This window comes from Pseudomonas sp. PB3P13, from assembly GCF_054897735.1.
Genome location: NZ_CM142702.1, coordinates 4969486 through 5027156 on the forward strand (window position 1 = coordinate 4969486; position 57671 = coordinate 5027156).

49 protein-coding genes and 1 pseudogene (1 of these 50 running past the window's edge) are annotated in these 57671 nt (G+C 59.6%); 20 read left to right on the forward strand and 30 right to left on the reverse strand.

The genetic code is table 11. The annotated features are described in order from the left end of the window. The 8 genes from ACYZT1_RS22970 to bioB form a co-directional block, all read right to left on the reverse strand. Positions 1 to 507, reverse strand: a protein-coding gene (locus tag ACYZT1_RS22970) for an IS3 family transposase (protein ID WP_462016259.1) whose coding sequence is annotated in 2 segments (ribosomal slippage) — positions 1 to 156 and positions 156 to 507 — 1224 coding nt in all; it reaches 716 nt to the left of the window's first position. Because the reading frame shifts where the segments join, the coding sequence is not laid out codon by codon here. A gap of 116 nt (positions 508 to 623) precedes the next feature. Beyond that, positions 624 to 2429: a phenylacyl-CoA dehydrogenase gene (locus tag ACYZT1_RS22975; RefSeq protein WP_028619909.1), complete on the reverse strand. Its 1806-nt coding sequence runs from the start codon at positions 2427 to 2429 to the stop codon at positions 624 to 626. Between the two features lie 278 nt (positions 2430 to 2707). After that, entirely contained in the window at positions 2708 to 3004 is a 297-nt protein-coding gene (locus tag ACYZT1_RS22980) for a pyrroloquinoline quinone biosynthesis protein PqqE (protein WP_462016823.1), read from the reverse strand. Positions 3005 to 3111: 107 nt separating this feature from the next. Continuing rightward, positions 3112 to 3792 (reverse strand): dethiobiotin synthase, encoded by a 681-nt coding sequence (gene bioD / locus ACYZT1_RS22985; RefSeq protein ID WP_462016824.1) that lies wholly within the window; start codon positions 3790 to 3792, stop codon positions 3112 to 3114. Next, the gene (gene bioC, locus ACYZT1_RS22990; protein ID WP_462016825.1) at positions 3789 to 4601 is read right to left on the reverse strand and encodes a malonyl-ACP O-methyltransferase BioC; all 813 of its coding nucleotides are present in this window, start codon (positions 4599 to 4601) and stop codon (positions 3789 to 3791) included. The genes bioD and bioC overlap by 4 nt, the downstream gene beginning before the upstream one ends. Beyond that, positions 4594 to 5325 carry an alpha/beta fold hydrolase gene (locus tag ACYZT1_RS22995; protein ID WP_462016826.1) on the reverse strand — a complete coding sequence of 244 codons (732 nt, stop codon included), beginning with the start codon at positions 5323 to 5325 and terminating at the stop codon, positions 4594 to 4596. The genes bioC and ACYZT1_RS22995 overlap by 8 nt, the downstream gene beginning before the upstream one ends. After that, positions 5318 to 6496, reverse strand: a complete 1179-nt coding sequence (gene bioF / locus ACYZT1_RS23000) for an 8-amino-7-oxononanoate synthase (RefSeq protein ID WP_462016827.1) — start codon at positions 6494 to 6496, stop codon at positions 5318 to 5320. Before bioF ends, ACYZT1_RS22995 begins: the two co-directional genes overlap by 8 nt. Positions 6497 to 6663: 167 nt before the next feature. Continuing rightward, positions 6664 to 7719, reverse strand: a complete 1056-nt coding sequence (gene bioB / locus ACYZT1_RS23005) for a biotin synthase BioB (protein WP_462016828.1) — start codon at positions 7717 to 7719, stop codon at positions 6664 to 6666. Between the two features lie 91 nt (positions 7720 to 7810). Here bioB and ACYZT1_RS23010 point away from each other — a divergent pair, with 91 nt between their 5' ends. From ACYZT1_RS23010 to rarD, 5 genes are all read left to right on the forward strand, one after another. Next, a complete protein-coding gene (locus ACYZT1_RS23010) occupies positions 7811 to 8551 on the forward strand; it encodes a ComF family protein (RefSeq protein WP_462016829.1) in 741 nt (246 codons plus the stop codon). A gap of 57 nt (positions 8552 to 8608) precedes the next feature. After that, the gene (locus ACYZT1_RS23015) at positions 8609 to 9373 is read left to right on the forward strand and encodes a TOBE domain-containing protein (protein WP_462016830.1); all 765 of its coding nucleotides are present in this window, start codon (positions 8609 to 8611) and stop codon (positions 9371 to 9373) included. Positions 9374 to 9472: 99 nt separating this feature from the next. Beyond that, entirely contained in the window at positions 9473 to 11374 is a 1902-nt protein-coding gene (locus ACYZT1_RS23020; RefSeq protein WP_462016831.1) for a PhoX family protein, read from the forward strand. Positions 11375 to 11630: 256 nt separating this feature from the next. Beyond that, the gene (locus ACYZT1_RS23025; protein WP_462016832.1) at positions 11631 to 12605 is read left to right on the forward strand and encodes a serine/threonine protein kinase; all 975 of its coding nucleotides are present in this window, start codon (positions 11631 to 11633) and stop codon (positions 12603 to 12605) included. A gap of 205 nt (positions 12606 to 12810) precedes the next feature. Then, positions 12811 to 13698, forward strand: coding sequence for an EamA family transporter RarD (rarD, locus tag ACYZT1_RS23030; protein WP_462016833.1), 888 nt, complete (start codon positions 12811 to 12813; stop codon positions 13696 to 13698). Between the two features lie 215 nt (positions 13699 to 13913). On the opposite strand, the gene ACYZT1_RS23035 is transcribed toward rarD, so the two are convergent. Next, entirely contained in the window at positions 13914 to 14432 is a 519-nt protein-coding gene (locus tag ACYZT1_RS23035) for a glycine cleavage system transcriptional repressor (RefSeq protein WP_046045336.1), read from the reverse strand. A 526-nt stretch (positions 14433 to 14958) separates the two neighbouring features. On the opposite strand from ACYZT1_RS23035, the gene ACYZT1_RS23040 reads away from it, so the two are divergent. Then, a complete protein-coding gene (locus ACYZT1_RS23040) occupies positions 14959 to 17136 on the forward strand; it encodes a malate synthase G (protein WP_462016834.1) in 2178 nt (725 codons plus the stop codon). Between the two features lie 173 nt (positions 17137 to 17309). On the opposite strand, the gene ACYZT1_RS23045 is transcribed toward ACYZT1_RS23040, so the two are convergent. Next, complete coding sequence (locus tag ACYZT1_RS23045; RefSeq protein ID WP_462016835.1) at positions 17310 to 17756, reverse strand: response regulator; 447 nt, start codon at positions 17754 to 17756, stop codon at positions 17310 to 17312. 257 nt (positions 17757 to 18013) lie between these two features. Here ACYZT1_RS23045 and ACYZT1_RS23050 point away from each other — a divergent pair, with 257 nt between their 5' ends. The 4 genes from ACYZT1_RS23050 (at position 18014) to ACYZT1_RS23065 (ending at position 22254) form a co-directional block, all read left to right on the forward strand. Next, positions 18014 to 19948, forward strand: coding sequence for a DUF294 nucleotidyltransferase-like domain-containing protein (locus ACYZT1_RS23050; protein WP_462016836.1), 1935 nt, complete (start codon positions 18014 to 18016; stop codon positions 19946 to 19948). Then, on the forward strand, positions 19945 to 20652 hold the full coding sequence (locus ACYZT1_RS23055) for a 3'-5' exonuclease (RefSeq protein ID WP_462016837.1): 708 nt from the start codon (positions 19945 to 19947) through the stop codon (positions 20650 to 20652). Before ACYZT1_RS23050 ends, ACYZT1_RS23055 begins: the two co-directional genes overlap by 4 nt. Before the next feature lie 115 nt (positions 20653 to 20767). Further along, the gene (locus tag ACYZT1_RS23060) at positions 20768 to 21286 is read left to right on the forward strand and encodes an RNA polymerase sigma factor (protein WP_462016838.1); all 519 of its coding nucleotides are present in this window, start codon (positions 20768 to 20770) and stop codon (positions 21284 to 21286) included. Beyond that, a complete protein-coding gene (locus tag ACYZT1_RS23065) occupies positions 21283 to 22254 on the forward strand; it encodes a FecR domain-containing protein (protein ID WP_462016839.1) in 972 nt (323 codons plus the stop codon). The genes ACYZT1_RS23060 and ACYZT1_RS23065 overlap by 4 nt, the downstream gene beginning before the upstream one ends. An 88-nt stretch (positions 22255 to 22342) precedes the next feature. Here ACYZT1_RS23065 and ACYZT1_RS23070 read toward each other — a convergent pair. Next, positions 22343 to 23718, reverse strand: a protein-coding gene (locus ACYZT1_RS23070) for an IS3 family transposase (RefSeq protein ID WP_462016840.1) whose coding sequence is annotated in 2 segments (ribosomal slippage) — positions 22343 to 23245 and positions 23248 to 23718 — 1374 coding nt in all. Because the reading frame shifts where the segments join, the coding sequence is not laid out codon by codon here. Between the two features lie 243 nt (positions 23719 to 23961). Here ACYZT1_RS23070 and ACYZT1_RS23075 point away from each other — a divergent pair. From ACYZT1_RS23075 to ACYZT1_RS23090, 4 genes are all read left to right on the forward strand, one after another. Then, positions 23962 to 26397 carry a TonB-dependent siderophore receptor gene (locus ACYZT1_RS23075; protein WP_462016841.1) on the forward strand — a complete coding sequence of 812 codons (2436 nt, stop codon included), beginning with the start codon at positions 23962 to 23964 and terminating at the stop codon, positions 26395 to 26397. A 66-nt stretch (positions 26398 to 26463) separates the two neighbouring features. Further along, entirely contained in the window at positions 26464 to 27594 is a 1131-nt protein-coding gene (locus ACYZT1_RS23080; protein ID WP_462016842.1) for a PepSY-associated TM helix domain-containing protein, read from the forward strand. Continuing rightward, the gene (locus ACYZT1_RS23085; protein ID WP_462016843.1) at positions 27591 to 27779 is read left to right on the forward strand and encodes a hypothetical protein; all 189 of its coding nucleotides are present in this window, start codon (positions 27591 to 27593) and stop codon (positions 27777 to 27779) included. Before ACYZT1_RS23080 ends, ACYZT1_RS23085 begins: the two co-directional genes overlap by 4 nt. A gap of 115 nt (positions 27780 to 27894) precedes the next feature. Then, complete coding sequence (locus ACYZT1_RS23090; protein WP_462016844.1) at positions 27895 to 28524, forward strand: glutathione S-transferase; 630 nt, start codon at positions 27895 to 27897, stop codon at positions 28522 to 28524. Positions 28525 to 28532: 8 nt separating this feature from the next. Here ACYZT1_RS23090 and rloA2 read toward each other — a convergent pair whose 3' ends face one another. Next, positions 28533 to 29039 (reverse strand): retropepsin-like aspartic peptidase RloA2, encoded by a 507-nt coding sequence (gene rloA2 / locus ACYZT1_RS23095; RefSeq protein ID WP_462016845.1) that lies wholly within the window; start codon positions 29037 to 29039, stop codon positions 28533 to 28535. Positions 29040 to 29364: 325 nt separating this feature from the next. Here rloA2 and ACYZT1_RS23100 point away from each other — a divergent pair, with 325 nt between their 5' ends. Then, entirely contained in the window at positions 29365 to 30252 is an 888-nt protein-coding gene (locus tag ACYZT1_RS23100; RefSeq protein ID WP_462016846.1) for an acyltransferase, read from the forward strand. Between the two features lies 1 nt (position 30253). Here ACYZT1_RS23100 and ACYZT1_RS23105 read toward each other — a convergent pair whose 3' ends face one another. Next, positions 30254 to 30811 carry a DUF2780 domain-containing protein gene (locus ACYZT1_RS23105; RefSeq protein WP_462016847.1) on the reverse strand — a complete coding sequence of 186 codons (558 nt, stop codon included), beginning with the start codon at positions 30809 to 30811 and terminating at the stop codon, positions 30254 to 30256. A 179-nt stretch (positions 30812 to 30990) separates the two neighbouring features. Between ACYZT1_RS23105 and ACYZT1_RS23110 the strand changes: the two genes are divergently transcribed. Then, positions 30991 to 31893, forward strand: coding sequence for an RHS repeat-associated core domain-containing protein (locus tag ACYZT1_RS23110; protein ID WP_462016848.1), 903 nt, complete (start codon positions 30991 to 30993; stop codon positions 31891 to 31893). 241 nt (positions 31894 to 32134) lie between these two features. On the opposite strand, the gene fdhA is transcribed toward ACYZT1_RS23110, so the two are convergent. The 10 genes and pseudogenes from fdhA to ACYZT1_RS23160 form a co-directional block, all read right to left on the reverse strand. After that, entirely contained in the window at positions 32135 to 33334 is a 1200-nt protein-coding gene (gene fdhA, locus ACYZT1_RS23115; RefSeq protein ID WP_462016849.1) for a formaldehyde dehydrogenase, glutathione-independent, read from the reverse strand. Positions 33335 to 33542: 208 nt separating this feature from the next. Further along, complete coding sequence (purU, locus tag ACYZT1_RS23120; RefSeq protein WP_462016850.1) at positions 33543 to 34400, reverse strand: formyltetrahydrofolate deformylase; 858 nt, start codon at positions 34398 to 34400, stop codon at positions 33543 to 33545. Positions 34401 to 34617: 217 nt separating this feature from the next. Next, entirely contained in the window at positions 34618 to 35250 is a 633-nt protein-coding gene (locus ACYZT1_RS23125) for a sarcosine oxidase subunit gamma (protein WP_462016851.1), read from the reverse strand. 131 nt (positions 35251 to 35381) lie between these two features. Further along, positions 35382 to 38399: a sarcosine oxidase subunit alpha gene (locus ACYZT1_RS23130; RefSeq protein ID WP_462016852.1), complete on the reverse strand. Its 3018-nt coding sequence runs from the start codon at positions 38397 to 38399 to the stop codon at positions 35382 to 35384. After that, positions 38396 to 38725, reverse strand: a complete 330-nt coding sequence (locus tag ACYZT1_RS23135; RefSeq protein ID WP_462016853.1) for a sarcosine oxidase subunit delta — start codon at positions 38723 to 38725, stop codon at positions 38396 to 38398. The genes ACYZT1_RS23130 and ACYZT1_RS23135 overlap by 4 nt, the downstream gene beginning before the upstream one ends. A gap of 14 nt (positions 38726 to 38739) precedes the next feature. Beyond that, entirely contained in the window at positions 38740 to 39990 is a 1251-nt protein-coding gene (locus tag ACYZT1_RS23140; RefSeq protein ID WP_462016854.1) for a sarcosine oxidase subunit beta family protein, read from the reverse strand. A gap of 23 nt (positions 39991 to 40013) precedes the next feature. Continuing rightward, positions 40014 to 41267, reverse strand: a complete 1254-nt coding sequence (glyA, locus tag ACYZT1_RS23145; protein ID WP_462016855.1) for a serine hydroxymethyltransferase — start codon at positions 41265 to 41267, stop codon at positions 40014 to 40016. Between the two features lie 349 nt (positions 41268 to 41616). Beyond that, positions 41617 to 41700, reverse strand: a pseudogene (locus tag ACYZT1_RS23150) (TraX family protein); the annotation flags it as partial. A gap of 156 nt (positions 41701 to 41856) precedes the next feature. Beyond that, the gene (locus ACYZT1_RS23155; protein ID WP_462015893.1) at positions 41857 to 43170 is read right to left on the reverse strand and encodes an IS4 family transposase; all 1314 of its coding nucleotides are present in this window, start codon (positions 43168 to 43170) and stop codon (positions 41857 to 41859) included. A gap of 181 nt (positions 43171 to 43351) precedes the next feature. After that, a complete protein-coding gene (locus ACYZT1_RS23160; protein ID WP_462016856.1) occupies positions 43352 to 44068 on the reverse strand; it encodes a TraX family protein in 717 nt (238 codons plus the stop codon). Positions 44069 to 44199: 131 nt separating this feature from the next. Here ACYZT1_RS23160 and ACYZT1_RS23165 point away from each other — a divergent pair, with 131 nt between their 5' ends. Beyond that, positions 44200 to 45240 (forward strand): threonine aldolase family protein, encoded by a 1041-nt coding sequence (locus ACYZT1_RS23165; protein WP_462016857.1) that lies wholly within the window; start codon positions 44200 to 44202, stop codon positions 45238 to 45240. Between the two features lie 193 nt (positions 45241 to 45433). After that, positions 45434 to 45622 carry a hypothetical protein gene (locus ACYZT1_RS23170; protein WP_462016858.1) on the forward strand — a complete coding sequence of 63 codons (189 nt, stop codon included), beginning with the start codon at positions 45434 to 45436 and terminating at the stop codon, positions 45620 to 45622. A gap of 148 nt (positions 45623 to 45770) precedes the next feature. Here ACYZT1_RS23170 and gbcB read toward each other — a convergent pair whose 3' ends face one another. Then, the gene (gene gbcB / locus ACYZT1_RS23175; protein ID WP_462016859.1) at positions 45771 to 46871 is read right to left on the reverse strand and encodes a glycine-betaine demethylase subunit GbcB; all 1101 of its coding nucleotides are present in this window, start codon (positions 46869 to 46871) and stop codon (positions 45771 to 45773) included. A 293-nt stretch (positions 46872 to 47164) separates the two neighbouring features. Between gbcB and gbcA the strand changes: the two genes are divergently transcribed. Next, positions 47165 to 48460 carry a glycine-betaine demethylase subunit GbcA gene (gbcA, locus tag ACYZT1_RS23180; RefSeq protein ID WP_462016860.1) on the forward strand — a complete coding sequence of 432 codons (1296 nt, stop codon included), beginning with the start codon at positions 47165 to 47167 and terminating at the stop codon, positions 48458 to 48460. A gap of 730 nt (positions 48461 to 49190) precedes the next feature. Here the strand turns inward: gbcA and etfB are convergent. The 6 genes from etfB to ACYZT1_RS23210 form a co-directional block, all read right to left on the reverse strand. Beyond that, the gene (gene etfB, locus ACYZT1_RS23185) at positions 49191 to 49961 is read right to left on the reverse strand and encodes an electron transfer flavoprotein subunit beta (RefSeq protein ID WP_462016861.1); all 771 of its coding nucleotides are present in this window, start codon (positions 49959 to 49961) and stop codon (positions 49191 to 49193) included. 15 nt (positions 49962 to 49976) lie between these two features. Then, on the reverse strand, positions 49977 to 51197 hold the full coding sequence (etfA, locus tag ACYZT1_RS23190) for an electron transfer flavoprotein subunit alpha (RefSeq protein ID WP_462016862.1): 1221 nt from the start codon (positions 51195 to 51197) through the stop codon (positions 49977 to 49979). After that, entirely contained in the window at positions 51197 to 53146 is a 1950-nt protein-coding gene (gene dgcB / locus ACYZT1_RS23195) for a dimethylglycine demethylation protein DgcB (protein WP_462016863.1), read from the reverse strand. Before dgcB ends, etfA begins: the two co-directional genes overlap by 1 nt. 103 nt (positions 53147 to 53249) lie before the next feature. Beyond that, positions 53250 to 55310 carry a dimethylglycine demethylation protein DgcA gene (dgcA, locus tag ACYZT1_RS23200; RefSeq protein WP_462016864.1) on the reverse strand — a complete coding sequence of 687 codons (2061 nt, stop codon included), beginning with the start codon at positions 55308 to 55310 and terminating at the stop codon, positions 53250 to 53252. 15 nt (positions 55311 to 55325) lie between these two features. Beyond that, positions 55326 to 55856, reverse strand: coding sequence for a DUF5943 domain-containing protein (locus ACYZT1_RS23205; RefSeq protein WP_027606002.1), 531 nt, complete (start codon positions 55854 to 55856; stop codon positions 55326 to 55328). A 153-nt stretch (positions 55857 to 56009) separates the two neighbouring features. Further along, positions 56010 to 56987, reverse strand: coding sequence for a dipeptidase (locus tag ACYZT1_RS23210; protein ID WP_462016865.1), 978 nt, complete (start codon positions 56985 to 56987; stop codon positions 56010 to 56012). Between the two features lie 235 nt (positions 56988 to 57222). On the opposite strand from ACYZT1_RS23210, the gene ACYZT1_RS23215 reads away from it, so the two are divergent. Then, positions 57223 to 57624, forward strand: coding sequence for a lysozyme inhibitor LprI family protein (locus tag ACYZT1_RS23215; RefSeq protein WP_462019307.1), 402 nt, complete (start codon positions 57223 to 57225; stop codon positions 57622 to 57624). Positions 57625 to 57671: the final 47 nt, after the last annotated feature.

Genomic DNA, 57671 nt, shown 5'->3' on the forward strand with positions numbered 1-57671 from the left:
AGTCCACCACTTGCTGGTCTTGGTGAGCTTTCGCATCAAAGGCTCGGTTACGTTTGTAATAGGCTTGGCGCGAAATGCCCATAAACAGGCAAGCCCTGGTAATGCTCAGGTCTTGGATTTGCCCTTGCGAGAGGACTTGCCGGGTCGCTTTTTTACGATGGACACACCGTAATCATTTTTTAAGACGTTCACGACAGCTTCAAAAAATTGGGCCTTCTGATTGCTCAGCGCCAACTGTTCTTCAAGTTCTTTGATCCGCTGCTCGGGTGTCAGCGGGAGGTTGGGGTCGGTCATCGGCCTGCTCCGCAGCGCTCGGATTGAGGCGCCTTGGCTCCAGTCCTGCCGGCCATGCTTGCGCAACCAAACCAGTACCGTGGACCGGCCCTGAATGCCAAAGCGCCGTTGAGCCTCTTTATAACTCAACTCGCCTTTTTCGACTTGGTCTACGACCGACAATTTAAAAGCTAGCGTGTAGTCACGCTGGCTGCGCCTTTTTCCCGTATCCATTGAATCCTCCTGAAGAAAGGTCAGAAGGTGTAAACCTTATTCAGGACGGGACATCACGCACAAAAAAGCCGCTGCTTCCGGGAAAGCAGCGGCTCAATCAGGCTCCTGCGCGGGTCTTAGTAACCCAGCGCGAAGTCCTCTTCTTTCATGTCCATCAGGTTACCAGCGCCCGACAGCATGGTCGCAACGTGAGTGCGGGTGCGCGGCAGGATGCGCTGGAAGTAGAAGCGCGCTGTCTGCAACTTGGCCGTGTAGAACGCCTCTTCCGAGGTGCCGGCCGCCAGTTTTTCTGCCGCCAGGCGCGCCATGTCTGCCCAGAAGTAGGCCAGGCAGGCGTAACCGGAGTACATCAAATAGTCCACCGATGCCGCGCCGACTTCTTCGCGGTCTTTCATGGCGGCCATGCCGACCTTCATGGTCAACTCGCCCCACTCCTTGTTCAGCGCAGCCAGCGGTGCGACGAACTCTTGAACCGCCTCGTTGCCTTCGTTGGTCTGGCAGAACTTGTGGACGATCTTGGTAAAGCCTTTCAGGGCCTCACCTTGAGTCATCAGCACTTTACGGCCCAGCAGGTCGAGTGCCTGGATACCGGTGGTGCCTTCGTACAACATCGAAATGCGGCTGTCGCGAACGTTTTGCTCCATGCCCCACTCGGCGATGAAGCCGTGACCGCCGTAGATTTGCACGCCGTGGTTGGCGGATTCGAAACCGACTTCGGTCATGAAAGCTTTGGCAATCGGCGTCATGAACGCCAGCAGTGCGTCGGCTTTTTTCTTCTCTTCTTCGTCCACACCGTACTTGACGATATCGACTTGCTTGGCCGTGAAATAAACCATCGCACGGTTACCTTCGGCGAAGGCTTTCATCGTCAACAGCATGCGACGTACATCAGGGTGAACGATGATCGGGTCGGCAGCTTTTTCCGGCGCTTTCGGGCCAGTCAACGAGCGCATTTGCAGACGATCACGAGCGTATTTCAGACCACCCTGGAAACCGATCTCGGCGTGCGCCAGACCTTGCAACGCAGTACCCAGACGCGCGGTGTTCATGAAGGTGAACATGCAGTTCAGGCCCTTGTTCGCCGGGCCGATCAGATAACCGGTGGCCGCGTCGAAATTCATCACGCAAGTGGCGTTGCCGTGGATGCCCATCTTGTGTTCCAGGGAACCGCAGGTCACCGCGTTACGCGCACCGATCGAACCGTCAGCGTTCGGCATGAACTTGGGCACGATGAACAGCGAGATGCCTTTGGTACCAGCCGGTGCATCCGGCAGACGGGCCAAAACGATGTGGACGATGTTGTCGGCCATGTCGTGTTCACCGGCCGAGATGAAGATCTTGGTGCCGGAGACTTTATAGGAACCGTCGGCCTGAGGTTCGGCCTTGGTGCGCAGCATCCCCAGGTCGGTGCCGCAGTGTGGTTCGGTCAGGCACATGGTGCCGGTCCATTCGCCGGAAACCAGTTTGGTCAGGTAAGCCTCTTGCTGCTCAGGCGTGCCGTGCTCGGAAATGGTGTTCATCGCGCCATGCGACAGGCCCGGGTACATGCCCCACGACCAGTTGGCCTCGCCAACCATTTCGCTGACGGCCAGGCCCAGCGACTCTGGCAAGCCTTGGCCGCCGTGTTCGATGTCGTGCGCCAGGCTCGGCCAGCCGCCTTCAACGAATTGCTTGTAGGCTTCTTTGAAACCGGTTGGCGTCTTCACGCCGGACTCGCTCCAGGTGCAGCCTTCGGTGTCACCCACGCGGTTCAGCGGAGCCAATACCTGCTCACAAAACTTGGCGCCTTCTTCGAGAATGGCGTCAACCATGTCCGGAGTTGCGTCTGCACAAGCCGGAAGGCTCTGATAGTGCGCTTCGTAACCGAGCAGTTCGTCACGAACGAAGCGAATATCACGCAAGGGGGCCTTGTAGTCAGGCATAGCGATAAACCTCTGCTGATGTAACCGGGGATGAACGACCGCGTTGAATTGTTTTGACGGTCAAACAGTTGTTTGAAACATACGTTTACGCCCAAATCTTGTCAAGCGCCGATCTTTTGCCGTTCGTCATAACGGCTAGCTTTTCACCCGCGTACAAGCACGCCACGCCGCTCGATGAGCGGCAAGGTCGTAGGGAGAAGATTAGTTGAGCGAGAAGGACTTACGCAGAAAAACGCCGCGAACTGGCGCGGCGTGGCGCATGAAAATTCAGCGGGCGATCAAGCGAACGTATCGATCAGCGTGCCGAGCATTTCGTCGGAAGCCTTGGCCACCCGGACCCCCGCTTCAACCTGAAATTTGCCTTGAGCCATCTCGACCATGCTGGTGGCGGTGTCCGACTGCTGAGCGCGATCCACTGACCGCAGACGATCAACCTGGGATTGCGAAGACTGGCTGCTCACCGAACGCTCGATCGTAGTATTGGCGACCTGCCCGGCAGCCTGATCAACACGGTTCTGCCCAGTCTGAATGGTGCTCAGACCGGCATAAAAAGCGGTGTTACCTGAGATTTCCATGGGAGATCGCGTCCTTTGAGGGATCAACAAGCGGTCATTGAAGCAGACTCGACCGCAAAAGGCCCGACAAAAACACTAATGGCACTGTGCCTTGTCATAGTGAAAGCCTAGTCCAGCAAATCCAGTTGTAGATGTTCGGCAGCCGCCTCGGCCGTTACCCATTTGAGTTTTGGCACTCGTCCAAGACACGGCGCGGGCATTCGCTCGGCGAGCGTGGCGAGATTTTCTTCGAGCCTCGATGTTTTCGCGTCGATGATATTGGCCACCCACCCCGCCAATGGCAGACCGTCTCGGGCAATCGCCTCGGCGGTCAACAGCGCATGGCTGATGCAGCCAAGACGCACGCCGACCACCAGGATCACCGGCAGCTTCAGCGCGATGGCAAGATCCGACAGATTGTCCTGATCCGCCAGCGGCACGCGCCAGCCACCCGCGCCTTCAATCAAGGTGAAATCCGCCTGCATGTCCAGAATCTGCCACATCGGAGTGAGCAAAGACTGCACCGTCAACGCCACTCCGGCTTCGCGCGCGGCCAGGTGCGGCGCGATGGCCGGCTCGAACGCCAGCGGATTGACTTGCGCATAGGTCAACGGCATCGAGCACTCCGCCAACAGCGCCAGCGCATCGGCATTGCGCAACCCCTTGGGCGTGACCGTGCACCCGGAGGCCACCGGTTTGCCCGCCGCTGTACTCAGGCCGGCTGACCGCGCGGCGTGCAGTAACCCCGCCGCCACGGTGGTCTTGCCAACATCGGTGTCCGTACCGGTGATGAAATAGGCTGCGCTCATTGGGGTTTCTCCAAAACGGCGTACACCACTTGATAAGTCGCGGGCAGACCTTGGGTCTGACGGAACCGCTCATAAGCCCCAACCAGACCGAGGATTCGCGCACGCCCGGTCAAACCGCCCGGTCGACCGGGATTCAGGTTATGCGCCCCGAGCGCCTTGAGTTCGTGGGTCAGGCTGCGCACATCCGGGTAATGCAGCACGTGCGGACGGGTTTGCAGGCTCGATATCCGCAAACCGCTGTGGGCGCACAGCTGTTGATAAACCCCGAACTCCCGAAAGCGATTGACGTGTACCAGACCATCGACCTGACGCCAACTGTCGCGCAGTTCCGTCAGGGTGCCCACGGCCAGACTGGCAAATGCGAAAATTCCGCCAGGCTTCAGCACCCGATGAGCTTCGCTGAGCACCGCGGCGAAGTCCGCGCACCACTGCACGGCGAGACTGGAGAAGATCAAATCGCAAGTCGACGCCTGCAGCGGCAAGCGCTCGGCATCCCCGGCGATAAAATCGTTGGCACCGCCTAACGGTCGAGCGTGATCCAGCATGCCCTCGGCAATGTCGAGCGCAACGCCATGTCCCGCAGGGAAACGCCGAGCCAATGCGCGACTGAAAAAGCCTGTGCCGCACCCCAGATCCAGCCAGCGCTCGGGGACGAATCCGGTTGGCAAACGCCTCAGCAACTCGTTGCCGACGTCGCGCTGCAATTGGGCGACGCTGTCATAACTCGCCGCTGCACGGGAAAAGGAGGCCGCGACCTGACGTTTGTCCGGCAAGCCTCCCGGCACGTTGCGAAGGGTTAAATCAGTCATCACCAAACTCATGTAAAAAAGCCTGAATCGCCCCCGCTACACCGTGAGGGTCTTCCAGAAGAAACGCGTGGCTGGCCTGTTCGATCAGGCCGATTTCAACATCGGGTAACAACGCCAGCAACTCACTGGCGGCCTCTGCCGGAACGAGCGCGTCGAGCCCGGCGAACAAGTGCAGTTGCGGACCGCGAAACGCTTGCAGCGCCTGACGGGTATCCAGTTGTGCAAGCACTTCAAGACCGCTCATGAGCACCGCGTCACTCGTATGCGGTGCGCCGCCCAGCAACAGTCGCGACAACCCGCGCGGGTCTTCGGCGCCTTGAGTGCAAAGCAGTGCGAAACGTTTCAACGTCATGCGCGAATCGGTCGTGCAACCGGCCAGAAACGCGTCGAAGGTTTCCCCCGACATTGCGCTCGGCCACTGCTCATGGGCAATAAAACAGGGATTGCTCGCGAGCGTCAGCACGCCGCAGCACCGATCGCCGCGCCGCGCCGCCAGCGCCGAGGCGAGCATGCCGCCGAAGGACCAGCCACCGAGCCAGGTGTCCTGCGGCACGGTCGCATCGAGTTCGTCGAGCCACTCTTCCAGATGGCTGGATTCCAGCTCCGGAAGCGGCTCGATCTCGACGCGCAGGCGCTCGTCCAGTCCTTGCAGCGCCGCTGACAAGGGCTCCAGCGGCGAAATGCCGAGACCCCAACCGGGTAGCAGAATCAGGCGATCACGCATGGGTTGGCTCCGGGCCCAGTTGTTGGAAACAGTCGGCAAGTCCCTCTAACAATAGCTGCACCTGAGCTTCGCTGTGCGCGGCGGTCAAGGTCACGCGCAAACGCGCACTGCCCGCAGGCACGGTGGGCGGACGGATGGCGGTGACCATCAAGCCGCGTTCGCGCAGCATTTGCGACAGCCGAACAGCGCGTCCGGCGTCGCCGACCATGATCGGCTGGATCGGCGTGAAACTGTCCATCAGTTCAAGACCGATCTGCTCGGCGCCGTGGCGGAACTGACGAATCAAGGTCTGCAAATGTTCCCGCCGCCAGTGTTCGCTACGCAGCAATTGGAGGCTTTTCAGCGTGGCGCAAGCCAGCGCCGGCGGTTGGCTGGTGGTGTAAATGTACGGACGGGCAAACTGGATCAGGCTTTCGATCAGCTCTTCGCTGCCAGCGACAAACGCGCCGGCGGTACCGAACGCTTTGCCCAGCGTACCGACCAGCACCGGCACATCGTCCTGGCTCATGCCGAAATGCTCGACGATCCCGCCACCATTAGCGCCCAGCGGTCCAAAACCGTGGGCATCGTCAACCATCAGCCACGCACCTTTGGCCTTGGCTTCGCGCACCAGCGCGGGAAGGTTGGCGATGTCGCCGTCCATGCTGAACACACCGTCGGTCACCACCAGCGTGTTGCCGGTGGCCTTCTCGAGACGCGTGGCCAGACTTGCCGCGTCGTTGTGCAGATACCGGTTGAAACGGGCGCCGGAGAGCAGACCCGCGTCCAGCAGTGAAGCATGATTGAGCCGGTCTTCGAGCACCGTATCGCCCTGCCCAGCCAACGCGGTGACGGCGCCGAGGTTGGCCATGTAGCCCGTGGTGAACAGCAAGGCGCGCGGGCGTCCCGTCAGGTCGGCCAACGCTTCTTCGAGCTCGTGATGCGGCGTGCTGTGGCCAATCACCAGGTGCGAAGCGCCACCGCCAACGCCCCACCGGGACGCCCCGGCGCGCCAGGCTTCAATCACTTGCGGGTGATTGGCCAGACCGAGGTAATCGTTGTTACAGAACGCCAGCAACGGCTGGCCATCGACCACCACCTCCGGGCCTTGAGGGCTGTCGAGTAATGGCCGTTGGCGGTAAAGCTTGTCGGCACGGCGAGCGGCAAGGCGTGCGGCGAGATCGAAGGACATGCAGGCCTCGTGGTCAGTTCACATCAAGCAACATGAATGCGCACCCTGTGGGAGCGAGCTTGCTCGCGATGGCGCCGGTTCAGTCAACATCGATGTTGAATGTCACTCCGTCATCGCGAGCAAGCTCGCTCCCACAGGGCTTTGCATTCCTCCAGGAGGTCAGGCGCTCAAACAGCCGCGTTATAAAACTGCTCGCTGCTCTTGTGTTCCACCAACGCCTGCTCGATCGCCGCCTGGTGCACTTCATCCGCATGCTCTTCACGCGCCTCCGGCAGGATGCCCAGGCGCGAAAACAGTTGCATGTCCTTGTCGGCCTGCGGGTTGGCGGTGGTCAGCAATTTGTCGCCGTAGAAAATCGAGTTGGCGCCGGCGAAGAACGCCAAGGCCTGCATCTGCTCGTTCATCGCTTCGCGCCCAGCGGACAGGCGCACATGGGACTGCGGCATCAGGATGCGCGCCACCGCAAGCATGCGGATGAAGTCGAACGGGTCAATGTCCTCGGCATTTTCCAGCGGCGTCCCGGCGACTTTCACCAGCATGTTGATCGGCACCGATTCCGGATGCTCCGGCAGGTTGGCCAACTGGATCAGCAGGTTTGCACGATCATCCAGCGACTCGCCCATGCCAAGGATACCGCCCGAGCAGATCTTCATCCCGGACTCACGCACGTAGGCCAACGTCTGCAGACGCTCGCTGTAGGTGCGAGTGGTGATGATGCTGGCGTAGAACTCCGGCGAGGTGTCGAGGTTGTGGTTGTAGTAGTCGAGCCCGGCGTTGGCCAGCGCTTCGGTCTGGTCCTGATCCAGACGCCCCAGGGTCATGCAGGTTTCCAGACCCATGGCTTTCACGCCTTTGACCATCTCCAGCACGTAAGGCATGTCTTTGGCCGACGGATGCTTCCACGCCGCGCCCATGCAGAAACGGGTGGCGCCGATGGCTTTGGCGCGTGCGGCCTCTTCGAGGACCTTTTGCACTTCCAACAACTTCTCTTTTTCCAGCCCGGTGTTGTAGTGACCGGACTGCGGACAATATTTGCAATCTTCCGGGCAAGCGCCGGTTTTGATCGAAAGCAGCGTGGAAACCTGAACACGATTGGCGTCGAAATGCGCGCGGTGTACCGTCTGCGCCTGGAACAACAGGTCATTGAATGGCTGCACGAACAGTGCTTTGACTTCGGCCAAAGACCAATCATGACGCAAAGTTGCAGCGGTGCTGGCGCTCATGGGTATTTCCTTTGTTTTATGCTTGGCAGGCGACCGGGATGTGAATACCCACAGGCGCGACACGGATGTTCGGCATATTTAAGGAAGAGCCATGCGCTGTCAACCACAATACGAAGGACAGGTTTACATCTGGTTAAAAACCAAACAGCACTGTTTGCTATGCAACGAAGTGGCCGATGACGCTACGCCGATCTGCATGGCGTGCGAAACCGACCTGCCCTGGCTGGGCGAGCACTGCCGGACCTGCGCGTTACCATTACCGTCGGCGGGGCTGACGTGCGGTCAGTGCCTCAAACAACCGCCGGCGTTCGAACAGGTGGCGGTGCCATGGACCTACGGCTTTCCCCTCGACACCCTCATTACCCGGTTCAAACACAGTGCACGCTGGCCCTTTGGAAGGCTGCTCGGTGAACTTCATGCTCAGTACCTGCGCCATCGCTTTGAAGAAGACATGGATCGGCCCGACGCGTTGCTCCCGGTTCCATTGGCCGCAAAACGTCTGCGCCAGCGTGGCTTCAATCAAGCCGCCATGCTCGCCCGATGGCTGAGTGCAGGGCTCGACATTCCCTGTGATGAAAAAATCCTGTTGAGGATTCAGGACACCAGCGCCCAGCAGGACCTGAACGCCCAAGCGCGTAAAAAAAACCTGCGAAACGCTTTCGCCCTCGCGCCCGGTGCGCAGGTAGCGGGCCTTCATCTGGCGCTGGTGGACGATGTGCTGACCACGGGAGCGACGGCTCATGCATTGGCTCGACTGTTGATGGAGGCTGGCGCGGCGCGGGTCGACGTTTACTGCTTGGCGCGTACTCCCAAGCCAGGCGACATTGCTTGACGTCCAGGCTTGCAGCAGCCAACGTCCCGAGCATCGCCATCACCCAAGCTTCTCGCCATGTCCCTGCCCACGTTGTTGTCCCAGCACATCGTCCGTCGCCCGCAACGCATCGCGTTGCTGCAACACATCGCCGAACAGGGCTCGATCACCCGTGCGGCGAAAAGCGCGGGCCTGAGTTACAAAGCCGCGTGGGACGCCATCGCCGAACTGAACAACCTCGCGCAGAAACCGTTGGTGCAACGCAGCGTCGGTGGCAAGGGCGGCGGTGGCGCCAGACTTTCCAGCGAAGGCGAGCGGGTGTTGCGCCTGTATCAAAAACTGCAAACCCTGCAGGCGCAGGTGCTGGAAGCGGCGGAAGACGCCAGCGACCTCGACTTGCTCGGGCGCCTGATGCTCAGAACCAGTGCGCGCAATCAATTACACGGCAAGGTGGTCGCGATCGGCAGCCAGGGTCGCAATGACCTGATCCGGCTCGAACTGGCGGCTGGCCTGACGCTGGACGCCCAGATCACTCACGACAGCACGCTGCGTCTGGAGCTTGAACCGGGCATTGAAGTGGTGGCACTGATCAAGGCCGGATGGCTTGACCTGCTGGCGATTGACGACGTGGTGACGCCGGGACACAACGACCTGACCGGCATGATCGAAGAAATTCTCGAAGCCGAAGACGGCCCCAGCGAAGTGCGCATCGGCCTGCCCAACGGCCAGACATTGTGCGCGCTGGCGGAGCCGTTGCATCTGCGCGCTCTCAATCTGGCAGCCGATAAACCGGTGCGGGTGCAATTCGCGCCGTCCAATGTCCTGCTGGGCACACCGCTGTAATTCGCCATACCTGAATCTGTAGAAACCGCGGTGAAACGACTGCAACAAAAACTTCATCGTTGCTCTCTATGGTGACTGCAAAACTGCAGGGAGCCTGATGTGAGCCTATTAGAAGAAAACCAATCCACCGATCTCGAAAACATGGTCGGCCTCAGCCGCCGTGGCTTCATTAGCGCCGGCGCACTCTGCGGTGCCGCCATGTTTTTCGGTGGCAACCTGCTGAGCCGCAGCGTGCTCGCCGACAGCGTCAGCGCGGGTTCGAGCAAACTGCTGGGTTTCGCCGGCATCCCCGCCACCACCCGCGACGCCATTACCCTGCCGCCGGGCTACCAATCCTCGGTACTGATCAGTTGGGGACAGCCGCTGCACAAGGACGGTCCAGCCTTCGACCCGACTGGCAACGGCACAGCGGCGCAACAGGAAATGCAGTTCGGCGATAACAACGACGGCATGAGTCTGTTCGAATTCCCGGGCGAGAAAGACCGGGCGCTGATGGCGATCAACAACGAATACACCAACTATCGCTATCTCTACCCGCATGGCGGCATGCCGCAATCGGCCGACGAGGTGCACAAGGCGCTGGCCTGTGAAGGCGTGTCGGTGATTGAGGTCCAGCGTAAAGACAACCAATGGCATTTCGTTCAGGGCTCGCGCTACAACCGGCGAATTCACGGCAATGCGCCGATCCAGCTGAGCGGCCCGGCCGCGGGTCATGCGCTGATGAAAACCAGCGCTGATCCCGACGGCAAAACCGTGCTGGGCACGTTCCAGAACTGTGCCAACGGCATGACGCCGTGGGGCACTTACCTGACGTGCGAAGAGAACTTCACCGATTGTTTTGGCAGCAATAACGCCGAGCAAAAATTCGATGCCGCGCAGAAGCGCTACGGCGTGGTGGCCGCCAGCAAAGAGATCAACTGGCATCAGCACGACGAGCGCTTCGATCTGGCGAAGAATCCCAACGAACTTAACCGACATGGCTGGATCGTCGAGATTGACCCGTTCGATCCGCAATCGACGCCCGTCAAGCGCACGGCACTGGGTCGTTTCAAACATGAGAACGCCGCCCTGACCGAAACCGCTGACGGGCACGCCGTGGTGTACATGGGCGATGACGAGCGTGGCGAGTTTATTTACAAATTTGTCAGCCGCGACAAAATCAATCACAAAAATGCCAAGGCCAACCACGACTTACTCGACCATGGCACTTTGTATGTCGCGCGCTTCGACGCCGGCGACAGCAATGCCGATCATCCAAAGGGCCACGGTGAATGGATCGAACTGACCCACGGTAAAAATGGCATCGACGCCAGCAGCGGTTTCGCCGATCAGGCCGAAGTGCTGATCCATGCACGTCTCGCCGCCACTGTGGCAAAAGCTACGCGCATGGATCGTCCGGAATGGATTGTCGTCAGTCCGCAGGATGGCCAGGTGTATTGCACACTGACCAACAACGTCAAACGCGGCGAGGATGGCCAGCCGGTAGGCGGCCCCAACCCACGCGAGAAAAACGTCTACGGGCAGATTTTGCGCTGGCGTACCGAGCGCGACGACCACGGTTCAAGCACTTTTGCCTGGGACCTGTTTGTGGTTGCCGGCAATCCCGCCGTGCACGCGGGCACACCAAAGGCCGGCTCGTCCAACATCACCGCGCAGAACATGTTCAACAGCCCCGACGGCTTGAGTTTCGACAAGGCCGGGCGCTTGTGGATCCAGACAGATGGCGACTCAAGCAATGCCGGGGATTATGCGGGCATGGGCAACAACCAGATGCTTTGCGCAGATCCGGTTACCGGTGAAATCCGGCGGTTCATGGTGGGGCCGGTGGGTTGCGAAGTGACAGGCATCGCGTTTTCACCGGATCAGAAAACCTTGTTCGTCGGTATCCAGCATCCCGGGGAGAATGGCGGCTCGACATTCCCGGAGCATTTGCCGAACGGTAAGCCGCGGTCTTCGGTGATGGCGATTACGCGTGAAGATGGTGGAATAGTAGGCGCTTGACAGGGCCTCTTCGCGGGCAAGTCGGGATGCCGCACCACACGCTCCCACAGAGGGTTGCGGTACGTCGCAATAACGAGCACACCGCAAGACCCTGTGGGAGCGTGGCTTGCCCGCGATGGCGTCAGAACAGTCACCACCTGTTCATGATCGTTCTCACGTTCTGCATGGGAACGATCCCACAGTCACCACCTATCTTCGGCAGTCTGCGCTACCATGCTTGGCCGGACGCGGCAGCCTGCTGCGCGCAGGAGTCAGCATGGCCCACCCGTTTGCAACGCTCACCCCCGACCTCGTGCTCGATGCCGTCGAAAGCATCGGATTTCTCAGCGACGCGCGCATTCTGGCGCTCAACAGCTACGAGAATCGCGTCTACCAGGTCGGCATCGAAGACTCCGAGCCGCTGATCGCCAAGTTCTATCGCCCGCAGCGATGGACCAACGAAGCGATTCTCGAAGAACACCAATTTACCTTTGAGCTGGCCGAGTGCGACGTGCCCGTCGTCGCGCCGATGATTCACAACGGCGCCAGCCTGCACGAACACAACGGTTTCCGTTTCACCCTGTTTCCGCGCCGCGGCGGCCGGGCGCCGGAACCTGGCAACCTCGATCAGCTGTATCGCCTCGGCCAATTGCTGGGACGTTTTCATGCGATGGGTTCGACAAAGCCTTTCGAACACCGCGAAGCGCTGGGCGTGAAGAATTTCGGGCACGACTCGCTGACAACGTTGCTCGAAGGCAACTTCATCCCGAAAAGCCTGCTGCCCGCTTACGAGTCGGTGGCCCGCGACCTGCTCAAGCGGGTCGAAGAGGTCTACAGGGCAACGCCGCACCAGAATATTCGCATGCACGGTGATTGCCACCCCGGCAACATGATGTGCCGCGACGAAATGTTCCACATCGTCGACCTCGACGACTGCCGCATGGGCCCTGCGGTGCAAGACATCTGGATGATGCTCGCCGGCGACCGTCAGGAATGTCTGGGGCAGTTGTCGGAATTGATGGACGGCTACAACGAGTTTCATGATTTCGATCCACGCGAACTCGCGCTGATCGAGCCGCTGCGCGCTTTGCGCCTGATGCACTACAGCGCCTGGCTCGCCCGCCGCTGGGACGACCCGGCGTTCCCGCACAGCTTTCCGTGGTTTGGTACCGAGCGTTATTGGGGCGATCAGGTCCTGGCGTTGCGCGAGCAGTTGGCTGCTCTCAACGAAGAACCCCTGAAATTGTTTTGACACACCCAAATCCTTTGTGGGAGCGAGCCTGCTCGCGAAGACGGACTTTCATTCAACAGAGACGTCGACTGACAAACCGCTTTCGCAAGCAGGCTCGCTCCCACAGGTATTGTGTTCACAACTGCCCGACCTGATCAGGCGGGACATTCGCCGACAAATCCCCTTACAATCCCCTCTTTGTTAGCTGCCTATGCAAGGATTCCGCATGCAAGCCGCCAACCCGCGTCGCGGGTACATTCTGGGCCTGAGTGCCTACATTATCTGGGGACTTTTCCCGCTCTACTTCAAAGCCATCGCCAACGTTCCCGCCGTGGAAATCATCATCCACCGGGTGCTCTGGTCCGCGTTGTTCGGGGGCTTGCTGCTGATGGTCTGGAAACATCCGGGCTGGTGGCGCGAGCTGCGTGAAAACCCCAGGCGGCTGGCGGTTCTGGCGCTGAGCGGTACGTTGATCGCAGCCAACTGGCTGACCTACGTCTGGTCGGTCAACAACGGTCGCATGCTCGAAGCCAGTCTCGGCTACTACATCAATCCGCTGGTGAACGTGTTGCTCGGCATGCTGATTCTGGGTGAGCGGCTGCGGCGTATGCAGTGGATCGCAGTGGGCCTGGCGGCGATAGGTGTCGCGCAGCAAGTCTGGCAAGTCGGCAGCCTGCCGTGGGTCTCGCTGGTGCTGGCGCTGACGTTCGGTTTCTATGGGCTGATTCGCAAACAGGCGCCGGTCAAAGCCCTGCCCGGCCTGGTGGTGGAAACCTGGATGCTGGTGCCGATTGCCGTTGCCTGGTTGTTGTTCAATCCCGGCGCCAGCAGTGCTCAAGCCGAATTCTGGAGCACCTCCGAGGCTTGGTGGCTGGTTGCCGCCGGCCCCGTGACGCTAGTGCCTCTGGTGTGTTTCAACGCCGCTGCACGGCATTTGCCCTACACGACATTGGGATTCCTGCAATACATCGCGCCGACGCTGGTGCTGCTGCAGGCTGTTCTTCTTTTCGATGAGCATTTGTCGTCCAGCACACTGGTGGCGTTCATGTTTATTTGGGCGGGGTTGGCGATTTATAGCGTTGATGCGTGGATAAGTCTGCGCCGTCGCAGCTGATCAGAAAACGTACAAACGTTTACAGGCCACGTCTGCCGTGGCCTGCGTAATTCCTTCCCAAGGTTATCCACAGCGTGATCCCCGCCGAATGTGCGCAACTTGTTGAAACTGATGGTTTTTTGATCAGAGTTCGAAGAAGCCCGGCCGGTGTGGGCTGGCGGGCTGTCTCTACAGGTTATCCACAGGCAGGTGCACGTTTACCTTGGATAACCTGATCAAGGCTCGCTGCGCAGCACCAACTCGACCATCAGGTCATCAGCGAGTGTTTCCAGACGCGACTGTAAAACATCCAGCGACAGCGTCAGCGGCACCGCGAGAATGGCTTCGGCGTGGAACAACGGCTCGCTGCTCATCGGCGCGGGTCGAACTTCAGTCACCAGCCGTTCAAGGTTGACGCCCTGTTCGCTTAATAAACGCGTGATGTCCCGAACGATGCCCGGACGATCATTACCCACAAGCTCCATGGCGATCGGTTTCCAGGTGCAGGATTGCTCGATGCCGCTTTCGGCGATCAGCACGCGTATGCCATGGGTCGACAACGCTTGCAGGGCGTCGACCAATTCATCGTAGGCCTCGGCCGGCACCCCCACCCGAAGAATCCCGGCGAACTGCCCGGCCATACGCGACATCCGGCTTTCCAGCCAGTTGCCCCCATGCTCGGCGATGCACTGGGCAATGCGCTCGACCTGTCCAGGCTTGTCCGGTGCAAATACAGTGAGTACGAGGTGGTCCATGGCGCAGCCCTTTTTTGTTGTAGAAAGAGAAGTATAGGCAAGCCATGTTCAGGCGCTGAATCAACTGACGCCTTCGCGAACAAGCTCGCTTCCACAGGATGTGCGCACTTCAAGCCTGCTCGCGATTGCTGCACCGCTGAGGGCCCTGCGAACGACAAATCGTGTACAACTTTTGATATTTAACTGGAACAATCTGATAGTTTTTTGAGAACATCCCGCTCCCCGTCGTGACTGCAATGCGTCATGGCGTCGCAGAACGACGTAAATGGTCTGATTTTCACAAGCGCAATTCATCATGTAGTATGCCGCAGCGCGCACTACATAACCTTGGATCGATGTCTGCCACAGGCGCAGTCGCAACCCTGAAAGCCCTGTCAGCAAGGCCTCAAAGCCGTTGATCGGTTACCACCCAGCCGCCTGAAATGGCATGTACTGGTAGAAGGGGTTTGTGGTTTAAATAGCCAGAGGCTTCATTGTTAATTTGAAGAGCTGAAAAGCGAAATAGCTGAGCAGAGTGAGGCAAGCAATGACTGAACACGTTCAAGTCGGTGGCCTTCAGGTCGCCAAAGTCCTGTTCGACTTCGTGAACAACGAAGCCATTCCCGGTACCGGTCTCACCGCCGACGCGTTCTGGGACGGTGCCGACAAGGTCATTCATGACCTGGCGCCGAAGAACAAAGCCCTACTCGCCAAACGCGATGATTTTCAGGCTCGCATCGATGCCTGGCATCAGACTCGCGCAGGTCAGGCGCATGACGCGGTGGCCTACAAAGCCTTCTTGCAAGACATCGGTTATCTGCTGCCGGAAGCGGCCGACTTCCAGGCAACGACGCAAAACGTCGATGAGGAAATCGCCCGCATGGCCGGCCCGCAGCTCGTGGTGCCGGTGATGAATGCCCGCTTCGCGCTCAACGCTTCGAACGCCCGCTGGGGTTCGCTGTACGACGCGCTCTACGGCACCGACGCCATCAGCGAAGCCGATGGTGCGGAAAAAGGCAAAGGCTACAACAAGGTTCGTGGCGACAAGGTCATTGCCTTCGCCCGCGCATTCCTCGACCAGGCCGCGCCATTGGCCGCCGGCTCGCACGTTGACTCCACCGGTTACAAGATCGTTGACGGCAAACTGGTGGTCGCCCTCAAGGGTGGCAGCATTTCCGGATTGCTCGACGATGTCCAGCTGATCGGTTTCCACGGCGATGCCGGCGCACCGACCGCGATCCTGCTGAAAAACAATGGCCTGCATTTCGAGATCCAGGTCGATGCCAGCACGCCGGTCGGCCAGACCGACCCCGCCGGCATCAAAGACATCCTGATGGAAGCCGCACTCACCACCATCATGGACTGTGAAGACTCGGTCGCTGCCGTCGATGCCGACGATAAAGTGGTGATCTACCGCAACTGGCTCGGCCTGATGAAAGGCGACCTGGCGGAAGAAGTGTCCAAGGGCGGCAAGACGTTTACCCGCACCATGAATGCCGACCGCACCTACACCGGCGTCGATGGCAAGGAATTGAGCCTGCATGGTCGTTCGCTGCTGTTCGTGCGTAACGTGGGTCACCTGATGACCATCGATGCGATTCTCGACAGCCAGGGCAACGAAGTGCCGGAAGGCATTCTCGACGGTCTGGTCACCAGCCTCGCGGCGATTCACAGCCTGAACGGCAATAGCTCGCGCAAGAACAGCCGCGCCGGCTCGGTGTACATCGTCAAGCCGAAAATGCACGGACCGGAAGAGGTCGCATTCACCAACGAGTTGTTTGGTCGTATCGAAGACGCGCTCGAGCTGCCGCGCAACACCCTGAAAGTCGGGATCATGGATGAGGAGCGCCGCACCACGGTCAACCTCAAGGCGTGCATCAAGGCTGCCAGCGAGCGCGTGGTGTTCATCAACACCGGTTTCCTGGACCGTACCGGCGATGAAATCCACACCTCGATGGAAGCCGGCCCGGTGGTCCGCAAGGCCGACATGAAGGCCGAGAAGTGGATCGGTGCTTATGAAAACTGGAACGTCGATGTCGGCTTGAGCACAGGCCTGCAGGGCCGCGCGCAAATCGGTAAAGGCATGTGGGCAATGCCCGACCTGATGGCGGCGATGCTCGAACAGAAAATCGCTCACCCGATGGCGGGCGCAAACACCGCGTGGGTGCCCTCGCCGACTGCAGCTGCGCTGCACGCGCTGCATTACCACAAGGTTGACGTGTTCGCCCGTCAGGCCGAACTGGCCAAACGCGAACGTGCGTCGGTGGACGATATTCTGACCATCCCGCTGGCGGTGAATCCGGACTGGAGCGCAGAACAGATCAAGAACGAACTGGACAACAACGCCCAGGGCATTCTCGGTTACGTGGTGCGCTGGATCGACCAGGGCGTGGGCTGTTCGAAAGTGCCGGACATCAACGATGTCGGCCTGATGGAAGACCGTGCGACGCTGCGCATTTCCAGCCAGCACATCGCCAACTGGCTGCGCCATGGCATCGTTACCCAAGACCAGGTCATGGAAAGCCTCAAGCGCATGGCGCCGGTGGTTGACCGTCAGAACGCCAACGACGCGCTGTACCGTCCGCTGGCGCCGGATTTCGACAGCAACATTGCCTTCCAGGCAGCGGTCGAACTGGTGGTTGAGGGCACCAAACAGCCGAACGGCTACACCGAGCCGGTGCTGCACCGTCGTCGTCGCGAATTCAAGGCGGCCAATGGCCTGTGAGTGAGCGTTGATGCCGGATGAAAAAAGGCCCTGATCTTTGGATCAGGGCCTTTTTATTTGCGAATGCAACGCCCCTGTGGGAGCGAGCCTGCTCGCGATGAGGCTGTGAAGATGAAAAATCACTGGCTGACACTCCGCCATCGCGAGCAGGCTCGCTCCCACAGGGAAACGCGCTACGGCTCCATCCCCAACTCATGCTTGACCAGCTCAAGCAATCTGACGCTATCGATAGGTTTGAGCAGAAAGTCGACGACGCTCAAATGCATCGCCGTAATCGCGTCCTGCACATCGGCGTCACCGGAAACGATGATGAACGGCATGGCCGCGCGCACCGATTCCCGAACCTGGCGGATCAGGTCCAACCCATCTATCTGGCCCATGCGCAGATCGGTAATGACCAGGCCAATCGACGGTTTTTCGCTCAGCATCTTCAATGCAGTTTCACCGCTGGCCGCGGTCAGGCAGCGGATACCGTCCAGCCCCAGAATCTCCGACAACAGCTCTCGCGCATCTTTATCGTCGTCAACGATCAGCACCCGTTGAGGCGGTAAATCAGGTTCGAGCATGACCGCGCTCAGCGCCTCGCGCTCGGCGTCAGTCAAAATATCGTGGTCGGACATGGCTTTCTCTAAGTTTTCAATTCAATCCCTAGCACAGTGGTGAGACATCGCTAAGTGGCCCGACAATGTGCACTTCGTCGGAATTATTTCCAATAGGTAAAAGCATAGGGTCTTCCCATAGTTACGTAAGGTTTTTCCGAAATTTCATAAGCTCTGCTGCCTACCTAGACTTACGTCCAATGGGCACCCCGCGCGCGGGGGTCGACCATGGCTCAGTCATCCGACGACAACAATTCCAAAAGAACGCGGTAACGGTCATGAGTAAAGCGGACGCCTTCACACAGGCAGGGAAAACCGCGGTGTTGCAGAACATCCAGGGCACGTTGCAATTCCTTCAGCGCTTCCCGCCCTTCAACCAAATGGAACACGCACACCTGGCGTACCTGGTGGAACAATGTCAGCTGCGTTTTTATGCGCCCGGCGAAAGCATCATCAAGCCTGCCGATGGCCCGGTTGAACACTTCTACATCGTCAAGCAAGGCCGGGTGGTGGGCGAGCGTCCGCACACGGCCAAAGGTGGTACCGAAACCACCTTCGAGATCACCACCGGCGAATGCTTCCCGCTGGCGGCATTGCTCGGCGAGCGCGCGACGCGCACCGAACACCTCGCTGCCGAAGACACCTTTTGCCTACAACTGAACAAGCTGGCGTTCATCAAACTGTTCGCCCTTTCCAACGCGTTTCGCGACTTTGCCCTACGGGGTGTGAGCAGTTTGCTCGATCAGGTTAACCAGCAAGTTCAACAGAAAGCCGTGGAAACCCTCGGCACGCAATATTCGCTCAATACCCGACTGGGTGAATTGGCCATGCGCCATCCGGTCACGTGCAGTGCCGCGACGCCGTTGCGTGAAGCCGTGACCTTGATGCATGAGCAGCAGGTTGGCAGCATCGTGATCGTCGACGAAGACAAAGCGCCGCTGGGGATTTTCACCCTGCGCGACCTGCGTCAGGTGGTGGCGGGCGGCACCAGCGATTTCGACGAGCGCATCGAAGGGCATATGACCCGAGCGCCGTTTTTTCTGTCGCCGGACCACAGCGCCTTCGACGCGGCGATCGCCATGACCGAGCGACACATCGCCCATGTCTGTCTGGTCAAGGATCAACGCTTGTGCGGCGTGGTCTCCGAGCGCGATCTGTTTTCCCTGCAACGAGTCGATCTGGTGCATCTGGCCCGGACCATTCGCAGCGCCCAGCGCGTGGAAAACCTGGTGGCGTTGCGCGGTGAAATCGGCCAGTTGGTAGAGCGCATGCTCGCCCATGGCGCGTCGTCGACGCAGATCACGCACATCATCACCTTGCTCAACGATCACACGGTGTGCCGGGTGATCGAGTTGACCCTCGCCGAGAAAGGCGACCCCGGTGTGCCGTTCAGTTGGCTATGTTTCGGCAGCGAGGGCCGTCGCGAACAAACGCTGCACACCGATCAGGACAACGGCATTCTGTTCGAAGCACGGGACGCGGCACACGCCGCCGAGATTCGCGGCAAGCTGCTGCCGATCGCCCAGCAGATCAATCAGAGCCTGGCGTTGTGCGGCTTCACCCTGTGCAAGGGCAACATCATGGCGGGCAATCCCGAGTTATGTTTGTCCCGGGGCGAGTGGGCGCGACGCTTCGCGGCCTTCATCCGCGAGGCGACGCCGGAGAACCTGTTGGGTTCGAGCATCTATTTCGATTTGCGTGTGGTCTGGGGCGATGAGTCAGGTTGCGAACAACTACGCAGGGGGATTCTGGATCAGGTGAGCGACAATCGCTTGTTCCAGCGCATGCTCGCCGAAAACGCGCTGCGCAACCGCCCACCCGTGGGACGTTTGCGCGAGTTTGTGTTGGCGCGCAAGAATGGTGAAAAAGCCACGCTTGACCTGAAAATCCAGGGCCTGACACCCTTTGTCGACGGCGCGCGCCTGCTGGCACTGGCCCATGGCGTCGCAGCCAACAATACCCTGGAGCGTTTTCGTCAGCTGGTGGCCAAAGAGGTCATCGAGCGGCTGGATGGCGCGGCGTACGAAGAGGCCTATCACTTCATTCAGCAAACCCGCATGCAACAACATCAGCTGCAGACGCGCGAAAATCTGCCCTACTCCAACCGGGTCGATCCGGACAGCCTCAACCATCTGGATCGACGAATCCTGCGTGAATCCCTGCGCCAGGCCCAGCGCCTGCAAAGCAGCCTGGCCCTGCGGTATCAGTTATGAACCTGTTTTCGTGGTTGCGTCCGGCCAGTGTGGCGTTATCGAGCGAGTTGCAACAGCGCCTGCAACGCTTGCCGGCCAAAGCCGAACTCAGCGCATGCAGCCTGCGTGAGCAACGCTGGGTGGTGCTCGATCTGGAAACCACCGGGCTGAATCTGAACAAGGACCGGGTGTTGTCGATCGGTGCAGTGGTGATCGAAGACGGCGCGATCGACCTCGGTCAGCAGTTCGAACGCACGCTGCAATGCAGTGAACTCAAACTCGGCCCGAGCGTGCTGATTCATGGCCTGGGGCCGAGTGCGATTGCCGCCGGCAGCGACCCGGCGCAGGCCTTGCTGGAGTTCATGGAGTTTGTCGGCGACAGTCCGCTGCTGGCGTTTCATGCGCCATTCGATCAGCACATGCTCGGGCGCGCATTGAAGGATTATCTGGGCTACAAATTGCATCATCCGTTTCTGGACGTGGCGGACCTTGCGCCGTTGCTGTGTCCTCAAGCGAACATTCGCGAGGCGGGCCTGGACGAGTGGATTGAGTGGTTCAAACTCGAGGTGTTCGAGCGCCACAATGCCAGCGCCGATGCGCTTGCCACGGCAGAACTGGCGTTGATCCTGTTCAGCCGCGCGCGGCAGCAGCAGATTCATAGTCCGTTGAATCTGCAGCAGCGGGTGAGTCAATGGAAACGCCGGCAGCGGGCGCCGTCGTTCTGATCGTGGCGATCCCGACACGGGCCACCCGACCAGTGGCCAATTGCTTACCTCCCCCGCCTCTGCCACAATCGCGAACAATTCTCGTTAGTTAACGCTTCCCAATCGGTGATGCTGCGTGTCGTCAGTCCAAAGCCCTCACAGTGAGCTCGTCGGTGCGTTATACCGAGACCATCGCGGCTGGCTGTTGACGTGGCTTCGGCGCAACGTGGCGTGCCCGCAACGGGCAGAAGACCTGAGTCAGGACACGTTCGTGCGCTTGCTCGGTCGGGAGGAATTGAAGGAACCTCGCGAGCCGCGTGCGTTTCTGGTGGCGATTGCCAAAGGCTTGCTGTTTGACTATTTCCGCCGCGCCGCGCTGGAGCAGGCCTACCTGACGGAACTGATGCTGCTCCCGATCGGCGAACAACCCTCGATCGAAGAACAGCAGCTGATACTCGAAGACCTGAAAAACATCGACCGCCTGCTCGGCAAACTCTCGAGCAAAGCGCGGGCCGCGTTCCTTTATAACCGTCTCGATGGCCTCGGTCATGCCGAAATCGCGAAGCGTCTGGGCGTGTCGGTGCCGCGCGTGCGTCAGTATCTGGCCCAAGGCATTCGCCAGTGCTACATCGCGCTGTACGGTGAGCCGGTGTGAATCCGAGCTCCAAACCCGTTTCGGCACAAGTGCTGGACGCCGCGATTGCCTGGCAGTTGTCGCTCGATTCCGGCAACCCGGTTGAGCGCGAAGAATTTGCCAAGTGGCACGCTGCTCACGAAGAACATGCCCGCGCCTGGCGCCAGTTGGGGATGCTCGATCAGCGTTTCAGCGTGGCCAGCGGGCCGGCCCGTGCTGCATTGTTGCAATCGCGCGAGGGCATCCGCCGCCGGGTGCGCAAGCTGGGCAGCGGTCTGGCAAGCGTGGTGGCGGTGGTCGGTCTGGCTTTGTTCGCCGGGGATCGTTATCTGCCGGTCGACTACTGGCTGGCGGATCAGCGCACCGCGACCGGTGAACAACGCACCCTGCGCCTGAGCGACGGCACGTTGATCAACCTCAATACCCACAGCGCGGTGGACGTGCGCTTCGATCAAAAGCAGCGTCTGATTGTCTTGCAGGAAGGTGAAATGCTCGTCGAAACCGGCCACGGCGATGCGCGGCCGTTTATTGTCGAAACCCGCGAAGGCAGCCTGCGGGCATTGGGTACGCGGTTTCTGGTCAAGCGCGAAGACGAAGGCACGCGTCTGAGCGTGTTGAAATCAGCCGTGGCCGCTCATCCGGAGTCGAGCCAGGAGGAGCAGATTCTGCGCGAAGGTCAGCAGGTGCTGATGCGCAGCAACGGCCTGGGGCCAATCGTTGCGCTCAACCTCGGCGCCGATGCCTGGACCCGCGGCATGCTGGTGGTAGACGACACGCGACTGGAAGACCTGCTGCACGAACTCGGCCGCTATCGCCGCGGGCATCTGGGTGTCGCGCCGGACATTGCCGACTTGCGGATCACCGGCAGTTTTCCGCTGCACGATACTGATCTGGCTTTGAATGCCTTGCTGCCGACGCTGCCGGTGCAGATCGAGCAGCGCACGCCGTGGTGGGTGACGGTGGTGGCGAAGGCTGAAGCCAAGCCCTGAAACTTGTTTCGATTGACAAATCGCCTTCGCGAGCAGGCTCGCTCCTACAGGGGATTGAAGTGCGCCCCAAAACCTGGACACCGGTTGGCTAAGCTATCGCGAACTGCGCCCTGTACGCTACAGGGCTCAGTCCGCCCAGTTTCATCTTGATTCGATCATGGTTGTAGTAACGGATGTATTCATCCAGCCCGGCTTGCAACTGGGCCACGCTGTCGAAGCGCTCGCGGTAGAAATATTCAGACTTCAATGTGCCAAAAAAGCTCTCCATCGTCGCGTTGTCCAGGCAGTTTCCCTTGCGCGACATGCTTTGTTCCAGGCCCGCTTTTTCCAGGCGTTCCCGGTAATCCGGGTAGCGGTAGTGCCAGCCTTGATCGGAGTGCAGCAGGGGCTTGACAGTCTCAGGTAGCCGCTCCAGAGCTTTCTCCAGCATGTCACCCACCAAGGTATAGCGAGGCCGGGTGGCGGTCTGATAAGCGACAATTTCGCCATTGTAGAGATCCAGCACCGGAGACAAGTACAACTTTTCACCCGCCACTTTGAACTCGGTGACATCCGTGACCCATTTCTGATTCGGCTGCCCGGCCTCGAAATCGCGAGCCAGCGTGTTGGGCGAGGCTTCGCCCATCAGCCCGCGGTATGAGCGGTATTTCTTCGGGCGCACCGTGCACTTGAGACCCAATTCGTCCATCAGCCTTCGCACCGTTTTACTGTTAACCCTCTGGCCGATGTTACGTAGCGCAGCAGTCATCCGACGATAGCCATAACGCCCCTTATGGGTGGCCTGGATGCTCTGGATAGCGGCTTTCAGTGAGGCGAACCGATCTCCACTCGCCATTGCCTTGGCTTGATAGTAGTAAGTGCTGCGTGGCAGGTCGGCGGCTTCAAGCAGCTCATCGAGCGCAAAATGCTCTCGCAACTCAGTAACTAGCGTGGTTTTTTGCCGACGGCTTTCGCCTGCTCCTGCCTTTTCTTCTCCTCCCTGAACTCTTTGAGCTTTTTTAGCCAGGCATTCTCCACCTGGAGCTTGCGAAGCTTGATCAGCAACTCTGCGTGCGAAAGGTCATCATCACTTGGCGATGTCGGGTCAGGAATCTTGTCAGGTGGCAGGGTCATGGCGGTGTTCAATCCTTTCCCTGCAGACAGGGCTTCGAAGCCGCCACTGTAATACCGCTGCTGCCATCTGCCCACCTGGCTTGAGTTGCCAAGATTGAAAAGGGCCGCCACGCGACGTAAAGACAGCTTGTCTCGCCACATGCGCTGTAGAACGCCGAGTTTGAACTCAGGGCTGTAGACCCTGTTGCGAACCTTCAGGCTGGCATCACCATGCAACCGGTAGGCCTCCACCCAGCGGCGAAGCAAGGTAGGGTCCATCTGGAATTGGGCTGCTATGAAGCGAAAACCTCTGCCTCGCTCGAGAAAAGCGGTGATAGCAGACAACTTGAATTGCGATGTGTACTGACTCATGAAAACACCCCAGAGATTGGATTGGATGTCCAACTTCTGGGGCGCACTTCAGATCGCGGTCGAATGTGGGAGCGAGCCTGCTCGCGATGGGGTCATCAGCCTCCCCAGGAAAACCGGTTTCACCCAACATCATTTGTACCAATGATTTGATGAATCAGAATTATTTTCATCCAGCCCTATCACTTTTCGATTCTCGTTCGGCACCAAGGCAATTGAGAAATATTCCCTTTCAGGAGCCGCTGTATGTCCCGTTCGCTAGACACCCTGTTGCGCCCCAGTCTGCTGGCTGTCGCCATTGCCCTGAGCGCCCCGCTGACGAGCAGTTCGCTAATGGCCGCTGAACAGGCGTCCAGCGTTCGCGCCTACAACCTCCCCGCCGCGCCACTGGCCAGCACCCTGAACCAAATCGCCAGCCAGGCGGGCCTCGCGTTGTCGCTGAATCCTTCGCTGGCGGCGGGCAAGACCTCGGCGCCGGTAAACGGCCAGTTCGACGCCACCGGCGCTCTGCGCGCCGCCTTGCGCGGCACGGGTTTGCAGCTGGAACAGAGTAGCGCGGGCACCTACACGCTGGTGGCTGTCCCCGAGGGCGTGATGGCGTTGCCGGAAACGGCGGTAATCGGCGTGGAAAATACCGAAAGCGCCTGGGGCCCGGTTGACGGTTACCTGGCCAAGCGCAGTGCTGCCGGGACCAAAACCGATACCGCACTTGCAGAAGCCCCACGCTCCATTTCTGTCGCGACCCGTGAGCAGATGCAAGACCGGTCAGTTCAGAACCTGGACGACGCCGTGCGCTACATGCCAGGCGTCGTCGCCAGCAGCTACGGCAGTGACAGCCGTGCCGAATGGCTCAAGGTCCGCGGATTTGAACCGACCCAATTCCTGGATGGCTTGCCGCTGCCCAAGGGCTCGTACACCATGCCGAAGATGGAAACCTGGGATCTTGAGCGTATCGCATTGCTGCGAGGCCCCGCGTCCTCGGTGTACGGTCAGACGCCTCCCGGTGGATTGATCGATATGGTCAGCCGTCGCCCGCAAGAAACCGCCAGCAACGAAGTGCAGGTGCAGGTCGGCAGCTATCAACGAAAGCAAATCAGTTTTGACAGCACCGGCCCGGTGGATGATGAAGCACGCTTTTTGTACCGGGTCAGCGGGGTGGTACGAGACAGCAACACCACCATCGAACATACGGAAGACAAGCGATACAACATCGCTCCCAGCCTGACCTGGAACATTGATCCCGACACCAGGCTGACGTTCCTCAGCCAGTTCAACCGCGATGACACGGGCACCACCAGTCAGTTTCTACCTTTACAGGGGACCAAACTTTCATCGCCTGCCGGTGAGGTGAAATACCACAAGAACCTCGGCGATCCAGAGTGGGAGTTCTACGACAAGACCTACTACGCCTTGGGTTATGCGTTTGAGCACCAGATGAACGACGTTTGGCAATTCCGTCAGAACCTGCGCTATACCAAAAGCGATCTGTCGTTCCAAAGCATCACCGCTGGCGGATTTTTCGGGTCAGTCAGCGATGACGGTACCGTGGCTCGGGGTGCCAACATCGTCAACGAGGACATCAGTCAGTTCGCTGTCGACAATAACTTCCAGGCAGATTTTGACACCGGCCCAATCAAGCACACGCTGTTGCTGGGCCTGGATCACCAGCGCGTCAACACCAACTATAAATGGCTGTATGGCAACGCGCCGGTCAGCAACATCATCAATCCTGTTTACGGCCAGGATTTCAGTAACGTCAGCTATAGCGCGTTCAATGATTACAATCAAAAGACCCACGACACTGGCCTGTACGTTCAGGACCAGATGGCCCTCGATAACTGGCGCTTGACGCTTGGCGGGCGACAAGACTGGCTTCACACCGATACGACCTTTTACAACCTGAACAATGCCAAAGACACGCGAGACGATACTGCGTTTACCGGTAATGCAGCCCTCAGCTACGTGTTCGATTCCGGTTTTACGCCCTACGTTTCCTACGCCGAATCCTTTCAGGCAGAAGCAGGTGGTGCCAATGGTGAGGCTTTTAGTCCTGGCACAGGCAAACAGTATGAAGTGGGCCTCAAATACCAGCCTCCCGGCAACGACATGCTGTTCACCGCAGCCGCTTATGATTTGACCCGAAAGGACATCGTACTCAGTGATAGCTTCGGCGTGTCGCGCCCATTGGGTGAGGCGAAAGTGCGGGGCTTCGAGCTTGAAGCGACCGGAAACGTCACTGAAAATCTGAAGTTGACGGCGGCATACACCTACGCCAACTCCAAAATGACCAAAGTCACCAGTGCGCTGGACAAAAATCGCCCACTGCCATTGACCCCGGAAAATCAGGCGTCAGTCTGGGCTGATTACACCTGGCACACGGGAGTGCTGGATGGTTTTGGACTCGGCTTCGGTGTGCGCTACATCGGCGAAACCGATAACGTCGCCATTGGCAACATGGCTTTCGTACGCGATGCGTCGGACGGCCACACCGATTCTTACACCGTCTATGACGCCGCGGTTCATTACGACCTTGGCCGTCTGAACAACACGCTCAAAGGTGTCAGTGTTGCCGTTAACGCTAACAACGTTTTCGACAAGGAATACCTGTCCACGTGTGACGGTTTCTATTGCTATTACGGCGACCGTCGCAACGTGATGGCCAGCGTCAATTACAAGTGGTAATGGACCGAAGCACCCTGTGACCAAGCCGCGCTCCTCGGGCGGCTTCGGCATTTCTCAAGGCCCGACATGAAAAGCAAAACCATCCGCCGCTGGTCCTTCGTTCATACCTGGGCCAGCCTGATCTGCACCGTTTTTCTGCTGATGCTGGCACTCACCGGCCTGCCGTTGATCTTTCATCACGAGATCGATCACCTGCTGGGGGATGCCGCCGAGCTCAAGGAAATGCCGGCCGACACCCCGCATTTGAATCTGCAGCAGTTGGTGCAGGCGGCGGAAAAACATCGCCCCGGCGAAGTCATGCAGTATTTCGGCTTCGAAGACGACGAATCCAACGGTGCCATCGCGATCATGGCCCCCACCGCGGGCACCGAGCCCAACTCGTCCCACACCTTCATGCTGGACGCTCGCACTGGCGAGGCGCTGGAAATGCCGTCGGCCAACGGCGGTTTCATGATGGTGATGCTGCGCCTGCACGTGGACATGTTCGCCGGCCTGCCGGGCAAACTGTTGCTGGCGTTCATGGGGATTCTGTTTGTGGTGGCGATCGTGTCGGGCACGGTTTTGTATCTGCCGTTCATGCGCCGCCTGACATTCGCCACCGTGCGCCAGGACAAATCCACCCGGCTGCGCTGGCTCGACCTGCACAACCTGATCGGCGTGGTCACGCTGACCTGGGCGCTGGTGGTCGGGGTAACCGGCGTGATCAGTGCCTGCGCCGACCTGCTGATCGCCGCCTGGCGCAACGACAGTCTCAGTGCAATGGTTGCGCCCTACCGCGATGCGCCGCCGCTGACACAACTGGCGCCGGCGACGCGGTTGCTCGACATCGCCAAAGAGGTCGCACCAGGCATGCAAGCGGACTTCATCGCCTTCCCCGGCACGCGATTTTCCAGTGAGCATCATTACGCGGTGTTCATGAAAGGCAGTACGCATCTGACGTCGCACTTGCTGACGCCGGTGCTGATCGATGCGAGCACGCTGCAGGTCACCGCCGTCGCGGAGCGCCCGTGGTACATGGACGCCATGGGCATGTCGCAGCCGCTGCACTTCGGTGATTACGGCGGCATGCCGATGAAAATCCTGTGGGCGGCGATGGATGTACTGACCATCATCGTGCTCGGCAGCGGGATATACCTGTGGGTGGTGCGGCGCAAGGCGGCCAGGCGGGTGCTGGAACACGCCGAGGCGAACGCATGAAGCCGCGGCAATCGAGCTTCTGGAAAGTGTTTGCCGTGCCGATGGTGATTGGTTTGCTCAGCGCGACGGGGTTGTTTGCCGCGTTGCTGGGCGATGGCGCGTGGGATGCGTTGAGCTGGCTGGGGTTGGGCATTCCTGCAATCCTTGCCCTGCGCGGCCTCCTGCAACGCCGCAACCCCCTGTAGATACTCTGTTCACGGTCAAGCTTTCGCGAGATGTTTTTCGCGAGCAAGCTCGCTCCTACAGAAGCCATGACAACGCGCTATGCTGCCTGCATACCCACCCGACCGAGACGCCGCCATGTCCGCCCCGAGCATGACCCTTTACCACAACCCTCTATCGCCCTTCGTGCGCAAAGTCATGGTGTTGCTGCACGAGACCGGTCAGCAGGATCGTGTGGCGTTGCAAAACTGCGTACTGACACCCGTCGATCCAGACGTGAACCTCATCGACGACAACCCGTTGAGCAAAATCCCCGCCCTGCGCCTGGCCGATGGCAACGTCATCCATGACAGCCGCGTCATCCTCGATTACCTCGACCAGCAACACGTCGGCAACCCGCTGATCCCCCGCGAGGGCTCGGCCCGCTGGCGCCGCCTGACCCTGGCCTCGATGGCCGACGGGATCATGGACGCGGCAGTGCTGGTGCGTTACGAAGTCGCCCTGCGCGCCCCGGAAAAACACTGGGACGCATGGCTTGATGGGCAACGCGACAAGATCCGCCGCGCCGTTGCCCTGCTGGAAAAAGACGCGATTGCCGAGCTCACCAGCCATTTCGATGTGGCAGCGATCAGTGTGGCGTGTGCGTTGGGTTATCTGGATCTGCGCCACCCGGATCTGGAATGGCGCACGGCGAATCCGCAGTTGGCGGCGTGGTATTTCGAGGTGAGTCAGCGGGCTTCGATGTTGGCGACGATGCCGAAGGTATAGACATCTGATCAACAATCCGGCTTGTCCGCCGTGTAGCGCTTGGCCGGATTCACCGCCGCATCGAACTCACGCAACGCCTTGGCCCCTATCAGCAACGGATAATTGAAACTGCTGCGATCGGTCAGGTTGACCTCGACCGTGCGCTTGACGTTACCCAGGCACAGCTCCAGATTAACCACCGGACGCTTGGTGGGTGCAGCTTCTTCGTCGTCATCCTCGCCTTCTTCGGAGCGGGCCTTGATCTTGCTGATACGCGCAATTTTGTGCTCGTAAACCTTGTTGCTCGCGCCTTTGGTGGCGAGGCGGAAACGTACCCAATCATCACCGTCGCGGGTGAAGGTCTCGATGTCCTTGGCCGACAGCGACGCAGTCAGGGCGCCAGTGTCCATTTTCGCCTTGAGGACTTCACCGCCGATTTCCGGCAGGGCAATGTATTCGTAGCGCCCGTAGAGGGTCGGCTCGGCGGCCAGGACGGGCAGCGCGACGAGGGAAAGCAGTGCAAGGAGGGATTTCACGTGTTGAGTATCCTGGGAAAGTGGGCGGCGGGATTTTAGACAGTCTGCGAGCCATTCGTTCGTTCCGGAATCGCTATCGCAGGCAAGCCACGCTCCCACAGGGGGCGTGTCGTTCACAGAATCAATGTACGACGCAAAACCTGTGGGGCGGGCCTGGTCTGGGCGGCATTCCGACGAAGAGGCCGGTGCAGACGCCACATTGATAGGTACGGACTCATTCAAGTCCAGCATACCCATGCAAAAGTGAAACATTTGTCGGCACCGATTTGGCCTGTCGCCCGAAGCTGCTTATCATGGCGCGCCCAAAGGCTTTCAAGACTTACTTATGCGCCGACTGCTCACCGGCTGTTTTGTCACCTTGCTGCTGTTGCTCAACACCCTGGTCCTGTTTGGGCCGCTGATGGTGTTTGCCTTGCTCAAACTGGTCCTGCCCGGCCGCTATCGCGATTACGCCTCGTGGGCGGTGATGTGGATCGCCGAAACCTGGGCCGAGATCGACAAGCTGATTTTCCGTCTGTGCATCCCCACGCGATGGGACATTCGCGGTGGCGATCATTTGCGCCGCGACACCTCGTATCTGGTCATCAGCAACCATCAATCGTGGGTTGATATCCCGGCGCTGATCCAGGCACTCAACCGGCGCACACCATTCTTCAAGTTCTTCCTCAAGAAAGAACTGATCTGGGTACCGTTCCTGGGCCTGGCGTGGTGGGCGCTGGATTACCCGTTCATGAAGCGCTACACCAAGGCTTTCCTGGCCAAAAATCCCGAGCTGGCGGGCAAGGACCTGCAGATCACCAAAGCGGCGTGCGAGCTGTTCAAGCGTCAGCCGGTGACGGTGGTCAATTATCTGGAAGGCACCCGCTTTACCGCGATCAAAAGCAAGCAACAGCAGTCACCCTTTACCCACCTCCTCAAGCCGAAAGCCGGCGGCGTGGCCTTTGTGCTGGCAGCCATGGGTGAACAGCTGGATGCGATTCTCGATGTGACAGTGGTTTACCCGCAGCCAAAAATTCCGGGGTTCCGGGATTTGATCAGTGGCAGCGTGCCGAGGGTCATCATCGACATCAGGACCCGCGAGCTGGATCCTGCGCTGTGGCAGGGCGACTACGAAAACGATCCGCAATTTCGCGTGACGTTCCAGAACTGGGTCAACCAGCTCTGGATCGAAAAGGATCAGCGTATCGACGCCTTGCGCGCCGAACGCCGTTGAATCAACTGCCGGTGCCGGTGCCCCAGACGCCGCCGAGGCTCTGCAGTAACGAACCACCAACGCCTTGCTGGCCGAGGTACTGCAAAATCACCGGGGCAAACTGACCTATCATGCCGCTGTCCATGCCCAGCGCGCTGAACGCATTGTTCAGGTCATTGATGTCCTTGACGTTGCCCAGTGCGTTTTCCAGCCCGGCGGTCTTGCCGGACGAACCGAGCAAGCTGCTCAACGCTGCCAGATTACCGCCGCCGCCCGACAGCTTGTCGATGCCCGGAACGCTCTTGGCGAGTTCGGAATAGTCGGTGTTGCTGAGCTGATTCTTCGCCAATCCCAACATTGCGCTGGTGCCGCCGACGGCCTGCTCTGGCGAAACATTCAAGGCACTCAGCGCACGGAGCAGACCGGCCGTTTCCGAGGTCGGGGCAACGGCCGCCGCCTTGTCGCCGCCCTGCATGCCGGCTACCGCACCGGCGACATCGTTCAGGTTGAACTGAGCAAAGACCGGGCTGGCCGCCAGAGTCATGAGCGAGGCCAGGGCAAAACCGCGTGAAATCTTCATTCAGACATCCTCTTAAGCCATGAACCGCCTGTGAACAGACGGCGAAACTGTCAGTTTGACCGGACGTTTGCCGGCATGTTCCTTGGTGAATGGACCCTATCAGTTCTGTCAGTAGGCAGCCTGGGCTGAGTTACGTGATAGTGAAGCCCGAGTCGACGCACTTCAAAGGGACCGTTCTTATGAACTCCAACCGAGAAACTCTGCTTTGCCGATACCGATACGACCCACTGGATCGGCTGGAAGATTGCACAGTGTCGGGACAGGAAAGCGCCCGGCGTTTTTATCAAAAAGATCGTCTGACCACAGAGATCCACGGCGCGATGGAGCGCTCGATCATGCAGTATGAGGACCAGTTGCTGGCTCAACGGCAGCGACAGCGTGGCGCCGATACAACCAGCCTGCTCGCCACCGATCAACAGCGCTCTGCTGTGAACGTACTCGACGCGTCCACCCCTCGGCCAATCGCTTACATGCCTTACGGTCACCACCCATCAGCCAGCGGCTTGCTTAGCCTGCTCGGTTTCAACGGCGAACGACCAGATCCGGTGACCGGGCATTATTTGCTGGGAAACGGTTATCGGGCGTTCAATCCGGTGTTGATGCGGTTTAACAGTCCGGACAGTTGGAGTCCGTTTGGGGAAGGTGGGTTGAATGCGTATGCATATTGTGTGGGGGATCCGGTAAATAAATCCGACCCGACGGGCCATGTATTCGCGAAATTCTCAGGACCCGCCAGGAAAATCGCAAACAATGTACTTATGTTTGTTAGCGAGGACAATGGCAGGAAAATCCTTAACCTAGACATCCACGGAGATATCGGCCTCGTAAAATTTGCAAACAAAACCCTCGATGCAAATCAACTTGCAGCCGAACTTTCAAGCCGCAAAGTAGCCTTTAGCGATTTTGACGAAGCCCACCTGATTTCCTGTTTCTCCGCTAACTCAGGGAGCGACAATTCCGCACCTTTAGCTCAAATGTTTGCCAACGCTACCAAGCTCAAAACAACAGGCTACCGCGGCAGAGTGTTCCCGACAAATACTGATACCCCCAAAAAAAATCATTCTGTCAAAAGTGGACATTGAACTGACTAATTACAGCGTTGCTACTACCAATCCTCTTAAACGTTCCGACAGTGACTACAAGCACTTTAATTATTCTCCAGTCGTGTTCAACCCACAAAAAAAAATTTCTCCCACTAAGAATATCCGACAAAAAAAATAAAACCCTTATAAAAAAAGGACCTTGCGCCAAGACTTGCGACGGATTGCAACAGTTGGAAGAAAACGGCGCTCTACCGAGCGCCGTTTGGTTGTGCTGGAGGCCTCAGGCCGCACTAAACAACCTATGCGGATCAATCACAAACTTCTTCGGCACACCCGCATCGAACTCGCCATACCCCTGCGGCGCCTGATCCAGGCTGATCACCTGAACGCCGACAATTTCTGCGATGTTGATTCGGTCCCACATGATCGCCTGCATCAACTGGCGGTTGTACTTCATCACGGGCGTCTGGCCGGTGTGGAAGCTGTGAGATTTGGCCCAACCCAAGCCGAAACGAATGCTCAGGCTGCCCATTTTCGCGGCGGCGTCCACGGCACCCGGATCTTCGGTCACGTACAGGCCCGGGATACCGATTTTGCCGGCCACACGAACCACGCCCATCAGGGAGTTGAGCACGGTGGCCGGGGCTTCGTGTTTCACGCCGTCGTGACCGTGACCGCGCGCTTCGAAACCGACGGCGTCGACGGCGCAATCCACTTCGGGTTCGCCCAGCAGCGCGGCGATCTGTTCGTGCAGCGGGGTATCCAGCGACAGGTCGGCGATTTCGAAACCTTGCGCCTTTGCGTGAGCCAGGCGCACGGTGTTGACGTCCCCGATGATCACCACCGCCGCGCCCAACAGGCGGGCTGAAGCGGCAGCCGCCAGACCGACCGGACCGGCACCCGCGATGTACACGGTGCTGCCCGGGCCAACGCCGGCCGTTACGGCGCCGTGGTAGCCGGTCGGCAGGATGTCGGAGAGGCAGGTGAGGTCGCGGATCTTTTCCATCGCGCGATCGCGGTCCGGCAGCTTCAGCAGGTTGAAGTCGGCGTACGGCACCAGGGCATATTCAGCCTGGCCTCCCGTCCAGTCGCCCATGTCGACGTAACCGTACGCACCGCCGGGCCGTGCCGGGTTGACGCTGAGGCAGACGCCGGTGTGCATTTCCTTGCAGGAACGGCAACGCCCGCAAGCCACGTTGAACGGCACGGAGACCAGATCGCCGATTTGCAGGTTCTCGACATCGCTGCCCTTCTCGATCACCTCGCCGGTGATTTCATGGCCCAGGACCAGGCCGGTCTGTGCAGTGGTGCGGCCGCGCACCATGTGCTGATCGGAACCACAGATGTTGGTGGAAACCACGCGCAGAATGACGGCGTGTTCAATCTTCCTGCCACGCGGGTCCTGCATTTTCGGATAGTCGATTTTCTGTACTTCGACCTTGCCAGCGCCGAGATACACCACACCACGATTGCCAGACATGCTTTCACCTCGCTGTTGTTTTTATGTAGCGCTCGCGTCGCCTTGGAGCGGCGGCGCGTTGATTGCTCTGGGGGTTGCCTGTGTGATTTGTGTTGTCTGATATGCCGCCATCGCCAGCAGGCTGGCTCCCACAGTGGAACTTCGGTGTGACTGATATTTGTGGGCAGACACAAAACCCTGTGGGAGCCAGCCTGCTGGCGATGGCATCCTAAAGAACGACCGTGCGATTGGCGTTCAAAAACACCCTGCGCTCAATGTGATAACCAACAGCCCGCGCCAATGTAAGCCCTTCAATGTCCCGCCCCTTGGCGATCAGGTCTTCCGGGTAATGGCTGTGATCCACGACCTCCACTCCCTGAGCGATGATCGGTCCTTCATCCAGGTCATTGTTGATGTAATGCGCCGTCGCGCCGACCAGTTTCACACCCTTGTCATAGGCTTGGTGATAGGGCTTGGCCCCCTTGAAGCCGGGCAACAGCGAGTGGTGAATATTGATTGCCTTGCCGTCGAGTTTGCGGCACAGCTCGGGCGACAACACTTGCATGTAGCGCGCAAGAATCACTAGCTCGGCCCCGGACTCCTCGATCACCTGCCACACCTGACGCTCCTGCGAAGGTTTGTCATTGGGGTCGAGCGGGAAGTGGTAGTAAGGAATGTCGTGCCAGTCGGCCAACGGTTTGAGGTCCGGGTGGTTGGAAACCACGGCGGCAACGTCCATCGACAACTGGCCGATGCGCTGGCGGTAGAGCAGATCATTGAGGCAGTGATCGGCTTTGGACACCATGATCACCACTTTCGGCCGGTAATTGGGCGCCGTCAGTTCGAAGATCATGCCGAAGGCTTGACCCCGTTCGGCGAGGCCTGCGCGGAAGGACTGTTCGTCGAAGCCATCGGGTTGGCGAAATTCCACGCGAATGAAAAAACGGCCGGAGAGCCGGTCATCGAAGGAATGGTGTTCGGTGACGTAGCAGCCCTGCTCGAACAGAAAGCGCGTCACCGCGTCCACCGTGCCGAGGACGCTTGGGCAGTCGGCGGTCAGAATCCATGTGTCTGGGGCGCGGCTCATAATGCGGTGACTCCTGTTACAACATCGTGATCAAAGAGAACTCTGTGGCGAGGGGGACCGGCGAAACGTCGCACCGCCCCGTTCGGCTGCGAAACAGTCGTAAACCAATCAATACGGTTCAACTGATGGGCTTTGGGGCCGCTGCACGACCCAACGGAGCGGTGCGACGTTTCGATAAATCCCCTCGCCACAAATGCCCGCTCGTCACAAACGATCATCAGGCCTGAACGCTAAGGCCGTATTCGGCCGCCGCATCCTGCAACCACAACCACCAGTAATCCGAGAAGCTGCGGCGGATCAGCAGCTCCCAGGTGTCCTCGCCAGTGTGGCGGATCACCAGTTGTGATTTGGCGAACACGGTGCCAACTGCCTTCCCCACGGGGAAACTGTTGGGGTGCACGTCGTAGCTGGTGGATTTCATCAGCACCTGGCGCACGTTCGGGCCGCTCAGTTCGAGGATCTGCTGACCGCCGCTGACATTGGTGATCGCGATGTGCAGGTCGCCCAGCGCTTCACGCAGGTTTTGCTCGGCGGCGAATTCTTCGCCGCTCGGCACGATCAGCAGCCACTCATCCGGGCCCATCCACTGCAGGCTGGTTTCGCCTTTGACAATGACGGTCAAGGCGGCGGGCAATTCGATGCCCAGCGCTTCGTGCACACCTGCTGCAAACGCGGCATCGTGACCATCGCCACGGATAGTCAGGTGACCGAGGAGTTTTTTCTCACGCACGATCACCCCGGCGCTTTTGCGGCCCTTGCCCACCAGGCTGGCGAGGTCGGCATGGTGCAGCGACGACTCGGCTTTGGCCCCGGTGGCTGGGCGTTGTTGGTACACGTTGGCTGCGGTCATAAAGCACCTTTGATGTGTTCGTCTCTCCTGTGGGAGCGTGGCTTGCCCGCGAATGCATCGACGCGGTGTACCTGAGGCTCCGCGTCATCGTTCTTCGCGGGCAAGCCTCGCTCCCACAAGGGGCTGTGGTGTCAAATATTCTGGCGATCACCCTTGGGATCGAAGAACACCGAAGAAACAATTTCTGCCTCGATCACGCTGCCGTCCGCCAGCGGCGCAAACACGCGCTCGCCGATGCGCTTCAAACCGCCCTTGACCACGCCCATGGCAAACGAATAGCCGAGGGAGTTGTGCAGATAACTCGAGGTGACGTGGCCGACCATCGTCATCGGAATCGACTGCTTGGTGTTGAACACCAGCTGCGCACCTTCCGGCAGCCATTTGGTCGGGTCGATCGGCTTCAGGCCGACCAGTTGCTTACGCTGCTCACGCACACAATCCTCACGGTTCATCCCGCGCTGACCGATCCACGAAAACGGTTTGGTGCGACCGACACACCAGCCCATGTTCAGGTCGTCCGGGGTCATCGAGCCGTCAGTGTCCTGACCGACGATGATGAAACCCTTCTCGGCGCGCAGCACGTGCATGGTCTCGGTGCCGTATGGCGTCAGGTTGTACGGCTTGCCGGCCTCGACGATTTTCTCCAGCACACCCATCGCATAGTCGGCCTGCACGTTGACTTCGTACGACAGCTCGCCGGTGAACGAAATACGGAACACCCGCGCCGGTACGTCGCCCACCAGCCCTTCTTTCCAGGTCATGAACGGGAACGCTTCGTTGCTCAGGTCGATGTCGGTGACAGCGCTGAGCAGCTTGCGGCTGTTCGGCCCGGACAGGGTCATGGTGGCCCAGTGATCGGTCACGGAGGTGAAGTACACCTTGAGATCGGGCCATTCGGTCTGGTGGTAGATCTCCAGCCACTGCAACACGCGTGCAGCGCCGCCGGTGGTGGTGGTCATGACGAAATGGTTGTCGGCGAGACAGGCCGTCACGCCGTCGTCGAAGACCATGCCGTCCTCTTTGCACATCAGGCCGTAACGCGCCTTGCCCACATCGAGCTTGGTCCAGGCATTGGTGTAGACGCGGTTGAGAAACTCGCGTGAATCCGGGCCTTGAATGTCGATTTTGCCCAAGGTCGAAGCATCCAGCAGGCCGACGCTGTCGCGCACGGCTTTGCATTCGCGTTTGACGGCGGCGTGCAGGTCTTCACCGTTTTTCGGGAAGTACCACGGGCGCTTCCACTGACCGACATCCTCGAATTCGGCGCCGTTTTTCACGTGCCAGTGATGCAGCGCGGTATGGCGTACCGGCTCGAAGATGTGCCCGCAGTGACGACCGGCCACCGCGCCGAAGGTCACTGGCGTGTAGTTCGGACGGAACATGGTGGTGCCCATCTGAGGGATGGTCACGTTCAACGAACGAGCAGCGATGGCCAGACCGTTGACGTTGCCGAGCTTGCCCTGATCGGTGCCAAAGCCCAACGCGGTGTAGCGCTTGACGTGTTCGACCGACTCGAAACCTTCACGGGTCGCCAGTTCGATGCCGCCAGCGGTGACGTCGTTCTGGAAGTCGACAAATTGCTTCGGCGCGCGGGCCGAGTTCTTTTCATGCGGCACCTGAAACAGCGCCAGCGTCGGCTCTTCGAGACGGCTCAGGGCCTTCGGCAACGTGCCTTCGACCACACTGAAACCGGCCTCGCTGGCCGCACGCGCACCGCCTTCAAAACCATCTGCCAGCGAATCGCCGAGGCCGTAGACGCCGTTGATGCCACCCACGCACACGCGTTTCTGTGGTGCTTCGCCCGGCACAAAACCGAGGATGTCTTCACGCCAGACCGGCTTGCCGCCCAAGTGCGAGGCCAGGTGAACGATCGGGCTGTAACCGCCGGAGCTGGCGACCAGGTCGCAATCGAGCCATTCGCCAGGACTGGTCACGGCGTGCGCTTTGACATCAATAGCCGCAACGCGAGCAGCGGTGACGCGTTTGGTGCCGCGAGCCTCGATTACTGCACTGCCGGTGAGGATACGGATGCCTTTGGCCCGCGCCTCTTCAACCAACGCACCACGCGGGTTACTGCGCGCATCGGCAATCGCCACGACTTGCAAACCGGCGTCGAGCCAATCCAGAGCCACGCGATAGGCGTGATCGTTGTTGGTCGACAGCAGCAGTTTTTTGCCCGGCGCCACGCCGTAACGACGCACGTAAGTGGAAACAGCGCCGGCGAGCATGTTGCCCGGCACGTCGTTGTTGCCGTACACCAGAGGACGTTCGTGAGCACCGGTCGCCAGCACCACGCGCTTGGCGCGAACCCGGTGGACGCGCTGACGCACTTGCCCGATAGGCGCGCGATCACCCAGGTGATCGGTCAGTCGTTCATGAATGGTCAGGAAATTATGGTCGTGGTAGCCGTTGACGGTGGCACGGGACAACAGCAACACGTCCGGCGTGTTTTTCAATTCATCGATGACCGTGGCCACCCATTCTGCGGCTGGTTTGCCATCCAGGCTTTCACGCGAATCCAGCAGGCTGCCACCGAACTCTTCCTGCTCATCGGCAAGGATCACCCGGGCACCGCTGCGCGCAGCCGCCAGTGCAGCGGCCAGACCTGCCGGGCCGGCGCCGACGATCAGCACGTCGCAGTGCTGGTTCATGTAGTCGTAAGTGTCCGGATCGTTCTCGGTCGGCGAGCGGCCCAGACCTGCAGCCTTGCGGATGTATTTCTCGTAAGTCATCCAGAACGATTGCGGGTACATGAACGTTTTGTAGTAGAAGCCCGGCGGCATCAGCTTGCCGCCGACCTTGCCAAGAATCCCCATCATGTCGTTGTTCACGCTGGGCCAGCCGTTGGTGCTGGTGGCAACCAGACCTTGATACAGCGCTTGTTGAGTGGCGCGCACGTTGGGAATTTGCGTGGCCTCGGTCGCGCCGATCTGCAGCACCGCGTTCGGCTCTTCAGTGCCGGCGGCGAAGATCCCCCGCGGACGCGAATATTTGAAGCTGCGGCCAATGATATCGACCCCGTTGGCAATCAGCGCGGCGGCCAGGGTATCGCCCTCGAAGCCTTTGTAGCTCTGGCCGTTGAAGGTGAAGCTCAGCACTTTGTTGCGGTCGATCCGTCCGCCGTTGGACAGGCGATTGATCTGGCTCATACCTTCTCTCCCAGAGCCGTCGCGGCCGCTTTCGGGCTGTCGGTCTTGTCGGTGAATTGTGGCTTGGCGCCGATCTTGTAGGTTTCCAGAATCTCGTAGGTCACGGTGTCACGGGTGGCGTTGAAATACTGACGGCAACCGGCGACGTGATCCCACAACTCATGGTGCAGACCGCGCGGGTTATCGCGGAAGAACAGGTAGTCGCCCCACTCCTCGTCGGTGCAGCTGGCCGGGTCCAGCGGGCGCGGGATGTGCGCCTGGCCGGATGCGTGGAATTCCTCTTCAGAGCGCAGCTCGCCGCAGTGAGGACAGAAGATATGCAACATGGGGATTTCTCCTGTTAGTGGGCAACCGCAGCAGCGCCGTGTTCGTCGATCAACGCACCGTTGTGGAAACGGTCGATGGAGAAAGGTGCGGCCAATGGGTGCATTTCACCCTTGGCCAGGCTCGCGGCAAACACGTTGCCCGAGCCAGGTGTGGCCTTGAAGCCACCGGTGCCCCAACCGCAGTTGAAAAACACGTTCGGTACCGGGGTTTTCGAGATGATCGGGCACGCGTCCGGTGTGGTGTCGACGATGCCGCCCCACTGGCGGTTCATGCGCACGCGCGACAGCACCGGGAACATCTCGACGATGGCTTGAATGGTGTGTTCGATCACCGGGTACGAACCGCGCTGGCCGTAGCCGTTGTAGCCGTCGATACCGGCGCCGATCACCAGGTCGCCCTTGTCGGACTGGCTGATGTAGCCGTGTACGGCGTTGGACATGATCACGCTGTCGATAATCGGTTTGATCGGCTCGGACACCAGTGCTTGCAGCGGGTGTGATTCGATCGGCAGGCGGAACCCGGCCAGTTTGGCCATGTGCCCGGAGTTACCGGCGGTGACCACACCGACGCGCTTGGCGCCGATGAAACCCTTGTTGGTTTCCACGCCAATGCACACGCCGTTTTCCTTGCGAAAGCCGATCACTTCGGTCTGCTGAATCAGGTCCACGCCAAGCGCATCGGCGGCACGGGCAAAGCCCCACGCCACGGCATCGTGACGGGCCACGCCGCCGCGTCGCTGGACGGTGGCGCCCATCACCGGGTAGCGGGTGTTTTTCGAGCAGTCGAGGTAGGGAATCTCGTCGGCCACTTGCCTGGCATCGAGCAGTTCGCCATCGACACCATTAAGGCGGTTGGCGCTGACCCGACGCTCGGAGTCACGAATGTCCTGCAGGGTGTGGCACAGGTTGTAAACGCCACGCTGGGAGAACATCACGTTGTAGTTCAGGTCCTGCGAGAGCCCTTCCCACAGTTTCATCGCGTGTTCGTACAAATGCGCCGACTCGTCCCACAGGTAATTGGAGCGAACGATGGTGGTGTTGCGCGCAGTGTTGCCGCCGCCCAGCCAACCTTTTTCGACCACGGCCACGTTAGTGATGCCATGCTCTTTGGCCAAGTAGTAGGCGGTCGCCAGACCATGCCCGCCGCCGCCGACGATGACCACGTCGTAGACCTTTTTCGGGGTCGGCGTACGCCACATTTTCTGCCAGTTTTCGTGATGGCTGAGCGAGTGCTTGAAGAGGCCGAAGCCGGAATAGCGTTGCATAGTCATTTACTCCAAAACCGCGCTCAGCGATACACCGGGAAATCTGCGCACAGGGCCGTCACTTGCTGGGCAACATTGGCTTCGACGTCGGCATCGCCGAGGTTGTCGAGGATGTCGCAGATCCAGCCGGCCAGCGTCACGCACTGGGTCACCTTGAAGCCGCGCGTGGTCACCGCCGGGGTGCCGATGCGCAGGCCGGAGGTCACGAACGGCGACTGCGGATCATTGGGCACAGCATTCTTGTTGACGGTGATGTGGGCGCGACCGAGGGCTGCATCCGCTTCCTTGCCGGTGAGGCCTTGACGGATCAGGCTGACCAGGAACAGGTGATTATCGGTGCCGCCGGACACTACATCGTAGCCGCGTTTGATAAACACGCCGGCCATGGCCTGGGCGTTGTCGATCACTTGTTGCTGATAGGCTTTGAAACCGGGTTCCAGCGCTTCCTTGAAGCACACCGCCTTACCGGCGATGACGTGCATCAGCGGGCCGCCCTGGCCACCGGGGAACACCGCAGCGTTGAATTTCTTTTCGAGCGCTTCGTTGGCCTTGGCCAGAATCAGACCGCCGCGTGGACCGCGTAGGGTTTTGTGCGTGGTGGTGGTAACCACGTCGGCATACGGCAGCGGATTCGGGTACAAACCGGCCGCCACCAGACCCGCGACGTGGGCCATGTCGACGAAAAAATACGCGCCCACTTTGTCGGCGATCTGACGGAAGCGCGGGAAGTCCAGGGTCTTTGAGTACGCCGAAAACCCGGCGATGATCATTTTCGGTTTGTGCTCGACCGCCAGGCGTTCGACTTCGTCGTAGTCGATCAGGCCGGTGGTGGTGTCGATGCCGTATTGCACTGCGTTATAGAGTTTGCCGGAAAAGCTGACTTTGGCGCCGTGGGTCAGGTGACCGCCGTGGGCCAGGCTCATGCCCAGCACGGTGTCGCCAGCGTTTAGCAGGGCGAGGTAAACAGCGGCGTTGGCCTGGCTGCCGGAGTGCGGCTGGACGTTGGCGTAATCGGCGCCGAACAGTTGCTTGGCGCGTTCGATGGCCAGCGCTTCGACCTTGTCGACGTGCTCGCAGCCACCGTAGTAGCGCTTGCCCGGATAACCTTCGGCGTACTTGTTGGTCAGGCCGCTGCCTTGCGCTTGCATCACGCGTTTGCTGGTGTAGTTCTCCGACGCGATCAGCTCGATGTGATCTTCCTGACGTTGCTCCTCGGCATTCATCGCCGCCAACAGCGCATCGTCATAACCCTGGATCTGGTCTTGCTTGCTGAACATCGCATCTCTCCCAGCGGCGGCGGTGCGCCATTCGTCTCGGTGAGGCATGTACCTTTCGGCAGTGCCCTTTGGATGCGATGGTATGACCGGCGCAGACAGGCCAAATGCCTGCGGACGCCACGCAAAGGTGCGTTTACGACATAGGCAGCAAAGCAGGGAACACGCATACCCTGTGGCAGCTGCCGAAGGCTGCGTTTGGCTGCGAAGCAGTCGCAATACCGACAGGCCGGCTACCCCTGACGGACCGCATTCACAGAGCGGGGGCTGCTGCGCAACCCAGCGGGGGCAAGCCCCCTCGCCACAGGCAAGCCCCATGGCCACAGGCAAGCCCCCTCGCCACTGGCCAAGGTCAGGCGATAAGGTGGCGCAGGGTTAAGAGAACGAGAAAATGCGCGGGATAAAGGGCATACGCCCAGCGCCGTATGGGTGGCGGGCTTGCGTGTGACACGGGGGTTGCCGGTGGCGAGGGGGCTTGCCCCCGCTGGGCTGCGCAGCAGCCCTCGCACTGTGAATGCGGTCCGTCAGGGATAACCGGCCTGTCGGTATTGCGACTGCTTCGCAGCCGGACGGGGGCAAGCCCTAATGCCAGTCAGTTAAGCCCTCCAGCCTTCTTTTTGGGATATTTGACTGGTCTAGGCTTGACCACCCTTGGGTAACTTCGCTGTCGTCTGGCAGGTAGCATGAAGTGTTGAGCCTGGACTCTCAGCTCTGCCAGTCGTTTAGGGATCGTACCTGGCGTTTCAAGCGGGCAGAAACGCAGCGCGTTGCTGACCGCTTGAGCCAACCAGAGAAAGCTCAAACGTTGTGGTACCACCTTTATTTCTTCAGCCATCAAGCGCATCTCCTGGCGGATCAGGTTGTAGGCCAGCAGAGCTCCCCACAGTTCTTGGCGCACCAGATCAGGCTGTTTACTGCGCAATTGCTCTCCTTTGAGCAGGTTTTGCTTGATCTCGCGGTAACCCAATTCGATTTCCCAGCGTTCGTTGTAGTGCCCTGCCACCTGATGGGCAGGGTAACGTTCGGCATCGATCAACGAGGTGAGATAGCGGCGGGGTTTGTCGTCTATCGAGTACTCAATCAGTCGTGCCTGCCAATGGCTAGGAAGGTCGGGACGTTGCTTGAGTGCATCTCTGGAAACAGTCAGTCGCACAAGCCAATCACCGGCGCCCAACTCTTTGATCACCTCGTATTTAAGCGGTTTGCGTGCCCGCATGAGCCAGTGCCGTTCGGTTCCGCTTTGCTGCCAGTCAAGCAAGAGCGCTGCCGAGTAGTAGGCACGGTCAAAAATCGTCACCGAGTGATCGCTTACCGATTTCTCAAGACCTTTGGCATGGCGAAGTTCGCCGACCGAAAACTCGCCAAAACAGGCGTCCCGAATCAAGTGACTATAGGTATCCATCAGGCAAACACCGCGCACTTGTGGCCAGGCTCCGTCTCCCGAGTGAGTCCGCCCGCCACCGAAGGCTTGGCGGTTTTCCGGTGTGTCGGGGGTAGACCACACCACGCCGTCTACCGCAAAGCTGCGTAACCCTAAAAAGCCAGCCGAAGCTGGCTGCTCAGCACCGCCCCATGACTCTGCCAATTGCTTAAACAGTGCCGCCAGAGGCTCTGATCCAAGCCGTTGCCGGGCCTGGACTGCGGCGCTAGGCACAGGCACCTTTGCTTCGCCCAAAGCCAGTCCCAGCTGCTGCACGATGAGCCAAATCGGCTCGTTCTTGAACAAGGCCAACCCCACCACCAACCAGACAATGCGCTCGGCCGGCAGGCGTCTGCGGCGCAGGGAAACAGTTCCGGTCGAAGCCAGCGCTTGCTCGATCCACAGGGGATCGATCAATTGCGCGAAGCGTTCGAAAGAGATCGGATTGAGTTTGGTAACTTCTTGAAGGGCGTTTTGCAGGGACATGAAGCGGACTCATAAAAACATAAACCCGTTTCTATTACTGCTGGGCGGGCAAGTCAATTCCTTAACTGACTGGCATTAGGGCAAGCCCCCTCGCCACAGGCAAGCCCCATGGCCACAGGCAAGCCCCTTGGCACAGGCAAGCCGCTTGGCCACAGGCAAGCCCCCTCGCCACTGGTCAAGGTCAGGCGATCAGGTGGCGCAGGGTCAAGAGAACGAGGAAATGCGCGGGATAAAGGGCATACGCCCAGCGCCGCATGGGTGGCGGACGCAGGGACTTGGCGTGTCGCAATAACAACAGCCCCATCAATGGCGCAATCAGGCAGGTGGCCAGGCCCGCAATGGCGGCTGCGTTGCCGAATCGTGCGGAGTAATAGAGCACTTCCCATTGATTCGCAGCCAGGCACACGACCCCCGGCAACAAACTGAAATAAAAAGGCCGCCTGATCACCAGCAGCATCGCCAACGGCAATAGCACCCCGAAAAAACCGAACATCAGTCGCTCTGAAAAAAGCGCTGCCACGATCAGAGCAACCCCTGCCAGCCATCGCGATTGCAACCTGTGATCCAGCCAACCCTGCGCCACCAGCAGCCCAAGCGCCAGCGTCGGCATCACATTCAGCGTGTCCGGATCAAGAATAAACATCCGGTAAGGAATTTCACTGACGGCGCTGAACAGCAGCAGCCATCCCGGATACCGCCACTGACCATGCCCGGTTGCCACAGGAGCGCGCGCCAGATTCGCCGCCATGGCCAGGCAAAACCAGGGAAAAGCCAGCCGGCCCGGGACATACAGGATGTCGACGGAGTATCCGACATATCGCAGGTGATCAAGCACCATGCTCAGCAGCGCCAGCCACTTGAGCAGATCCAGCGCCCCATCCCGTTGAGTCATGTGCATAATTGCCCGTCATCTCTGTATTTCTCTGACAGCAACATCCCGTGTGCTCCCCGGACGATCTTCGGTAAAGTGCGCACCAACATAGACCACGACGCTCTTCACCATAAGAGCCTCGATCACGGAAGCCGGCCATGACCGACAAGAGCCAACAATTTGCCAGCGACAACTACTCCGGCATTTGCCCTGAAGCCTGGGCTGCCATGGAGCAGGCCAACCACGGCCATCAGCGCGCTTATGGCGACGATGAGTGGACCGCACGAGCGGCCGATCAATTCCGCAAACTGTTCGAAACCGACTGCGAAGTGTTTTTCGCCTTCAACGGCACGGCGGCCAACTCGCTGGCGCTGTCGTCGCTGTGCCAGAGTTACCACAGCGTGATTTGCTCGGAAACCGCCCACGTCGAAACCGACGAATGCGGCGCGCCGGAGTTTTTCTCCAACGGCTCGAAACTGCTCGTGGCCCGCACCGAAAACGGCAAGCTGACCCCGGAAGCGATCCGCGAAGTGGCCCTCAAGCGCCAGGACATTCACTACCCCAAACCGCGTGTCGTGACCCTGACCCAGGCCACCGAAGTCGGCAGCGTCTACACCCCGGAAGAAATCCGTGCGATCAGCGTCACGTGCAAGGAGCTCGGCCTGAACCTGCACATGGACGGCGCGCGTTTCTCCAACGCCTGCGCGTACCTGGGCTGCACCCCGGCGGATTTGACCTGGAAGGCGGGTGTCGACGTGCTGTGCTTTGGCGGCACCAAGAACGGCATGGCCGTGGGTGAGGCGATTCTGTTCTTCAACCACAAGCTCGCTGAAGACTTTGACTATCGCTGCAAACAGGCCGGTCAACTGGCCTCGAAGATGCGTTTCCTTTCGGCACCCTGGGTCGGAATTCTGGAAAACGACGCCTGGCTCAAATACGCCCGCCACGCCAACCACTGCGCGCAGCTGCTGGCGGAACTGGTGAGCGATATTGCGGACGTGGAGCTGATGTTCCCGGTGCAGGCCAACGGCGTGTTTCTGCAACTCTCGGAACCGGCCATTGCCGCGCTGACCGCCAGGGGCTGGCGCTTCTACACGTTCATCGGCAACGGCGGCGCTCGCTTCATGTGCTCGTGGGACACCGAAGAAGCGCGCGTGCGGGAATTGGCGAAAGACATCCGTGAAGTGATGTCGCACTAATCCACTCGCCAGCCGCGATACACACACTCTGTAGCCGCTGGCCGTTTGTCGGAACTGATATTTCTGACAGTACCGCCACCACAACCCGGGCGAGTAGTTTCTGACGACCTGAAAGGGGTTTGCGCATTCTTTCGGGAATCGCTACTTATCAATCAATTGATAGGCTCACAGTATTCCAAGCAGGGAAAACCAAATGACAACTGCACCTCAAACCACGTTGAAGACCACCACTCCAATCGACCGTGATGAATACCTGAAACTTGCAAACGTCGGCGACATCTACCGTTATCAAGGGTTGCGCTTAAGGGTAAAGGAAAAAATCTTTGAGAGCCTTGGCAATGATCAGTTCGACATCATCGTTGAAACCGAAATAGAAAAATGATGCCGGATTTGTTTATCGACTGACCACTCTCCCTGGAGCAACCTTGCAAGCGATGGACGCTAACGAAAACGCGTGTTTTCTGGATGACCGCGGCGCTTTCAAGTCCATCGCGATCAAGCTTGCTCCTACCGGGATTATTGGCAGCCTGCTAGAACTCAATCCGCACATCACCCTTCGGCACGCTGCAGCACGAAAGGATGAACCCTTCCGCTTCGTCTTCTTCGGTGATCCCGCCGTTGTGGTCCATCTCGACTTGACCGCCCAGTTTCAACACCTTGCACGTCCCGCAGATCCCCATTCCGCAGGCTTTCGGGATCAACAGACCGACCTTCGCCGCAGCGGCATGCACGGTTTCACCCGGCGCCACGCGGATGCTTTTACCCGATGACACGAACTCCACCTGATGCAGATCTGCCGCATCGATTTCGGGCGCATCCGCCGCTTGTTCGGCTTGCTCCACCGCGTCGGCGCGGGCTTCCGGCGGCGTCGCGCCGAACGATTCCTCGTGATAACGCGACATGTCAAAACCAGCGGCTTCCAGCATGCGCTTGACCGCATTCATATACGGCGTCGGGCCACAACAAAAGACTTCGCGCTCGAGGTAATCGGGCGTCATCAGTTCGAGCATTTTCTGGTTCAGGTAGCCACGATAACCGGCCCACGGTTCGCCCAGACCATGCTTTTCGCAAATCAGGTGCAGGCTGAAGTTGTCGATGCGCGAGGCCATGTGTTCCAGCTCGCGATGGTAAATGATGTCTTTCGGCGAACGGGCGCTGTGGATGAATACCATATCGATGTTGCCGTTGGTGTCATAGAACCAGCGCGCCATGGACATGACCGGCGTGATGCCAACGCCGCCACTGAGGTACAACACCTTGGGCGCGGTGAAATCCATCGCATTGAACAAGCCGACCGGACCGTGCACCGCCAGCTCCTGGCCTTCGTGCAGCGTGTCATGCAGCCAGTTCGACACCTTGCCGCCCGGCACGCGCTTGATCGTCACCGAAAAGCTGTAGGGGACCGACGGCGAGCTGGAGATGGTGTAGGAGCGCATGATCGGCACGCCTTCGATTTCCAGCTCCAGAGTGACGAACTGCCCGGGTTTGAAGAAAAACAGAATCGGCTGGTCGGCCATAAAGCAGAACGTGCGCACATCCCAGGTTTCCTGGATGACTTTGACGCAACGGACAATGTGCCGACCGTTGGCCCAGGTCTGGGTCGTTACCGGATTCAGGAAGCTGTTGGACATGCTGTTCTCCACCGCCGATGCTCGGCCTTATGCTGGCGATTCTGCGTATAGCGCAGATTGCCCATTTACCTATCTGCGACATTCACATACTTATCGCGACCAGCCCGCAACTACCGGGGGTTGCGCGTCGGGAACAGAGTGGGCCATGTCGCTCGTGGATAAGGTTCTGGTGGGCGTCGGCCCCACACTCGCTGCAAACCAATACACGCTCATTACACCTTGCGCAGCAACCCAAGCAGCACCCGATTAGCCACTTTCGCCGGCCACACAGAATGGCCTTGAGGATCAAATCGATGGACGTCACCGCAAAAATTAGCCTGGGCGATCCGCTGGAACCCGCACGCAAGGCCACCGCACAGATGCTGCAAGAGCGTGAACGCACGTTCTCGTTGCCGCAGCCGTTTTACTCTGACGAGCGGCTGTTTGATATCGACATGCAGGAGATTTTTCAGAAAGAGTGGTTGATCGCCGGCATGACCTGCGAGATCCCCACCAAAGGTAACTACCTGACCCTGCAGATTGGCAAGAACCCGATCATCGTGATTCGCGGCGCCGAAGGCGTAGTGCACGCGTTTCATAACGTCTGCCGCCACCGCGGCTCGCGCCTGTGCACCAGTGAAAAAGGCAAAGTGGCGAAACTGGTCTGCCATTACCATCAATGGACCTACGAACTGGACGGTCGTCTGCTGTTCGCCGGCACCGAAATGGGCGCCGACTTCGACATGAACCAATACGGCCTCAAACCGGTGAACGTGAAGACCGCCGGCGGGTACATTTTCATCAGCCTGTCGGAGAACCCGCCGGCGATTGATGATTTTTTGTCGACGCTGAACCACTACATGGAACCGTACGACATGGAAAACACCAAGGTGGCGATCACCACCACCTTGATGGAAAAAGCCAACTGGAAACTGGTACTGGAAAACAACCGCGAGTGCTACCACTGCAACGCGTCGCACCCGGAACTGCTGAAAACCCTGCTGGAATGGGACGACGTCACCGACCCGCGCGCCGACCAGGCTTTCAAGGACCACGTCGCCGCTTCCGCCGCCGCGTGGGAAGCCGAGAAAATCCCTTACGCCCACGCCAGCTTCGGCTTGCGTAACCGCATCGTGCGCATGCCATTGCTCAAGGGCACGGTGTCGATGACCCTGGACGGCAAGCAGGGCTGCGCCAAACTGATGGGTCGCATCAAGAATCCGGACCTGGGCTCGATGCGTATCCTGCACCTGCCGCACTCGTGGAACCACTGCATGGGCGACCACATCATCGTCTTCACCGTGTGGCCGATCAGCGCGCAGGAAACCATGGTTACCACCAAGTGGATCGTGCACAAGGACGCTGTTGAAGGCGTGGATTACGATGTTGACCGCATGCGTCAAGTCTGGGATGCCACTAACGATCAGGACCGTCGCCTGGCGGAAGAGAACCAGCGCGGGATCAACTCCACTGCGTACCAGCCAGGGCCTTATTCCAAGACCTACGAGTTTGGTGTGGTGAACTTTGTGGATTGGTACAGCGAGCGTCTGCTGAACAATCTGGGGGCGGAGCCGGCGGCTTATCTCAAAGGTGTTCCAGTTCAGGGTTAAAGATCAAACAGCATCGCGAGCAAGCTTGCTCGCGATGGCGAACCCCCGAGCACCTCAGCCCCATCAGTCACCTCGCCTTCTTAAAACTGTACGAAATATGACCTATTGCGTTCGGCGCTATACCGCTCGTGGCTTCCAGTCTTCAGCAAACAACTTATCCACAGCTCCGCCCACAGTTAATGGGGACAACTTAGAGCTGGCGGGTAAATCGCTTCACGAAAACCGAATAAAAACCGTGACTTATTGAGAAGCACGTATTCTCTCAACGATTGGTTAATTTATAACCAAAGCCCTGAAAGCCGCGTAAAACAAGGCCTGTAGATGACCGCAAACACCTTATCCACAGAAGCACCAACAGAGTTTGGGGGCAAGTACTGAAACAGCGTCGACTTATCTTGAGGAACAGGCCCGTAAATATCGCAGTGCAGGCTGGCTGTGTTCTGTATGAAGGCTTGCGCGGTGCTATCTTCACGGCGCAGTGAAGGTGGTTACGTTACCCACACGGGCGTTAGCCGAAATGTGGATAACTTTGGTCAACCGCTGAAATAGCCAGCTTTCTGAAAGTTTCATCGCGAGTGTTTTGCCCATCATTCAGCGAGGTTTAACCGTTGCACTGCATACCGTGGCACCGGCAGCGTTTATCTTCGGGCCCAAGGCTTCAGGTTTGGCGTTACAGGCGACCCGTTTCAGCCTGGCAGGTTCTCCGTATAGTTCTGCCGAGCCCGCGGTGTCAGCGCACCACGCCTTCTTCAATCAGCAACTTTAAAATCGCTTCGGCACCCGCTTGCGCAGTGACGCCTTTGAGCACCTGCCCCCCGCCGCCACTGGCCTTCGCGGTTGCGGCTTTCATGCGATCGGCGCCGCTCTTCGCCTTGATCACCTTCAATCGCTTCGGCCTTGGTTTGGCAGTCTGCAAAGTCGCCACCGTGAGCAGTTCATCGTCGATGACTTCCACGTCGTCAGCCTGCAAAACACCGCGTCGAGCCGGACCATAAGCGCTCTGCCGAGGCTTTGGCGCAGCGTTATCCACAGTTGCCAGAAACGGCAGACGCACTTTCAAGCGACGTCGTTGACCACGCGGCAAGGCCTGGAGCACCAGCGCCGAACCACCGTCGATGGACTCAACCTGAGCCAGCCCCACCACCAGCGGCCAGCCGAGGCTTTCCGCCAACAGAAAAGGCAACATCCCGGAGCCCTCACCGGTTTCCGCCTGACTCCCCGTCAGTACAACCTGGGCACCGGCGTCGCGCAGGTAAACAGTCAGCGCCGGCAAGGCATCGGCACCGCTGGGCTGTTCCAGTACATGCAACTGTTCCAGGCCCATGCCCAGATACGCCCGCAACGCAGGTTCCGCCACGTCGCCGGCATGCAGCACTTGCAAGTTATCCCCAGCCAGTTGCAAACCCAGCTCCACGGCCCGCGCATCCTGCTCGGCGCGGCGCGGCCGGCCGGAGGTCGGGTGGGCGCCGATGGACACCAGGCTGATGATTTTTGTGCTCATGACCTTTTCCTTCCCTTAAGCCGCATCGCGCTTGGCATCGTTGCGATAAGCCGTGACTGCATCGATCAAGGCTTGAAGAATTTCCGCACTCTCGCCAATCACCGACAAGTCTGCGCGTTTGATCATGTCGCAGCCCGGATCCAGATTCACCGCCACCACCTTGTCGCAAGCACCGATCCCTTGCAGGTGCTGGATCGCTCCGGAGATACCCACCGCCACGTAGACCCGCGCCGTGACCCAGGTGCCGGACGCGCCGACCTGGCGATCCCGCGCCATAAAGCCATCGTCCACCGCCACGCGGGATGCGCCCTCAGTGGCACCCAATGCCTGGGCGGTTTTGTGAAAAAGCTGCCAGTCTTTGACGCCATTGCCGCCGGAGAAAATGAATTCCGCTTCGGCCATCGGAATGGCAGCCGGGTCTACCGCCACCGCGCCCAGATCTTCGATTCGCGTCAGGCTGCGCGCCACGGTTGTGGATAACTCCACCGGCAGCGCCTCATGACGGGTTTCGCTGACAGGTTCGGCACATTCGGCGGCGGCCAGAATCAGTCGTGCCACCGGCCGTGCCAAATCCTGCAGCCCGGCGCCGGCACGGCCGATACATTGCTCATCCTTGACCTGCCAGACCCGCGTGGCCGGGCGTTCGCCGATGGCTGCGGCAAACCGCCGACCCAGTTCCCCACCGCCGCTGCGGCTATCGGGCAGCAGCCAATGGCGTGGATTGAACTGGTTATCCACAGCGCGCAGTCCCTGCACGCGTTGGTCCGGCGCGTAACCGCTGAATGCTTCGCCCTCAAGCACCAGCAAGCGATCGACGCCTGCGGTCGCAAAAGCATGTTCCTTGTGTTCGCCAAACACCACGGCCAACACCGCGCCTTCCTTGCCCGCCAACTGATGCGCCAGACCAAGCAAATCACGATCGTGGCTGCTCAGGCGGCCACCGACCATGTCCGGCACGACGCTGATGTAAAACGCAGGTTCGGGCACTTGATGCAACGGCAATTGCACCTCAACGACGGCCGAACGTTTGCTCGCCCCGCCCTGCTGAGCGCCGCTGCGGTCGATACGTTTGATGCCGTTGGGGCCGATAAAACCGATGCCATGGGGATTCTTGCGGATGACGCCGTTAGGGCCCATCCAGCTGTGCTGCACCGGTTGCATGGCCGCGTGCAGCGGGTGCAGACGGTTGCGGGCGATCCACTCGGCGCGCGGGTCGCGGCGGATAATGTCGCTCATCAGTGAGCCTCCGCAGGTTCACGTTTGGCCGGGGAATTCGGCTTGTTCGCCGGCGCGTCTTCGAGCAACGCGTCGGCCACCAGTTCGGCGATGTCTTTAATCAGCGGGCGCGGTTCGACCACGCCTTCGAGCATCGCGGTGCACTGTGGACAACCCACGGCCACCAGCTCGGCGCCGGTTTCGCGGATGTCGTCCATGCGCATGTCGGGAATACGTTGTTTGCCCGGAATGTCGGTGATCGGCGCGCCGCCGCCACCGCCGCAGCAGCGCGAGCGAAAACCGGAACGTTGCATCTCTTTCACCTCGATCCCGAGCGCGCGCAGCACTTCACGCGGCGCCTCGTATTCACCGTTGTAACGGCCGAGGTAGCACGGGTCGTGATAGGTCACGCTGCTGCCTTTGTGCTGGCCGAGATTGAGCGCGCCCGCACCGATGATTTCCGCCATGTAGGTGCTGTGGTGTTGCACCAGGTAATGACCATCGAAGGCGCCGTACTCGTTTTTCAGCACATGGAAACTGTGCGGATCACAGGTGACGATGCGGTTGAAACTGTATTTGGCCAAGGTCCTGATATTGCGCTTGGCCAATAACTGGAAGGTTGCTTCGTCGCCCAGCCGTCGTGCCACATCGCCGCTGTCGCGCTCCTCCAGACCCAGCACGGCGAAGTCGACCCTGGCCGCTTTCAGCACTTTGACGAAGGCGCGCAAGGTGCGCTGGTTACGCATGTCGAAGGCACCGTCGCCGACCCAGAACAGCACGTCTACGGATTTTTTTTCGCTGAGCAGCGTGAGGTTCAAGTCCGCCGCCCAGTTCATCCGCCCCCCCGGCGCGAAACCACCCGGATTATCGGTGGCGATCAGGTTTTCCAGAACTTCGGCGCCCTTGTTCGGCGTCGCGCCTTTTTCCAGGGTCAGGTGGCGGCGCATATCCACGATGGCGTCGACATGCTCGATCATCATCGGGCATTCCTCGACGCAGGCGCGGCAAGTGGTGCAGGACCACAAGGTTTCGGCGTCGACCAGCCCGTTGACGATCGGTTGATGCGGGTTGCCAGCGTGTTCGCCGATGGGCTTGCCCGGATACGGGCTACCGGCAAATTTTGCATCGGTGCCGCCAGCCAGGCCGACGACCATGTCCTGAATCAGTTTTTTCGGATTCAACGGCTGGCCGGCCGCAAACGCCGGGCACGCCGCTTCGCACTTGCCGCACTGCACGCAGGCGTCGAAACCGAGTAGCTGGTTCCAGGTGAAATCCCTGGGTTTTTCCACGCCCAGCGGTGCGCCCGGATCATTGAGGTCCAAGGGTTTCAACCCGGTGGACCGACCGCCGCCAAAACGTTCGGCACGCCGGTGCCAGGCCAAATGCAGCGCGCCGGCGAAGGCATGTTTCATCGGCCCGCCCCAGGTCATCCCGAAGAACAATTCCGACACGCCCCAGAGCACGCCGCCAAAGAGGATCGCCGCCAGAACCCAGCCACCAAAATCTTCGGGGAGGACGCCAGCCACTGGCAGCGTCAACAGGAAAAACGATGCCGAAAACGCCAGCAGGCTTTTCGGCAGGCGCATCCACGGGCCTTTGGACAGTCGAGCCGGCGGATTCAAACGGCGCATGAACATGAAGATCGCGCCGACGAACATCACCGCCGAAGCGATCAGCAGCGCAAAACCCAGTACGCGACTGTGCAGGCCCAGACCATGCACCAGAATCGCCAGCAGCGCCGCCAGGACAAATCCGCCGGCCGTGGCCACGTGGGTGTTGGCGATGTATTTATCGCGCGCGACCACGTGGTGCAAATCGACCATGTAGCGCTTGGGCATGGCGAGCAGGCCACCGATCAGGTCGACTTTCGAAGCCCGCCCGCGGCGCCACATTGCTGCCCGCCGTAACGCGCCGAGGACAGCAAGACCCAGGGCAGCGAACAACAGAATTGGAAGAAGGGTGTTCAACATCAGAGTCACCTCAAGCGGCAAGCTTCAAGCCAAAAGCGGCAAGTAAAAGCCGGTCACCCATCGCTCTTTCTTGCAGCTTGAAGCTTGCAGCTTGTGACTGTTCTTAAAAATCCTTGCACAACCGCAGCGCGTCATAGATCGCCGCATGCACGTTGCGCTGCGCCACACAGTCGCCGATGCGAAACAGCAAATAGCCGTCGCCGCTCTGCTCCAGGCAAGGTTGCGGCTTGATCGCAAACAAGGCTTCGACGTCGATCTGGCCCTTGTTGCGCGAGCCCTCCTTCATTGCGTAATAGATTTCCTCGTCCGGACGCACGCCGTTTTCGATGACCACCTGATCAACCACCCGCTCCTCTTTGGCGCCGGTGTATTCGTTTTCCAGCACGGCGACCAGCTTGTCGCCTTCGCGGTAAACCTTCTCCAGCATCATGTCGCCGGTCATGATCACTTCTTTGGGGTACATGCTGCGGTAATAAGTCGGGAACGACGTGCCGCCCATGGCCACACCCGGTTTGATGTCATCGGTGACGATCTCGACCTGGCTGCCCTTGTCGGCAAGATAATCGGCGGTCGACATCCCGGTGAATTCACAGATGGTGTCGTAAACCAGCACGTTTTTTGCCGGCGCGACTTTGCCATCGAGGATGTCCCAGCTGCTCACCACCAAGCCTTCGGCCGCGCCCCAGTGTTCATTCTGTTCAACGAACGGATGGCCACCGACCGCGAGCACCACCACGTCGGGGCGCACGTCGAGAATGGTCGACGCATCGGCCGCCACGCCCAGGCGCAAATCGACTTTCAGCCGCGCCAACTCCAGCTGATACCAGCGGGTGATACCGGCGATCTGGTCGCGTTGCGGCGCTTTCGACGCCGTGGTGATCTGTCCGCCGATGAATTCCTTTTTCTCGAACAGCGTCACGTCGTGGCCACGTTCAGCGGCAACACGCGCCGCTTCCATCCCGGCCGGGCCGGCACCGACGACCACCACTTTGCGTTTCACCCCGGTGGTTTTTTCGATGATGTGCGGCAGGCCCATGTATTCACGGGAGGTCGCGGCGTTCTGGATGCACAGGACGTCCAGGCCCTGGTACTGACGGTCGATGCAGTAGTTGGCGCCGACGCACTGTTTGATCTGATCGATCTGGCCCATTTTGATCTTGGCAATCAGGTGCGGGTCGGCGATGTGCGCACGGGTCATGCCGACCATGTCGACGTAGCCGCCTTCCAGAATCCGCGTGGCCTGGTTCGGGTCCTTGATGTTCTGCGCGTGCAGAACCGGCGCCTTGACCACTTCCTTGATCCCGGCCGCCAGATGCAGGAAAGGCTCCGGCGGATAACTCATATTGGGAATAACGTTGGCCAGGGTGTTATGGGTGTCGCACCCCGAACCCACGACGCCGATGAAGTCGAGCATGCCGGTGTCGTCGTAGTACTTGGCGATCTGTTTCATGTCCTCATGGGACAAGCCGTCCGGGTGGAATTCGTCACCGCACAGGCGAATGCCGACGCAGAAATCCGGGCCGACTTCGGCGCGCACGGCCTTGAGCACTTCGAGGCCAAAGCGCATGCGGTTTTCGAAACTGCCGCCCCATTCGTCGTTACGTTTGTTGACGCGCGGGCTCCAGAACTGGTCGATCATGTGCTGGTGCACCGCCGAGAGTTCGACCCCGTCCAGGCCACCGGCCTTGGCCCGGCGCGCAGCCTGCGCATAGTTGCCGATCACCCGCCAGATTTCCTCCGGCTCGATGGTTTTGCAGGTGGCACGATGCACCGGCTCGCGCACGCCCGACGGCGACATCAAGGTCGGCCAGTTGAAGCCGTCCCACCGTGAGCGCCGACCCATGTGGGTAATCTGGATCATGATCTTGGCGCCGTGCTTGTGCATGGCGTCGGCCAGATTCTGGAAGTGCGGGATGATGCGGTCGGTGGACAGGTTCACCGAACTCCACCATTCCTGCGGGCTGTCGATGGCCACCACGGACGAACCGCCGCAAATGGCCAGGCCGATCCCGCCCTTGGCTTTCTCTTCGTAATACTTGACGTACCGCTCGGTGGTCATGCCGCCGTCGGTCGCGTAGACCTCGGCGTGCGCGGTGCTGAGCACACGGTTGCGGATGGTCAGTTTGCCGATCTGGATCGGCTGGAACATTGCTTCGAAAGCCATGACGGGTTCCTCGACTTACAACGGCTTGACGGTGAACAAACCGTCGTCGTGGCCTTCTTCGGAGCCACCGTAAACTTGCTCGGCAACGGTGCGGATCTGGCTGCCGCGCGCTTGCAGAATCTGGTCCATGGCGCCGGCAAACCAGCCGGTGAACATGTAGTCGACCTTGCGCCCGACCTTGCCGTACACGTAGACGAAGGCCGAGTGCTCGAGCTTGACGCTGGCAGTGCCTTTGTCGAGGTCGATGTCCTGAATTTTGAACAGGCCCCAACCGCGTTGCGACAGGCGTTTCATGTAGTGCTCGAACACCGCGACGCCTTCCAGGCCATGGCACTCGGCTTCTTTTTCACACCAGTGCCAGGCGGATTTGTAGCCGGCCTTGTAGAGGATCTCGGCGTAGGCCTCGGCGCCCAGCACTTCCTCGATGCCCATGTGGTTGTTGACGAAGAAATGCCGCGGCACGTACAACATCGGCAGGGCGTCTGAGGTCCAGACACCGGTTTCGCTGTCGACTTCGATTGGCAATTGCGGGGCGATCTTGGCCATGGAAACTTGACTCCAGAAAATTGGAAAATGATGTTATGTAGCAGCTGCCGAGGCACGAAGGCTGCGTTGCGTGTCCGCAGGTCCGCCCTTGAGGGCCGCTTCGCAGCCCGACGCAGCCTCGTGCCTCGGCAGCTGCTACAGGGAATGAGGGCTCTATTCGCCCCAGACGTTGGCTAAGACATTCACCCAGTTCTCGCCCATGATCTTGCGCACCACGCGCTCGGAATGGCCGCGCTTGAGCAGTGTTTCGGTGAGGTTCGGGAACTCGCCGACGGTACGGATGCCCAGCGGGTTGATGATCTTGCCGAAGCTGGTGAGGCGGCGGGCGTAGCCCTTGTCATGGGTCAGGTATTCGAAGAAGTCCTGGCCATGACCCTGGGTGAAGTCGGTGCCGATACCGATAGCGTCTTCACCGACCAGGTTCATGGTGTATTCGATGGCTTCGGCGTAGTCGTCGATGGTCGAATCAATGCCCTTGGCGAGGAAGGGCGCGAACATGGTCACGCCGACGAAGCCGCCGTGATCGGCGATGAACTTCAGTTCTTCATCGGATTTGTTGCGCGGGTGGACTTTCAGCCCCGACGGCAGGCAGTGCGAGTAACAGACTGGCTTCTTCGATTCCAGAATGACTTCCTCGGAAGTCTTCGAACCGACGTGGGACAGGTCGCACATCACACCGACGCGGTTCATCTCGGCAACGATTTCACGACCGAAGCCCGAGAGGCCGCCATCGCGCTCGTAGCAACCGGTGCCCACCAGGTTCTGGGTGTTGTAGCACATCTGCACGATCCCGACGCCGAGCTGCTTGAACACCTCGACATAGCCGATCTGGTCTTCGAACGCGTGAGCATTCTGGAAACCGAAGAGGATGCCGGTCTTGCCCTGCTCCTTGGCTTTGCGGATGTCGGCGGTGGTGCGCACGGGAATCACCAGGTCGCTGTTTTCGCGAATCAGTTTCTGGCTGGCGGCGATATTGTTGACGGTCGCCTGAAAGCCCTCCCACACCGACACGGTGCAGTTAGCCGCAGTCAGGCCGCCTTTGCGCATATCTTCAAACAGCTCGCGGTTCCACTTGGCGATAATCAGCCCGTCGATAACGATGCTGTCGGCGTGCAATTCGGCTGGGCTCATCAGGCTGTCCCCACTGGTCGATTCATGCGCCGAATCGTGTGCCGGCGCTTTGGGGCCAGCATATGCCTCGGTGCCTTGACGACCGGGTGCAAAAACGACAGGGGAATTGCCGAAAGCGTCAATCCGCGACAAAGGGTCGTCGCGCAACGTCACCGGCCACCTGTTCAAGGGCACCGGCATGCGCCAGAATCCGCCGCATCACTGGAAAGCCACAATAAAAAAGGGCAGCGGCGCAATGAAATCGATCTTCCTGGCTTTGGCACTGATAGCGACCGGCGTACACGCGGCCGAAGAGTCCGACATCAACCCGTGCGACGCCGTCGAAAACGACGTGCAAACCCTGGAATGCTCGGCTTACAGCCGGGCCGCCGCCGAGGGTCTTCTCGCCGAAAACTACCTCAGCCTCGGCGAGCGCATGCAGTCGCTGTACGGCAACAACCCGGCGCAGTTGAGCGACATCACCACCAAACTCAAAACGGCCCAGCAACAATGGCTGAAAACCCGCGACGCCGACTGCGCCGTGGAAGCCTTCCCGGCGACCGGGGGCAGCAAGGCGTTCACGATTGCGCAGAACGACTGCGTGGCACGGATGAGTGATGAGCGGTCGGAGTTTTTGGAGTTGATTGGGCAAGAGTAGTTTGGCAATACGGCAGCTAACTTGAGCTGTAGGCTGCACCCACATTT

Excerpts from the sequence above, each read along its gene's own strand:
- ACYZT1_RS22975 (WP_028619909.1), bottom strand. The coding sequence starts at position 2,429 with ATGCCTGACTACAAGGCCCCCTTGCGTGATATTCGCTTCGTTCGTGAC.
- ACYZT1_RS22980 (WP_462016823.1), bottom strand. The coding sequence starts at position 3,004 with ATGGAAATCTCAGGTAACACCGCTTTTTATGCCGGTCTGAGCACCATT.
- bioD (WP_462016824.1), bottom strand. The coding sequence starts at position 3,792 with ATGAGCGCAGCCTATTTCATCACCGGTACGGACACCGATGTTGGCAAG.
- bioC (WP_462016825.1), bottom strand. The coding sequence starts at position 4,601 with ATGACTGATTTAACCCTTCGCAACGTGCCGGGAGGCTTGCCGGACAAA.
- ACYZT1_RS22995 (WP_462016826.1), bottom strand. The coding sequence starts at position 5,325 with ATGCGTGATCGCCTGATTCTGCTACCCGGTTGGGGTCTCGGCATTTCG.
- bioF (WP_462016827.1), bottom strand. The coding sequence starts at position 6,496 with ATGTCCTTCGATCTCGCCGCACGCCTTGCCGCTCGCCGTGCCGACAAG.
- bioB (WP_462016828.1), bottom strand. The coding sequence starts at position 7,719 with ATGAGCGCCAGCACCGCTGCAACTTTGCGTCATGATTGGTCTTTGGCC.
- ACYZT1_RS23010 (WP_462016829.1), top strand. The coding sequence starts at position 7,811 with ATGCGCTGTCAACCACAATACGAAGGACAGGTTTACATCTGGTTAAAA.
- ACYZT1_RS23015 (WP_462016830.1), top strand. The coding sequence starts at position 8,609 with ATGTCCCTGCCCACGTTGTTGTCCCAGCACATCGTCCGTCGCCCGCAA.
- ACYZT1_RS23025 (WP_462016832.1), top strand. The coding sequence starts at position 11,631 with ATGGCCCACCCGTTTGCAACGCTCACCCCCGACCTCGTGCTCGATGCC.
- rarD (WP_462016833.1), top strand. The coding sequence starts at position 12,811 with ATGCAAGCCGCCAACCCGCGTCGCGGGTACATTCTGGGCCTGAGTGCC.
- ACYZT1_RS23035 (WP_046045336.1), bottom strand. The coding sequence starts at position 14,432 with ATGGACCACCTCGTACTCACTGTATTTGCACCGGACAAGCCTGGACAG.
- ACYZT1_RS23040 (WP_462016834.1), top strand. The coding sequence starts at position 14,959 with ATGACTGAACACGTTCAAGTCGGTGGCCTTCAGGTCGCCAAAGTCCTG.
- ACYZT1_RS23045 (WP_462016835.1), bottom strand. The coding sequence starts at position 17,756 with ATGTCCGACCACGATATTTTGACTGACGCCGAGCGCGAGGCGCTGAGC.
- ACYZT1_RS23050 (WP_462016836.1), top strand. The coding sequence starts at position 18,014 with ATGAGTAAAGCGGACGCCTTCACACAGGCAGGGAAAACCGCGGTGTTG.
- ACYZT1_RS23055 (WP_462016837.1), top strand. The coding sequence starts at position 19,945 with ATGAACCTGTTTTCGTGGTTGCGTCCGGCCAGTGTGGCGTTATCGAGC.
- ACYZT1_RS23075 (WP_462016841.1), top strand. The coding sequence starts at position 23,962 with ATGTCCCGTTCGCTAGACACCCTGTTGCGCCCCAGTCTGCTGGCTGTC.
- ACYZT1_RS23080 (WP_462016842.1), top strand. The coding sequence starts at position 26,464 with ATGAAAAGCAAAACCATCCGCCGCTGGTCCTTCGTTCATACCTGGGCC.
- ACYZT1_RS23085 (WP_462016843.1), top strand. The coding sequence starts at position 27,591 with ATGAAGCCGCGGCAATCGAGCTTCTGGAAAGTGTTTGCCGTGCCGATG.
- ACYZT1_RS23090 (WP_462016844.1), top strand. The coding sequence starts at position 27,895 with ATGTCCGCCCCGAGCATGACCCTTTACCACAACCCTCTATCGCCCTTC.
- ACYZT1_RS23100 (WP_462016846.1), top strand. The coding sequence starts at position 29,365 with ATGCGCCGACTGCTCACCGGCTGTTTTGTCACCTTGCTGCTGTTGCTC.
- ACYZT1_RS23105 (WP_462016847.1), bottom strand. The coding sequence starts at position 30,811 with ATGAAGATTTCACGCGGTTTTGCCCTGGCCTCGCTCATGACTCTGGCG.
- ACYZT1_RS23110 (WP_462016848.1), top strand. The coding sequence starts at position 30,991 with ATGAACTCCAACCGAGAAACTCTGCTTTGCCGATACCGATACGACCCA.
- fdhA (WP_462016849.1), bottom strand. The coding sequence starts at position 33,334 with ATGTCTGGCAATCGTGGTGTGGTGTATCTCGGCGCTGGCAAGGTCGAA.
- purU (WP_462016850.1), bottom strand. The coding sequence starts at position 34,400 with ATGAGCCGCGCCCCAGACACATGGATTCTGACCGCCGACTGCCCAAGC.
- ACYZT1_RS23125 (WP_462016851.1), bottom strand. The coding sequence starts at position 35,250 with ATGACCGCAGCCAACGTGTACCAACAACGCCCAGCCACCGGGGCCAAA.
- ACYZT1_RS23130 (WP_462016852.1), bottom strand. The coding sequence starts at position 38,399 with ATGAGCCAGATCAATCGCCTGTCCAACGGCGGACGGATCGACCGCAAC.
- ACYZT1_RS23135 (WP_462016853.1), bottom strand. The coding sequence starts at position 38,725 with ATGTTGCATATCTTCTGTCCTCACTGCGGCGAGCTGCGCTCTGAAGAG.
- ACYZT1_RS23140 (WP_462016854.1), bottom strand. The coding sequence starts at position 39,990 with ATGCAACGCTATTCCGGCTTCGGCCTCTTCAAGCACTCGCTCAGCCAT.
- glyA (WP_462016855.1), bottom strand. The coding sequence starts at position 41,267 with ATGTTCAGCAAGCAAGACCAGATCCAGGGTTATGACGATGCGCTGTTG.
- ACYZT1_RS23155 (WP_462015893.1), bottom strand. The coding sequence starts at position 43,170 with ATGTCCCTGCAAAACGCCCTTCAAGAAGTTACCAAACTCAATCCGATC.
- ACYZT1_RS23160 (WP_462016856.1), bottom strand. The coding sequence starts at position 44,068 with ATGCACATGACTCAACGGGATGGGGCGCTGGATCTGCTCAAGTGGCTG.
- ACYZT1_RS23165 (WP_462016857.1), top strand. The coding sequence starts at position 44,200 with ATGACCGACAAGAGCCAACAATTTGCCAGCGACAACTACTCCGGCATT.
- ACYZT1_RS23170 (WP_462016858.1), top strand. The coding sequence starts at position 45,434 with ATGACAACTGCACCTCAAACCACGTTGAAGACCACCACTCCAATCGAC.
- gbcB (WP_462016859.1), bottom strand. The coding sequence starts at position 46,871 with ATGTCCAACAGCTTCCTGAATCCGGTAACGACCCAGACCTGGGCCAAC.
- gbcA (WP_462016860.1), top strand. The coding sequence starts at position 47,165 with ATGGACGTCACCGCAAAAATTAGCCTGGGCGATCCGCTGGAACCCGCA.
- etfB (WP_462016861.1), bottom strand. The coding sequence starts at position 49,961 with ATGAGCACAAAAATCATCAGCCTGGTGTCCATCGGCGCCCACCCGACC.
- etfA (WP_462016862.1), bottom strand. The coding sequence starts at position 51,197 with ATGAGCGACATTATCCGCCGCGACCCGCGCGCCGAGTGGATCGCCCGC.
- dgcB (WP_462016863.1), bottom strand. The coding sequence starts at position 53,146 with ATGTTGAACACCCTTCTTCCAATTCTGTTGTTCGCTGCCCTGGGTCTT.
- dgcA (WP_462016864.1), bottom strand. The coding sequence starts at position 55,310 with ATGGCTTTCGAAGCAATGTTCCAGCCGATCCAGATCGGCAAACTGACC.
- ACYZT1_RS23205 (WP_027606002.1), bottom strand. The coding sequence starts at position 55,856 with ATGGCCAAGATCGCCCCGCAATTGCCAATCGAAGTCGACAGCGAAACC.
- ACYZT1_RS23210 (WP_462016865.1), bottom strand. The coding sequence starts at position 56,987 with ATGAGCCCAGCCGAATTGCACGCCGACAGCATCGTTATCGACGGGCTG.
- ACYZT1_RS23215 (WP_462019307.1), top strand. The coding sequence starts at position 57,223 with ATGAAATCGATCTTCCTGGCTTTGGCACTGATAGCGACCGGCGTACAC.